The sequence below is a fragment of the Fodinicola acaciae genome, assembly GCF_010993745.1.
GTDB lineage: Bacteria > Actinomycetota > Actinomycetes > Mycobacteriales > HKI-0501 > Fodinicola > Fodinicola acaciae.
The window spans coordinates 1,897,001-1,954,671 of record NZ_WOTN01000001.1 but is presented as its reverse complement, the minus strand read 5'-3'; the positions used below and the strand labels follow the sequence as shown (position 1 = coordinate 1,954,671).

Annotated in this window: 51 protein-coding genes and 2 pseudogenes (2 of these 53 running past the window's edge); 28 read left to right on the top strand and 25 right to left on the bottom strand. The window is 68.1% G+C overall.

Annotation, left to right across the window (positions count from 1 at the left end; genetic code table 11):
- Positions 1-147, top strand: partial view of a maleylacetate reductase gene (locus GNX95_RS09125; RefSeq protein ID WP_163506676.1) — the 3' portion only. Its footprint begins 915 nt before the window's first position; the window shows 147 of its 1,062 coding nt (coding positions 916-1,062); its start codon lies off the left edge, out of view; the stop codon is at positions 145-147.
- A gap of 48 nt (positions 148-195) precedes the next feature.
- On the top strand, positions 196-957 hold the full coding sequence (locus GNX95_RS09120; RefSeq protein ID WP_163506675.1) for a hypothetical protein: 762 nt from the start codon (positions 196-198) through the stop codon (positions 955-957).
- On the opposite strand, the gene GNX95_RS09115 is transcribed toward GNX95_RS09120, so the two are convergent.
- Positions 944-1,384, bottom strand: a complete 441-nt coding sequence (locus GNX95_RS09115) for an SRPBCC family protein (protein ID WP_163506674.1) — start codon at positions 1,382-1,384, stop codon at positions 944-946. The genes GNX95_RS09120 and GNX95_RS09115 overlap by 14 nt on opposite strands.
- Positions 1,385-1,512: 128 nt before the next feature.
- On the opposite strand from GNX95_RS09115, the gene GNX95_RS09110 reads away from it, so the two are divergent.
- The gene (locus GNX95_RS09110) at positions 1,513-2,196 is read left to right on the top strand and encodes a GNAT family N-acetyltransferase (RefSeq protein ID WP_163506673.1); all 684 of its coding nucleotides are present in this window, start codon (positions 1,513-1,515) and stop codon (positions 2,194-2,196) included.
- A 12-nt stretch (positions 2,197-2,208) separates the two neighbouring features.
- On the opposite strand, the gene GNX95_RS09105 is transcribed toward GNX95_RS09110, so the two are convergent.
- The 6 genes from GNX95_RS09105 to GNX95_RS09080 all read right to left on the bottom strand — a co-directional run bounded on the left by GNX95_RS09105 (position 2,209) and on the right by GNX95_RS09080 (position 7,375).
- On the bottom strand, positions 2,209-2,823 hold the full coding sequence (locus tag GNX95_RS09105) for an alpha-ketoglutarate-dependent dioxygenase AlkB (protein ID WP_163506672.1): 615 nt from the start codon (positions 2,821-2,823) through the stop codon (positions 2,209-2,211).
- 21 nt (positions 2,824-2,844) lie between these two features.
- A complete protein-coding gene (locus GNX95_RS09100) occupies positions 2,845-4,068 on the bottom strand; it encodes an RNA polymerase sigma factor (protein WP_222853472.1) in 1,224 nt (407 codons plus the stop codon).
- Positions 4,065-4,445 carry a YciI family protein gene (locus GNX95_RS09095; RefSeq protein ID WP_163506671.1) on the bottom strand — a complete coding sequence of 127 codons (381 nt, stop codon included), beginning with the start codon at positions 4,443-4,445 and terminating at the stop codon, positions 4,065-4,067. The genes GNX95_RS09100 and GNX95_RS09095 overlap by 4 nt, the downstream gene beginning before the upstream one ends.
- A 67-nt stretch (positions 4,446-4,512) precedes the next feature.
- Complete coding sequence (locus tag GNX95_RS09090; RefSeq protein WP_163506670.1) at positions 4,513-5,583, bottom strand: DNA polymerase ligase N-terminal domain-containing protein; 1,071 nt, start codon at positions 5,581-5,583, stop codon at positions 4,513-4,515.
- Entirely contained in the window at positions 5,583-6,437 is an 855-nt protein-coding gene (locus GNX95_RS09085) for a hypothetical protein (RefSeq protein WP_163506669.1), read from the bottom strand. The genes GNX95_RS09090 and GNX95_RS09085 overlap by 1 nt, the downstream gene beginning before the upstream one ends.
- A gap of 32 nt (positions 6,438-6,469) precedes the next feature.
- Positions 6,470-7,375: a DMT family transporter gene (locus tag GNX95_RS09080; RefSeq protein ID WP_246281550.1), complete on the bottom strand. Its 906-nt coding sequence runs from the start codon at positions 7,373-7,375 to the stop codon at positions 6,470-6,472.
- 199 nt (positions 7,376-7,574) lie between these two features.
- On the opposite strand from GNX95_RS09080, the gene GNX95_RS09075 reads away from it, so the two are divergent.
- A complete protein-coding gene (locus GNX95_RS09075; RefSeq protein ID WP_163506668.1) occupies positions 7,575-8,666 on the top strand; it encodes a phospholipase D-like domain-containing protein in 1,092 nt (363 codons plus the stop codon).
- Positions 8,667-8,880: 214 nt separating this feature from the next.
- Here the strand turns inward: GNX95_RS09075 and GNX95_RS43090 are convergent.
- The 3 genes and pseudogenes from GNX95_RS43090 to GNX95_RS42205 all read right to left on the bottom strand — a co-directional run.
- Positions 8,881-9,369, bottom strand: a pseudogene (locus tag GNX95_RS43090) (transposase family protein); the annotation flags it as partial.
- Between the two features lie 224 nt (positions 9,370-9,593).
- Positions 9,594-10,094, bottom strand: a complete 501-nt coding sequence (locus GNX95_RS09065; protein WP_163506667.1) for an HNH endonuclease signature motif containing protein — start codon at positions 10,092-10,094, stop codon at positions 9,594-9,596.
- On the bottom strand, positions 10,091-11,383 hold the full coding sequence (locus tag GNX95_RS42205; protein WP_187369609.1) for a 13E12 repeat family protein: 1,293 nt from the start codon (positions 11,381-11,383) through the stop codon (positions 10,091-10,093). The genes GNX95_RS09065 and GNX95_RS42205 overlap by 4 nt, the downstream gene beginning before the upstream one ends.
- 165 nt (positions 11,384-11,548) lie before the next feature.
- Here GNX95_RS42205 and GNX95_RS43785 point away from each other — a divergent pair, with 165 nt between their 5' ends.
- Entirely contained in the window at positions 11,549-11,674 is a 126-nt protein-coding gene (locus GNX95_RS43785) for a hypothetical protein (RefSeq protein ID WP_281356885.1), read from the top strand.
- Between the two features lie 92 nt (positions 11,675-11,766).
- Positions 11,767-12,225, top strand: a complete 459-nt coding sequence (locus GNX95_RS09055; RefSeq protein ID WP_163506666.1) for a hypothetical protein — start codon at positions 11,767-11,769, stop codon at positions 12,223-12,225.
- Here the strand turns inward: GNX95_RS09055 and GNX95_RS09050 are convergent.
- Both GNX95_RS09050 and GNX95_RS09045 read right to left on the bottom strand, forming a co-directional pair.
- Positions 12,222-12,899, bottom strand: a complete 678-nt coding sequence (locus GNX95_RS09050) for a response regulator (protein ID WP_163506665.1) — start codon at positions 12,897-12,899, stop codon at positions 12,222-12,224. The two genes, GNX95_RS09055 and GNX95_RS09050, sit on opposite strands and share 4 nt — an antisense overlap.
- On the bottom strand, positions 12,896-14,464 hold the full coding sequence (locus tag GNX95_RS09045; RefSeq protein ID WP_222853470.1) for a sensor histidine kinase: 1,569 nt from the start codon (positions 14,462-14,464) through the stop codon (positions 12,896-12,898). Before GNX95_RS09045 ends, GNX95_RS09050 begins: the two co-directional genes overlap by 4 nt.
- A 111-nt stretch (positions 14,465-14,575) precedes the next feature.
- Between GNX95_RS09045 and GNX95_RS09040 the strand changes: the two genes are divergently transcribed.
- The gene (locus tag GNX95_RS09040) at positions 14,576-15,907 is read left to right on the top strand and encodes a cation:dicarboxylate symporter family transporter (protein WP_163506663.1); all 1,332 of its coding nucleotides are present in this window, start codon (positions 14,576-14,578) and stop codon (positions 15,905-15,907) included.
- Between the two features lie 550 nt (positions 15,908-16,457).
- Here GNX95_RS09040 and GNX95_RS09035 read toward each other — a convergent pair.
- Positions 16,458-17,240 carry an enoyl-CoA hydratase/isomerase family protein gene (locus GNX95_RS09035; RefSeq protein ID WP_163506662.1) on the bottom strand — a complete coding sequence of 261 codons (783 nt, stop codon included), beginning with the start codon at positions 17,238-17,240 and terminating at the stop codon, positions 16,458-16,460.
- A 75-nt stretch (positions 17,241-17,315) separates the two neighbouring features.
- Here GNX95_RS09035 and GNX95_RS09030 point away from each other — a divergent pair, with 75 nt between their 5' ends.
- Positions 17,316-18,656, top strand: coding sequence for an MFS transporter (locus GNX95_RS09030; protein WP_163506661.1), 1,341 nt, complete (start codon positions 17,316-17,318; stop codon positions 18,654-18,656).
- A 70-nt stretch (positions 18,657-18,726) separates the two neighbouring features.
- Here GNX95_RS09030 and GNX95_RS09025 read toward each other — a convergent pair.
- The 3 genes and pseudogenes from GNX95_RS09025 to GNX95_RS09015 all read right to left on the bottom strand — a co-directional run.
- Positions 18,727-19,383, bottom strand: a pseudogene (locus tag GNX95_RS09025) (GntR family transcriptional regulator); the annotation flags it as partial.
- A complete protein-coding gene (locus GNX95_RS09020; protein ID WP_425483876.1) occupies positions 19,383-20,123 on the bottom strand; it encodes a maleate cis-trans isomerase family protein in 741 nt (246 codons plus the stop codon). The pseudogene GNX95_RS09025 and the gene GNX95_RS09020, both read right to left, overlap by 1 nt.
- 25 nt (positions 20,124-20,148) lie before the next feature.
- On the bottom strand, positions 20,149-20,883 hold the full coding sequence (locus tag GNX95_RS09015; RefSeq protein ID WP_246281549.1) for a maleate cis-trans isomerase family protein: 735 nt from the start codon (positions 20,881-20,883) through the stop codon (positions 20,149-20,151).
- 187 nt (positions 20,884-21,070) lie between these two features.
- Here GNX95_RS09015 and GNX95_RS09010 point away from each other — a divergent pair, with 187 nt between their 5' ends.
- The 3 genes from GNX95_RS09010 to GNX95_RS09000 all read left to right on the top strand — a co-directional run bounded on the left by GNX95_RS09010 (position 21,071) and on the right by GNX95_RS09000 (position 24,178).
- Positions 21,071-21,991, top strand: coding sequence for a D-2-hydroxyacid dehydrogenase (locus tag GNX95_RS09010; RefSeq protein WP_163506659.1), 921 nt, complete (start codon positions 21,071-21,073; stop codon positions 21,989-21,991).
- Positions 21,992-22,009: 18 nt separating this feature from the next.
- Positions 22,010-23,410, top strand: a complete 1,401-nt coding sequence (locus GNX95_RS09005; RefSeq protein WP_163506658.1) for an amidase — start codon at positions 22,010-22,012, stop codon at positions 23,408-23,410.
- Positions 23,411-23,494: 84 nt separating this feature from the next.
- Complete coding sequence (locus GNX95_RS09000; RefSeq protein ID WP_163506657.1) at positions 23,495-24,178, top strand: winged helix-turn-helix domain-containing protein; 684 nt, start codon at positions 23,495-23,497, stop codon at positions 24,176-24,178.
- Here the strand turns inward: GNX95_RS09000 and GNX95_RS08995 are convergent, their stop codons facing one another.
- On the bottom strand, positions 24,179-24,568 hold the full coding sequence (locus tag GNX95_RS08995) for a PPOX class F420-dependent oxidoreductase (protein ID WP_163506656.1): 390 nt from the start codon (positions 24,566-24,568) through the stop codon (positions 24,179-24,181).
- 974 nt (positions 24,569-25,542) lie between these two features.
- Between GNX95_RS08995 and GNX95_RS08990 the strand changes: the two genes are divergently transcribed.
- Positions 25,543-26,256: an RluA family pseudouridine synthase gene (locus tag GNX95_RS08990; protein WP_163506655.1), complete on the top strand. Its 714-nt coding sequence runs from the start codon at positions 25,543-25,545 to the stop codon at positions 26,254-26,256.
- A 46-nt stretch (positions 26,257-26,302) separates the two neighbouring features.
- A complete protein-coding gene (locus tag GNX95_RS08985; protein ID WP_163506654.1) occupies positions 26,303-28,897 on the top strand; it encodes a PEP/pyruvate-binding domain-containing protein in 2,595 nt (864 codons plus the stop codon).
- Here the strand turns inward: GNX95_RS08985 and GNX95_RS08980 are convergent.
- The 7 genes from GNX95_RS08980 to GNX95_RS08950 are packed head-to-tail and all read right to left on the bottom strand — an operon-like array spanning position 28,878 to position 37,555.
- The gene (locus tag GNX95_RS08980) at positions 28,878-29,492 is read right to left on the bottom strand and encodes an FHA domain-containing protein (RefSeq protein WP_163506653.1); all 615 of its coding nucleotides are present in this window, start codon (positions 29,490-29,492) and stop codon (positions 28,878-28,880) included. The genes GNX95_RS08985 and GNX95_RS08980 overlap by 20 nt on opposite strands.
- Positions 29,492-30,778: a vWA domain-containing protein gene (locus tag GNX95_RS08975; RefSeq protein WP_163506652.1), complete on the bottom strand. Its 1,287-nt coding sequence runs from the start codon at positions 30,776-30,778 to the stop codon at positions 29,492-29,494. The genes GNX95_RS08980 and GNX95_RS08975 overlap by 1 nt, the downstream gene beginning before the upstream one ends.
- Positions 30,775-31,782 (bottom strand): protein phosphatase 2C domain-containing protein, encoded by a 1,008-nt coding sequence (locus tag GNX95_RS43085; protein ID WP_163506651.1) that lies wholly within the window; start codon positions 31,780-31,782, stop codon positions 30,775-30,777. The genes GNX95_RS08975 and GNX95_RS43085 overlap by 4 nt, the downstream gene beginning before the upstream one ends.
- Complete coding sequence (locus tag GNX95_RS08965; RefSeq protein ID WP_163506650.1) at positions 31,782-34,028, bottom strand: serine/threonine-protein kinase; 2,247 nt, start codon at positions 34,026-34,028, stop codon at positions 31,782-31,784. The genes GNX95_RS43085 and GNX95_RS08965 overlap by 1 nt, the downstream gene beginning before the upstream one ends.
- Positions 34,025-35,230 carry a hypothetical protein gene (locus GNX95_RS08960; RefSeq protein WP_163506649.1) on the bottom strand — a complete coding sequence of 402 codons (1,206 nt, stop codon included), beginning with the start codon at positions 35,228-35,230 and terminating at the stop codon, positions 34,025-34,027. The genes GNX95_RS08965 and GNX95_RS08960 overlap by 4 nt, the downstream gene beginning before the upstream one ends.
- A 4-nt stretch (positions 35,231-35,234) precedes the next feature.
- Positions 35,235-36,200 (bottom strand): glutamate ABC transporter substrate-binding protein, encoded by a 966-nt coding sequence (locus GNX95_RS08955; protein ID WP_163506648.1) that lies wholly within the window; start codon positions 36,198-36,200, stop codon positions 35,235-35,237.
- Positions 36,197-37,555, bottom strand: a complete 1,359-nt coding sequence (locus tag GNX95_RS08950; RefSeq protein WP_163506647.1) for a hypothetical protein — start codon at positions 37,553-37,555, stop codon at positions 36,197-36,199. The genes GNX95_RS08955 and GNX95_RS08950 overlap by 4 nt, the downstream gene beginning before the upstream one ends.
- 1,046 nt (positions 37,556-38,601) lie before the next feature.
- Here GNX95_RS08950 and GNX95_RS08945 point away from each other — a divergent pair.
- The 3 genes from GNX95_RS08945 to GNX95_RS08935 all read left to right on the top strand — a co-directional run bounded on the left by GNX95_RS08945 (position 38,602) and on the right by GNX95_RS08935 (position 42,924).
- Entirely contained in the window at positions 38,602-38,931 is a 330-nt protein-coding gene (locus GNX95_RS08945; RefSeq protein WP_222853468.1) for a cytochrome P450, read from the top strand.
- Positions 38,932-39,041: 110 nt separating this feature from the next.
- Positions 39,042-40,526, top strand: a complete 1,485-nt coding sequence (locus GNX95_RS08940) for an alpha/beta fold hydrolase (protein WP_163506645.1) — start codon at positions 39,042-39,044, stop codon at positions 40,524-40,526.
- A 91-nt stretch (positions 40,527-40,617) separates the two neighbouring features.
- Positions 40,618-42,924, top strand: coding sequence for a sialidase family protein (locus GNX95_RS08935; RefSeq protein WP_163506644.1), 2,307 nt, complete (start codon positions 40,618-40,620; stop codon positions 42,922-42,924).
- A 56-nt stretch (positions 42,925-42,980) separates the two neighbouring features.
- On the opposite strand, the gene GNX95_RS08930 is transcribed toward GNX95_RS08935, so the two are convergent.
- Positions 42,981-44,309, bottom strand: coding sequence for an aspartate aminotransferase family protein (locus GNX95_RS08930; RefSeq protein WP_163506643.1), 1,329 nt, complete (start codon positions 44,307-44,309; stop codon positions 42,981-42,983).
- A gap of 139 nt (positions 44,310-44,448) precedes the next feature.
- On the opposite strand from GNX95_RS08930, the gene GNX95_RS08925 reads away from it, so the two are divergent.
- The 12 genes from GNX95_RS08925 to GNX95_RS08870 all read left to right on the top strand — a co-directional run.
- Entirely contained in the window at positions 44,449-45,486 is a 1,038-nt protein-coding gene (locus tag GNX95_RS08925; RefSeq protein ID WP_163506642.1) for a Gfo/Idh/MocA family protein, read from the top strand.
- Entirely contained in the window at positions 45,483-46,421 is a 939-nt protein-coding gene (locus tag GNX95_RS42435; protein WP_163506641.1) for a Gfo/Idh/MocA family protein, read from the top strand. Before GNX95_RS08925 ends, GNX95_RS42435 begins: the two co-directional genes overlap by 4 nt.
- On the top strand, positions 46,418-47,275 hold the full coding sequence (locus GNX95_RS08915; protein WP_222853467.1) for a fumarylacetoacetate hydrolase family protein: 858 nt from the start codon (positions 46,418-46,420) through the stop codon (positions 47,273-47,275). Before GNX95_RS42435 ends, GNX95_RS08915 begins: the two co-directional genes overlap by 4 nt.
- 26 nt (positions 47,276-47,301) lie before the next feature.
- Positions 47,302-48,924 (top strand): ABC transporter substrate-binding protein, encoded by a 1,623-nt coding sequence (locus GNX95_RS08910; RefSeq protein WP_163506639.1) that lies wholly within the window; start codon positions 47,302-47,304, stop codon positions 48,922-48,924.
- Position 48,925: 1 nt separating this feature from the next.
- Positions 48,926-49,885, top strand: coding sequence for an ABC transporter permease (locus tag GNX95_RS08905; RefSeq protein WP_163506638.1), 960 nt, complete (start codon positions 48,926-48,928; stop codon positions 49,883-49,885).
- Complete coding sequence (opp4C, locus tag GNX95_RS08900; RefSeq protein ID WP_163506637.1) at positions 49,882-50,799, top strand: oligopeptide ABC transporter permease; 918 nt, start codon at positions 49,882-49,884, stop codon at positions 50,797-50,799. Before GNX95_RS08905 ends, opp4C begins: the two co-directional genes overlap by 4 nt.
- Positions 50,796-51,800, top strand: a complete 1,005-nt coding sequence (locus GNX95_RS08895) for an ABC transporter ATP-binding protein (protein ID WP_246281548.1) — start codon at positions 50,796-50,798, stop codon at positions 51,798-51,800. The genes opp4C and GNX95_RS08895 overlap by 4 nt, the downstream gene beginning before the upstream one ends.
- A complete protein-coding gene (locus tag GNX95_RS08890) occupies positions 51,797-52,786 on the top strand; it encodes an ABC transporter ATP-binding protein (protein ID WP_163506636.1) in 990 nt (329 codons plus the stop codon). Before GNX95_RS08895 ends, GNX95_RS08890 begins: the two co-directional genes overlap by 4 nt.
- Positions 52,783-54,321 (top strand): N-acyl-D-amino-acid deacylase family protein, encoded by a 1,539-nt coding sequence (locus GNX95_RS08885; RefSeq protein ID WP_163506635.1) that lies wholly within the window; start codon positions 52,783-52,785, stop codon positions 54,319-54,321. The genes GNX95_RS08890 and GNX95_RS08885 overlap by 4 nt, the downstream gene beginning before the upstream one ends.
- Positions 54,321-55,190 carry an IclR family transcriptional regulator gene (locus GNX95_RS08880; RefSeq protein WP_163506634.1) on the top strand — a complete coding sequence of 290 codons (870 nt, stop codon included), beginning with the start codon at positions 54,321-54,323 and terminating at the stop codon, positions 55,188-55,190. Before GNX95_RS08885 ends, GNX95_RS08880 begins: the two co-directional genes overlap by 1 nt.
- Positions 55,187-56,014 (top strand): amidohydrolase family protein, encoded by an 828-nt coding sequence (locus tag GNX95_RS08875; RefSeq protein WP_163506633.1) that lies wholly within the window; start codon positions 55,187-55,189, stop codon positions 56,012-56,014. The genes GNX95_RS08880 and GNX95_RS08875 overlap by 4 nt, the downstream gene beginning before the upstream one ends.
- Positions 56,015-56,831: 817 nt before the next feature.
- A protein-coding gene (locus GNX95_RS08870) for a sialidase family protein (protein ID WP_163506632.1) crosses the window boundary here: on the top strand, positions 56,832-57,671 show its 5' portion. It continues 240 nt past the right edge of the window; 840 of the gene's 1,080 nt are visible here — the first part of the coding sequence; the start codon lies at positions 56,832-56,834; its stop codon lies off the right edge, out of view.

The window sequence follows — 57,671 nt, the reverse complement described above, 5'->3', positions numbered from 1 at the left end:
AGCCTGCGCGAGATCGGCCTGCGTGATGTGGACGCGGCGGTGAAGTTGTTGCTGGAAAAGGACTTCAGCGACAACGTGCGGCCGGTGACCGAGGCCGGCCTGCGCACGATCATCGGCCACGCGTACGACGGCACCGCCTTGCCCTGACCTCGTATGCTGTCCGCGGGGCAGCCTACGGGCCGATGGGATGGTGTTGTGCGCGTTGCCGTCGTACGCGTTGTGGCTCTGTTGCTCGGAATCGTGGCGATCGCGATCGCGGTCAGCGTTCAGCTGTCCCGTGGTCCGGTGCAAGGCGTGCTGGCCTATCGGCGAGCGCCGGACTGCGCCGCCGGATCGGAGAAAGCCGGCTGCCTCGGCTTCGAGGCCGGCCGCATTGTCGACAAGGACACGTACGAGACCGGTGGCGGTGGTGGCAGCGCGACCGATCCGCCGGATCCGCCGGTCACGCATTACGAGGTGACCATCCGCCGGGTTTCCGGGACGACCGAGACCAAGGAGGTCGACTTTGGCTTCTACGATGCGGTGAAATCCGGTGACGCGGCGAGACTTCGGGTGTGGCAAGGTGCGATCGTACGAGTGAGCGCGGCCGGTCACGAGCAGTCCTTCCAGGCGCCGGCGTCCACGGCGCTGGTGTGGACGCTGCTGGTCGGCTGGCTCGGTGCCGGCCTGTTGCTGTGGGTCGTGGTCGGCGGCGGCGCGCTCGGCAGCCTGTTCGGTCCGCTGGGTTTTCGCGTGGTCGGCTGGATTTTCCTCGGCCTGGTGTTGAGCTGGATCCCGGACGTGGTGCTCGGCGCCGGCTACGGCTTTTGGGACTGGTTCTGGCGGATGGCGTTCACGCTGTTCGCCGGCGGCATCGCGGTCGCCTTCATGGTCGCCGGCGACACTTACTACGACGGCGAGCCGCTCTATCGACGGCTTTTCCGCCGGCGAAAGCGTGGCCGGGTCAGCCGTTGGTGAAATGCTTCACCAGGGCGGCGAGGCCCGCGGCGTAGACACCGTTGGCGAACAGGCTGGTCATCGCCTCCTCGTCGGCGGCCTCCGAGTCGTACAACCCGGTCCACTCGGCGAAGGTCTGGTCGCCGGCGGTCACCGGCGCGAGCCGGATCGTGGAGTAATAGCTGCGCACCGGAAACGGACTCTCGACGAAAACGTACGAGTAGGTGTGCTCGTCGTTGTCCAGCGACACCAGCCGCTCGACGACACGGCCGCCGTCGCCGAGGGTCAGGTCGCGTACGGCGCCGATCTCGGCCGCGCTGGCGCCGGCGGTCAGCTTGCTGTCGGTGATCGCCGGATGCCAGCTCGGCAGGCCGTTGAAGTCGCTGACCAGGTCCCAGACCGCCTCGACCGGGGCCGGGATGACCGCGCTGGAATAAGCCTTCGGCATTGTCGTCACCTTCCGCGTACGGTGTGTTTCCCGCAGTCTGCCAGAGATCACTGTGGCTCAGCCGACAGTCGGGACTGTGAACCGGTCCGGCCGGGTTGGATGGTTTACGGACCGACGAAAGGTGGCGTATGAGCGCGGTCGTTGACACGCATCCGTTGGACAATCCGGCGTGGCTGGCGATGACGGGGTCGCAGGCCGCCTGCGCCGAGGTGCGTGGACACGCGGCGCGTTTCCGGCCGGACGTGTCGCCGTTCGTCGCGCTGGCCGACGAGTCCGGCTGGCCGGATCTCGCCGCGCTCGTCGGCGCCGGCGGCCTGGCCGTACTCGCCGGAGTGTCGCCGTCGGTGCCGGACGGCTGGCGGCAGCTGAGCCAGGTCGCCGGTGTGCAGCTGGTCGACGTGGCGATGGAGGCGGAGCCGGCGCCCGAGGCCGTCCGGCTCGGTGTCGACGACGTGCCGGAGATGCTGGACCTGGTCGAGCGTACGCAGCCGGGCCCGTTCCGGCCGCGCACCGTGGAGCTGGGGACCTATCTCGGCATCCGGATCGACGGCGCATTGGTCGCGATGGCCGGCGAGCGGATGCGGCCGCCGGGATGGACCGAGATCAGCGCGGTGTGTACGGACCCGGCCTACCGCGGCCGCGGACTGGCCGGCCGGCTGGTGCGCGCGGTGGCGTACGTGATCCGCGAGCGCGGCGACGTGCCGTTTCTGCACACCGGGGCGGCCAACGAGGGGGCGATCCGGCTCTACGAGTCGCTCGGCTTCAAACGCCGCCGCGAGGCGATGTTCACGGCTCTCACGGCACCGGACTGACCGCGGCGGTCGTCAGCGGACTCCGCGCGGCCGGAACTGGATGCTGATCCGCGGCCCGACCGGTCTGGCCGTCTTCGGGATCGCGTGTTCCCAGGTGCGCTGGCAGGAGCCGCCCATCACGATCAGGTCGCCGTGACCGAGCGCGTGCTTGATGATGTCGCCGCCGCCGCGCGGTCGCAGCAACAGCTGTCGCGGCGCGCCGACCGACACGATCGCGACCATGGTGTCCTGCGTACGGCCGCGGCCGATGGTGTCGCCGTGCCACGCGACGCTGTCCCGGCCGTCGCGGTAGTAACACAGGCCGGCCGTGCGGAACGGCTCCTTCAGCTCGTCGGCGTAGTGCTCGGACAGCACGTCTCGGGCCTGCGCCAGGACTGGGTCGGGGAGATCCTGGCGTTCCTGGTAGAAGCACAGCAGCCGCGGCACGTCGACGACGTTGTCGTACATCTGCCGGCGCTCGGCGTGCCACGGCACGTCCCGCAGCAGCCGCTCGAACAGCACGTCGGCGCCGGTCAGCCAGCCCGGCAGCACGTCGACCCAGGCGCCGCGGCTCAGCGCCGTGCGGCGTACGCCGGCCAGCGACCCAAGGCCGACCACCGCCTCGTCGAACAGACTCGCCTGCAACATATGTACGATCGTACACCTGTTCTAGGGAATCGCGGCGGCTTTGGACTCCAGATAGCGCTGTTCGGGGATGCTGGTCGTACGCCGCGCCGCCTGTTCGTAGAGCCGCCGCGCGGCGGCGAGGTCACCGGCCATCTCGTGCAGGTGGGCGCGTACGGCGTCGAGGCGGTGGTGCTCGACCAGCCGGCTGTCGGCCTCCAGTGGCGCCAGCAGCTCCAGCCCGGCGCGCGGTCCGGAGACCATCGCCACCGCGACGGCGTGGTTGAGCCGCACCATCGGGTTGGGCGCCATCCGTTCCAGCAACTCGTAAAGTGCCACGATCTGCGTCCAGTCGGTGTCCTCGGCACGCGGGGCCTCGTCGTGGATGGCGGCGATGGCGGCCTGGAGCTGATACGGGCCTAGCGGCGCGGACGCGAGCGTACGCTCGACCAGCGCGACGCCTTCGGAAATCGCCGCGGAGTCCCACAAAGTGCGGTCCTGCTCGGCCAGTGGCACGAGGCTGCCGTCGGCGCGCGTACGGGCCGGCCGTCGCGCGTCGGTCAGCAACATCAGTGCCAGCAGGCCGGAAACCTCGCCGTCGTCCGGAAGCTGTGCGCGTACGGCCCGGGTCAGCCGGATCGCCTCGGCGGTCAGTTCGACACGGTGCAACGACTTTCCGGAGGTCGCCGTGTAGCCTTCGTTGAAAATCAGGTACAAAACGTGCAGGACGATCCGCAGCCGCTCGGCCAGCTCGGCCGCCGGCGGCAGCTGGAAACGCGCGCCGGCCGCCTTGATTTTCTGTTTGCCACGGCTGATCCGCTGACCCATGGTGGAATCCGGCACCATGTAGGCGCGGGCGATCTCGCCGGTCGTCAGGCCGCCGACCGCTCGCAACGTCAGCGCGATCTGCGAGGCGGCGGAAAGCGCCGGGTGACAACACAGAAACAGCAGCGTCAAGGTGTCGTCGGAGTCGTACGGCACCGGGGTAGCGGCGTCCTCCATCAGCGCCACGGCGGCCTCGCGGCGCTGCCGGGCGACCTCGCTGCGGATCTGGTCGGTCAGCCGGCGCGCGGCGACGGTCACCAGCCAGCCGCGCGGACTTTCCGGGATGCCATCGGCTTTCCATTTCTGCGCGGCGGCCAGCAAAGCCTCCTGGACCGCGTCCTCGCAGGCATCGAAAGCGCCATAGCGCCGGACCAGCGTGCCGAGGACCCGCGGCGCCAGCTGACGCAGCAGGTCCTCGATCTGGCGCAGGGATGCGGGGGTCACATCTCCATGCCGGCCTCGTCCATGATCGGCCGTACCTCCACTCCACCCTGCCGCGCGTCCGGGAACCGCGACGCCAGCTCCGTCGCCCGCTCGATGCTGTCACAGTCGACCACGAAATAGCCGGCCAGCTGCTCTTTCGCCTCGGAGAACGGTCCGTCCGTCGGATCGTCGGCGAGATGGACGAAACGGCCCGTCGACGGCGCCGCCAACGCGCCGCTGGTGACCAGCTCGCCGCTGTCGTGGATCTCGTCCATCAGCTCGCCGAACTGCTTGAGCCGGCGCGCGCGTTCGTCGTCGGACAGCTCCTCGTCCTGGTGGAGAAACATCGGATGGCCCCAGACCTTGGGGTTGCTGTAGATGAGCAGCAGGTATTTCACGGTCGTCCGCCTTCGCTCGGGGTCGTCGGTCGCTGATACATCGAAGCCACCACGGCGTTTTCGACACCTATGGCCGCGCGATCTCCAACCAGGCCTTCGTACGCTTGCCCGGCTGGTAGGGCGAGTCGAGCCGTTTCGCGACGACGCCTGGCATCCCCTGCTCCCTGGCCGCGTCGACGACGGCCTGCGCCGCACCGGGAAAGCTCGGCGCGGCCTGCCAGCCGCCACGCAACGGCAGGTCGGCGAGCAGCTCGCGCCGCTGCTCGTACGGCAACTCCAGACAGGAGCGGCCGTCCAGATGCAGCACGTCATAGACGACGTACGTCACCGGCAGGTCCTTGGCGAGCTGCCGCGACCGCCGGTCGTCGGTCTCGGCCTTGCGCCGGTCCAACGCCTTGCGGTCGGGTTTTCCGTTGCGCAGCACCACGATCTCGCCGTCAAGCCACACCTCGGTGCTGCCCATCTCCTCGCCGAGTGCGCGTACGTCGGGAAAACCCTCCAACGGCTCGCCGGTCTCGTCGAAAAGCTCCAGCCGGCCACCTTCGACGCGGGCCAGCGCACGCAGTCCCTGCCAGCGAAACTCGTACGACCACTCGTCTGCGTCCGGCGGCAGCTTGCCTCTGGTCGCCTTCATCGCGGCGAGGCTGGCCGGCAACGTCTCCCAGTCGGAGTCCTGCGGCGGGTCGGACCGGCGCACCATCCAGTCCCGGCCGGCGCGACCGCCTTTGAAGAACACGTATCGGCCTTCCACCCGCTGGCCGTGGAAGACGACGGAGACCTCGTTTTTGCTCCACTTCACCGTCTCGTACGTGCCGCGGTCCCAGATGAACATCCGGCCGCCACCGTATTCGCCGTGCGGGATCTCGCCGGAGAAAGTGGCGTATTCCAGCGGATGGTCCTCGGTGTGTACGGCCAGCCGTACGGTGCCCGGCTCCGGCGGCAGGCCACGCGGCACGGCCCAGCAGACCAGCACGCCGCCGCGTTCCAGCCGTACGTCCCAGTGCAGCCGCCGCGCGTGGTGCTCCTGGATGACGAACGTGTCGTCGTTGCCTTTCGGCAGCGCGGCGTCGTCGGCCGGGATCGGCTCCGGCGTACGGCCGACGTTGCGCTTGCGCCGGTATTCGTCCAGGCCCGCCATCAGCGGCCGCCGCGATAGCCGAGCTCGGCCGCCTGCAGCTCACGTTCGGCGGCCTGCGCGGCTTTTTCGGCCTGCCGCAACGTACGGCGGGCGGTGTCGGCGTCATGCGCGGCCTGTGCCTGGCGCTCGCGCGCGTCCTGCAGCTCCTTGCGCAGCCGGTCGACCTCGGCGCTCGCCTCCTCGGCGGCCTGCGCCGCCTCCTTCGCCGCCAGCTGCGCGACAGTCACCGAGGTGTTGGCGTGTTCGGCCGTCTTTTTGGCCTTGGCCAGCCGATCCCGCTGCTCCTTGGTCGGACCACGGTCCGCCGCCGGCTGCTCCGCCGGCGGTGCGGCCGTGCGCAGCTTGGTCGGCGGCGAGGCCGGAGCGAGCGCGACCATCGACGCCGGCCAATCGGTCTGCGTCGCACCGGCCGACTCCAGCCGGCCGGCCCGCAGCTCCTCGGCCAGATCCGCGTCCGCGAGCGCGGTCGTGAGACTGTCCTCCAACTGGCGCAGGATCGTCTCGCTGGCCGACGTGCCGGCGGCTTTGGCGGTTTTCACCGCGAGTACGCGCAGCCGCTGGATCTTCTTGTGCCGCTCGCGCGACAGTTGCTGCAGCTGGCGGCCGTCCAGCCGGGCGTGTGCGCGCCGCAGGTCGGCGCCGAGGTCCAGCAGGTCGCCGACCTCGTCCGGATGTTCGCGGGCGAGCCGGTTGGCCAGCCAGGCGGCCAGCGACGGCTTGCGCAGCTTCATCAGCCGCTTGGCGAGCAGCTCGTCGCCGGCCTGCCGAGCCTGCTTGACGGCGGTGGCGCGCGCTCCGATGAACTCGTCGCGAGGCAGCGCGTACAGCTCGTCTACGACGGTCTCGAGATCCACCTGTCCATGTCAGCCCGCGAAGACCGCCCGCGTCAATCGGACAGGCCGACCTCGGCGAGTTTCTTCGGCTTGCTCTTCAGCCGGGTGACGGCGACGCCGACCAGGCAGAGCGCGCCGCCGGCCAGAGCGAGCGGTGCCGGCACCTCGCCGAGCAGCAGCCACGACAGCAGCGCGGTGACCATGGGGACGAGATAGGTCGTCGCGCCGAGCTTGCCCGCCTCCGTACGCGCGAGCGCATAAGCCCAGGTCGTGAACGCGATGGCGGTGGGGAAGACGCCGAGGTAGACCAGGCCGGCGATCGCCCCGCCGGACGCCTGGACCGTCTCGGTCCACAGCGCCGGCGCCGCCGGCAGGCAGGCGATCGCGGCGACCGCACAACACATCCAGGTCACCTGCAGCGCCGGCAGCTCGCCGACCGCCGGCTTCTGCGCGATGACACCACCGGCGTACGTGACGGCCGCGAACAGGCAGAGGCCGACGCCGATCAGGTCGCCGTGCCGGCCGCCGGCGGCGCTCGCGCCGATCACCAGTGCGCCGGCGAGAGCGATCGCGCTGCCGACCACCAGCTTGGCCGGAAAGCCCTCTTTCAGGAATATGCCGGCCAAAACCGCGAGCACCACCGGTCCGACGTTGACCAGCATGGCGGCCGTACCGGCGTCGAGATGCCGCTCCGCCGCGTTCAGCGCCACGTTGTACGCGCAGAACCACAGCAGGCCGGACGTCACGGTGAGCAGGAGGGCGCGGCGGCTTGGCCGTACGAAGCCGCGTCGCGCCACCATGACGCCGAGGATGGCGGTGGCGATGAGGAGGCGGCCGAGCGCCAGCGCGCCGGGGGAGTAGGTCGCGCCGACACCACGGATGCCGACGAACGCCGAGGCCCACAGGAGCACGGTTACGCCGGCGGCGATCAGCGGCGCCGCTTTGGAGTTGATCGTCACGTCCGACCACGCTATGTCCTCGACCGTTCGGTGCGCATCGAAGTTTTCGGACGTCTACTTGGCGGGTTTCTCCTGATTGCCGCGTTTACGGGGCTATCGGAGTTTTTCCTGCTCCAGAAGGGAAATGGACATCGTCCGTACGGACACATTCACGCTGTGTTGGTTGTCGGTCGCTAGCTGTCGGCGCTTCCATCGGTGGATGACAAACGCAATCAGCACACTGCTGCTGCGCGACGCCAGCCATGGCGGAAGTGCTGGACAGCCGGCCGCGGTCGCCGCCGCCCTGGCGGATTTCGTCGGCGCTGCCAAGGATTCGATCGAGCTGGCGATCTATGACTTCCGGTTGTCCGACGCGCTGGCGCCGACCGTGGTCGGTGCCTTCACCGATGCCGCGAAGCGCGGCGTCCAGGTCCGGATCGGTTTCGACGCCGGGAAACCGGCGACCGCGGGCGTACTGGATTTCGCCGAGCTGGCCGCCGACCCGGCGCCGGTCGGCACCCAGGACTGGGTCCACGAGAAGTTCGACGGCACCGGTGTCGCCACCAGGGCCATCAAGGCGTATCCGCAGCTGATGCACTCAAAATACGTCGTACGCGACAAGAGCGCGGTGTGGACTGGATCGGCCAACTTCACCGACGACGCCTGGACATACCAGGAAAACAACATCCTGCGCGTCTGGTCGGCGAAGGTCGCGGCCGGCTATCTCACCGACTTCGAGCAGCTGTGGTCGACCGGCGCGATCAAGGGCACCGGCGAGGACGACGGCTCGACCACCGACATCGGTTGGATGTTTTCGCCAGGCGACGGCAGGGAAATCGACGCGCGGCTGTGTTCCTCGGTCAACGACGCCAAAACGCGGATCGCGATCGCGACCATGGTGATCACCTCGGACACGTTGCTCACCGCGTTGTGCGCGGCGATCGATCGTGGTGTGCCGGTCAGCGGCATCTACGACGCCGGCCAGATGGGCCCGATCGCCAAGAGCTGGGGGAAAAGCCCGCACAGCTCGAGCAAGCTTGCCAACTGGACGAAGCTGTCCGCGCGGCTGGTGCCGAAGTTCTCTACGCCGTACTCACCTACCGGCAAACACGACTTCCTGCACAACAAGATCCTGGTCGCCGACGGCGTTTGCCTGACCGGCAGCTACAACTTCTCGGCCAACGCACAGCGAAACGCGGAGAACCAGCTGCGGATCACCATCCCGGAGGTGGTCGAGTCGTACGTCGAGTACATCTCCACGATCACCGAGACCTACCGCGGTCTTCCACACAGCGCCGTCGAGGTTGCTTAGCTCGGTTGGTGGTCGTAGGCGATGAGTGATCGCAGCCATAGCCGGCCAGCGCGAAGCGCTTTCGTTGGGAACCTGCTGAAAGCCTAGCGACCGGTCCCCGACCAACGAACGTGATCGTCCCGGCGAGCTGGTCCACATGGTCGTCGAGGAAGATCCGCCGTAATCCCGACGGTGGCGCCGCGAACGACCTCATCGGGTTTGTCCAGGGTGGGCGCGCCAACAATGCGGAGTCGTGGCGGTGCGCGCCGGCCAGCACGCGGTCCGACGGGATGCCGTAGCCCTCGACCATCAGCGACCGTTTCATGCCGCCCTTTGCGCCGGTCGACCGGGGACGGGCCGGCGACCTCGCCTCCACCGGAGCCTTGGTGATGCACCCATCCACGGAGCTCTCCTCCAAGACCAGGCCCACAATACGGTCGACGGCATCCAGCGCGATACGCTTGAGCTCGGCGAAAATCCCCAGCTTGACCCACTCGTCACAGCGGTTGCCGATCGTGGTGGCCGAACAGGTGGTATCGGCGATTCCCTCGTACGGGCAGCCGAACCGCGCCACCTGGACCAGCTTGTCGAACACGATCCGACCACTGATCCGACGACGATGACACCGCAGCGGACGACCCGGGTCACACACCTCGCGGACAGGCAACAGCGCGGCGAACTGGTCGAACAACGGATCCATCAGCCATGATGGCAGAGCGGGCACAGGGTCCTCCATGATCACCAAGCGTCAGCAACCTCATGATCAACAGACCCGTGCCCGCATCCCGTCAGCGATACGCGATCACATCTCACGCCGCACCTATTTGCGCGGCCTCTCAGCCAATGTTTTGAGGCCGTCAACCTCGGCAGGACCTGCCAGCTCACCGCTACGGGCATGCTGCCGTTGAGGCTCAGCTCGCATCCGCGGTTGGATGTCGAGCAGGCCCCTTAGAATGGCGGCTCTTCGGGGTAGCCGGGCTGCTTGTGTGGTGGCGGCCGGTTTTCGGTCGGTGGTGTGACACCGCCCAGTGGTGGCGGCCGGGTGGCGTAGGTGTGGCCGGTGGGGGTGGTCCAGATGGTTTCGGCGGTGTCCGGGTCGATGCGGAAGTGCCAGTTGGAGTGGGTTTTGCGCTGGTGGTCGTGGGCGCAGAGCATCTCGTTGCTCTCCACGCACGTCTCACCACCGGCATCAAACGGGATGCCGTGGTCGTACTGGCACCGTTCGGCGATGCGGCCGCAGCCGGGGCTGCGGCAGGTCTGGTCCCGCAACTCCACGAACTCGCGGACCTGCGGACTCGGCCGGTAGCGCCGCTCCCCGAGAGCGACAAGCTGTCCGGTCTGCGGGTCGTGCACGGCGGCTTTCCAGAACGCCGCCTGCGCGGCCAACTGGCGGCACAACTCCGGAGGGATCGACCCGAATCCCGGCAGATAGCCAGGGTCACCGGTCAACCCGAGCAGGGTGCCCAGCGGGACCAGGACGCGGATGTCGATACGCGGCAACGGCTGCCGCAGAAAACCCGACGGCAACGGGCCGGTCCCCGCTGGCGGTGGACCCTCGACGCGACGGGTGTCCTCCTCGGCGGCGAACCGGCGCTCACCGTCGCAGAGCTGGCCGCACATCTCGTCACACGCGTCCGGGTGCGCATCCCGGTGCTCGGCTTCACCGACCGTGGAATCGGTGTGCGCATCAGGCTGCGCATCGGGCTTCGGCGCAGCCGGCGGGTCGGCCGGCGGGTCGGCCGGCGGGTCGGCCGGCGGGTCGGCCGGCGGGTCGGCCGGCGACTCGGCCGGCGACTCGGCCGGCGACTCGGCCGGCGGGTCGGTTGGCGGGTCGGTTGGCGGGTTGGGTGGGTGGTGAGGGTGTCGCGGAGCTTGTCGCCGATCGTGTCGTTGAGCCGGTCGGCCAGATCCTCGGACAGCCCCGGCATCGGGCCGATGCCGCCGCGGACCACGATGTCCACCAGAGCGTCCGCGCGGCGCTGCTGAATACCGCGAGGATCGCCGGGTGCGGCGGTCCGCGCGTACGCGTCGATCACCGCCATCACCTGCACCACCTCATCGGCGGTCAACACCGCGCAGAGCAGGCCCATCGCGTCATCCAACGCCCGGACCGAGACATTGCGGGTCTTCTTCGCCGACCGATGCCGACGATTAGCCGCCTGCGGGTCGGCTTTGTCGATCTCGTACCGCAACGCCCGCCGCAACTCCCGCGAGTTATACCCACCCGCCTTCGGCAGCACGATCGCCCGCACCCGCGCCGCGACCAGCGGGTCATCAACGGCGGCCAGCTCCTCGGTACAGATCTGCGACTTGTAGTCATTGATCACCCCGGCCGCCTGCGCCACCCACACATCCCGATACGTACCGGTGACCTGCAACGACCGATCCACCCGCCACCGCGCCTGACCGGCGGTAAGCCGCAACGCGGCAGCGAACTCATCAGCACACCAACTCTGCGCCCGCTCCAAAGCATCAGACAGACTTTCCCGGTACTGGCTGCCGTCCCGACGCGTCAGCGTCAGCCGCTCTTCCTCCGCCATCCGACGCCGCGCCAACTCCGCCATCATCGCCAACTTCTGCGCACCAGCAGCCGACTCCACCCGATCAAAGGCAACCGCCGCATCCACGATCTCCGCGTCCGACAGCGACGCGGGATCGGGCAGGTCGTGCGAGTCGAACAGCAACCGCGAACCAGCCGGGGCACCCCCGGCGACCTGCGGCAACTCCTCAACCAACACGACCCCTATCGTACAGACGTTCGAAAATACCTCGAACACCGGGGTCCGGTCGTTTCCACGCAAACAGTTGAAAGTGCCGTCGTCGGCGGATCACCGATCTGCCCGGCCGCCTGGTCAAATTTCGGCCTATGCCGCACGTGGACGGGACGATTTAGCCGGACAGGCGTGAACGTCGATCGCCGTGCGGTCGGCGTGGTCCAGCTAGCCGGCCTCGGCCAGCTCATTGACACCGACCACCGTGACCAAGCCGCCGAAGAGCTCGGTGACCTCCTCCGCATGGGGGAGTTCTGAACCAAGCGGAGACCGAACGCCTCGTCAGCCACCTGGTCAACATCGCAGTGCATGACACCGCAATTCAACACCGATCTCGTTATATTCGGCCTATGCAGCACGTGTACGGAACGATCCAGCCGGAGACGTTGTACGGCGTGAATGTCGACGGCCATGCGCTCGGCGCGATCCAGCTTGCCGGCCGCAAACGCGACTGGGCGGTGGAATACGGCGGCCGGTGGCATCCGGCGCGCGACCGCGGCCGGATGCCGAATCCGCGGTCGGTGCTGGAAGGCCTGCCGTACGTCCTGCATTATGACAACTATCTCGACTTGGGCGACGGACGCTGGCTGGGGATCACCCGACGGTTGACGCAGCGGCGAGTGGATTTCTACGAGGTCGACCGCGAGCGCGTTGTCGGCTGGATGGCGCGGAAAACCCGGCCGTTCTCGATGCCGGACATCGAGGCATACCTGCCTGACTACCTGCCACCACCGGCGATTTTGTTGCTGGTCCTCGGTGAGCTGAAGGTCATCAGAGCGCAGCAGCAGGCGCTGCTCAGCTCCTCCTAGTCCTCGCCGCGCCACCGATACTCGATCTCCGGCCGGCCGCTGCCGCGATAGCGTGGATGCCGCGAGGCGAGGCCGGTGTCGGCGAGGTGTTCCAGGTAGCGGCGCGCGGTGATTCTGGACGTACGCAACAGATCGGCGACCTCGCTGGCCGATTTTCCCTCGCCTCCACGCAAAGCCTCGGCGACCGCGTCGAAGGTCTCCCGGCTGAGACCCTTCGGCAGCACCTGGCGGTCCTGGCCGCGCAGGGTCGCCAGCAGGTGGTCGACCTGGTGCTGCGCGGCGACCGGCTCGTCGCGGGTCAGCAGCCGGCGATAATCGCGATAGCTGTCGAGTTTGTCGCGCAGCGAGGCGAAAACGAATGGCTTGATCAGATACTGCACGATGCCTTGCGAGACCGCGGCGCGTACGACGGCGAGGTCTCGCGCGGAGGTCACCGCGATGACGTCGGCGGTGTGGCCGGCGGCGCGCATCGCGCGTACGACCTGAAGGCCGTGCTGGTCGGGCAGCACCATGTCCAGCAACACGAGGTCGATGCCGCCGCGCGCCAGCAGCTGCAACGCTTCGGCCGCGGTGCCAGCCTTGCCGACGACCGTGAAGCCGTCGACTCGATCGACGTAGACGGCGTGCGCGTCGGCGGCGATCGGCTCGTCCTCGACGATCAGGACCCGGATCATGCCGGCAGCGCCACCGAGAAGGTCGTACGCGGCTCGGTGGTCACCTCGACGGTGCCGTTGTGCCTGCGTACGGCCTGGCCGGCCAGCGCCAGGCCGAGGCCACGGCCGATCAGGCCGCCGCCACCCTTGGTGGACCAGCCGCGTTCGAAGGCGCGCAACACGTCGGCCGGATCGAGGCCGACACCGGTATCGCTGATGCTCATCACCATCTCACCGTCGACCGTCCGCGCGGTGAACTCGACCCGCCGCGGTGCCGGACCCGCGACCGCCGCGTCGATCGCGTTGTCGAGCAGGTTACCGACGATCGTCACCAGGTCGCGCGGATCGATGCCGGTCTCGGTCACCTCGGTGTTTGGATCGACGACGAGATCGACGCCGCGCTCGCTGGCCTGAGCGGCTTTGCCCATCAGCAGGGCCGCGAGCACCGGCTCGCCGACGCCACCGACGACCTGGTCGGTGAGCCGCTGAGCGACCGCCAGCTCGGCGGCGGCGAAGTCGAGTGCCTGTTCCGTACGACCCAGCTCGACCAGCGAGATGACCGTGTGCAGCCGGTTGGCGGTCTCGTGCGCCTGCGACCGCAGCGACTCGGCGAAGCCGCGTACCGAGTCCAGCTCGCCGGTCAGCGCCTGCAGGTCGGTGTGGTCGCGCAAGGTCACGACCGTGCCGAGCTCACGGCCTTCCCAGGCGGCCGGCGCCTCGTTGACCACGAGGACGCGGTCGCCGCACAGATGGATCTCGTCCGTACGCCGCCGGTCGCCGGCCAGCGACTCGCCGAGCGAGTCGGGCAGGCCGACGAGGTCGACGCGCTTGCCGACCACGTCGTCCGGCAGGTCGAGCAGCCGCCTCGCCTCGTCGTTGACCAGCTGCACCTTGCGGTCGCGGTCGAGCAGCAGCATGCCTTCGTGTACGGCATGCAGGACGGCGTCGTAGAACTCGTACATCCTGGCCAGTTGTGCCGGTCCGAGTCCGCGGGTCTGGCGGCGCAACCAGCGGCTGATCCATGCCGTACCAGCGCCGGCCAGCAACAACGCGACGGCCGCGGCGGCCAGCAGCAACGGCAGCTGACGCCGCAGGTCGCGGTCGACGGCCACCAGGGTGACCCCGACAGAGACGAGGCCGACCACCCTGCCGTCGCGCTGGACCGGCACGACCGAGCGGATCGACGGACCGAGCGTGCCCGTGTAGGTTTCGACGACCTCGTGGCCGGCGACAGCCTCGGTGATGTGACCACGGAAGTACTGGCCGATCTCCGCGCGGTTGGGATGGCTGTAGCGGATGCCGGCGGGGGACATGACGACCACGAAGTCGGTGCCGGTGGCCAGGCGTACCTGCTCGGCGACCGGCTCCAGCACCGCCGACGGATCGCCGAGCCGCAGCGCGTCCGCGACCGCCGGCATCCGCGCGACCGTCCAGGCGACCGCGAGCACCTTGTCCCGCGCCGAGCGCTGGTTGGCCTGGCTGATCTGGACGTACGCGGCGCCGACCCCGCCGGCCACCAGCACGGCCACCACGACCAGCTGCAGGACGAGCAGCTGGCGAGCCAGGCTCCACAACCGAGGAGACATCCGGACAGTTTGCTGCATGCGCGCGTACGCAATGAACGCAACCGTGACCTGAGTCATAGCCGCCGCCACACTCTGACGCGTCCGCCACCGGCAGCAGCAGAGGAGAAACCCATGTCCGTACGGCGTGACCGAACCCATTGGCTCTATCTCGCGGTCATCGTCGCCGTCGTCGCCGGCATCGTCGTCGGGCTCGTGGCACCGGCGTTCGCGAAGGAGCTCAAGCCGCTGGGCACCGCGTTCATCGCGCTGATCAAGATGATGATCAGCCCGGTGATCTTCTGCTCGATCGTGATCGGCGTCGGCTCGGCGCGCAAAGCCGCGACGGTCGGCCGTATCGGCGGCCTCGCGTTGGTGTATTTCCTCGCGATGTCAACGATCGCGCTGGCGATCGGTCTGGTGGTCGGCAACGTACTGCATCCAGGTGCCGGCCTGCACCTGACCGACGCGGCGAGGGCGGCCGGCGGAAAGGCGGCGGCCGGTGCCAGCGAAGGTACGGTCGACTTCCTGCTGGACATCATCCCGACCAGCCTGTTTTCGTCGCTGACGTCCGGGTCGGTGCTGCAGACGTTGCTGATCGCGCTGCTCGTCGGTTTCGCGCTGCCGTCGCTCGGCAAGTCCGGTGCCGCGATCCTGCGCGGTGTGGAGCACGTACAACGGCTGGTGTTTCGTATTCTGGCGATGGTCATGTGGGCCGCGCCAGTCGGTGCTTTTGGTGCTATTGCCGCGGTTGTCGGTGCCGGCGGGTGGCTGGCGCTGGTCAGCCTGTTGCAGATCATGGTCGGCTTCTACGTGACCTGCGTGATCTTCGTGTTTCTCGTGCTGGGGCCGGTGTTGTATGCGGTCAGCCGGATCAACATCTTTTCCTTGCTACGCTACCTTTCGCGGGAGTTTCTGCTGATCCTGTCGACCTCGTCCTCCGACATCGCGCTGCCGCGGCTGATCGCGAAAATGCAGCACCTCGGCGTATCGCGGTCGGCCGCCGGACTGAGCGTGTCGACCGGCTATTCTTTCAACCTCGACGGCACGGCCATCTACCTGACGATGGCGTCTCTGTTCATCGCGAACGCTCTCGGCCGGCCGATGGCGATCGGTGAGCAGATCGCCCTGCTCGCCTTCATGATCATCGCCTCCAAAGGCGCCGCCGGCGTCAGCGGCGCCGGCCTGGCCACGCTGGCCGGCGGCCTGCAGGCACACCGTCCCGACTTGGTCGACGGCGTCGGCCTCATCGTCGGCATCGACCGCTTCATGTCCGAGGCCCGCGCCCTCACCAACTTCGCCGGCAACGCCGTAGCCACCATCGTCATCGGCCGCTGGACCGGCAACCTCGACCCCGACCGCGCCGCGCTCGTACTCAGCGGCGACCTGCCCTTCGACGAGCGAACCATGCTGGACGAGCCCGAGCCAGCGAAAGCTGAGGAAGCCGTGCCAGCGATGTCGGGGTGAGTTTCACTGCTGCACCGGAGGCGCCATGGCGTCCCGGTGGGTGGCAAGAAGTTCCAGTATGTGGGACATGAAGGCGCATGGAGCGCTAAATGTCGGGATTGCGAAGTTGACGGATGGTGTGAATGTCGAGTTACTAGCGCTGGACGCAAGAAACAAGGCTTTCACACCTCCGCGACCGCCGGTCCCTGTGACGGGTCTGACTGTTGAGGCTGATAATGCTGTCGTGACCACCGGCCTGCAACAAATATCCGTTTTGATGTCTTGTTAAACAAGTATTACGCAGTCAATCGCCCCAGCACGATCGTTTGGCGTCCATACCGACGGATCGCTTCCCATACGTGACCCGGAAAAACCCAGCCCCGGCCACAACCGCCACCCGCACCCCCAATGCACACCGATTGGCATCCACGCGCCCCCTCCCTTGAGGTCGCCCTCCGCGCAAGAGCGCGCGCCGCGCAGGCGAAAAACCACCACCCACCCAACGCGCCAAGCAGAAAACCCACCACTCCACAAACGCGACACCCCACACACGACCCACCACTGCCGCGCCCTACCGCCCGACGTACTTCCCATCGCGCCGTTCCCGAAACGCCGCCAGCGCCTCCGCGGAATCCTCCGTACTCTGCACCACCGCCATATGCGACGAAATCAAGTCCAGCGCCGTCCGGAGATCGGCGCGCGCAGACTGATACACGGCTCGTTTGATCATGCGTACGTTCACCGGTGGCGCGGCCGCGAGCCGGGAGGCGAAGTTGATGGCGCGGCCGGTGAACTCCGAGTCGGGGTAGACGTGGTTGACCAACCCCAGCTCCAGCGCCTCGTCGGCGTCGATGAAGTCGCCGGTCCACAGGAGCTCCAGTGCCCGGGCCGAGCCGACCAGGCGTGGCAGGAAATAGCAGCCGCCGTCGCCGGGCACCAGGCCGATCCGGATGTATCCCTCGGAAAACCGGGTCGACGCGGCGGCGAGGCGGATGTCGCACATCAGGGCCATGTCCATGCCGGCGCCGACCGCGACGCCGTTGACCGCGGCGATCACCGGCTTGTCCAGGTCTTCCAGCGCGTACGCGACCCGGTGGATCCGTTCGGCGAGCACGTTTTTGCGATCCAGCACCGAAGGCGAGCCGGCGGTGAAGTCGTCGATGTCGACGCCGGAGCAGAAGGCGTCGCCGGCGCCGGTGAGCAGGATGGCGCGTACGTCGTCGTTGGTCCGCGCGTCGACCAGGAATCCGGCCCACGCGTCGATCATCTCCATGGTGAAGGCGTTCTTGCGAGCCGGACGATTCAGAGTGATCGTCCCGATGCCGTCGGCGACGGTGAATTCGATGTCACTCATGTAGGTCACCCATGCTGCGTGACCCTATCCGGACGCCGGCTGGCCGAGCGGCAAATCGCGTGATCTCATGCCGGAATGGCCGATCAGACGACTCGACTACTCGCCGACGAGACGGTTTTGCGGCGGGTCGCGGCCGCCGCGTTCGTGGGTACGGCCCTGGAGTGGTATGACTACTTCCTCTACGGTACGGCTTCCTCGATCGTCTTCAACCGGCTTTTCTTCGCCAGCAAGGATCCGGTGGTCGCCACCGCCGGCGCGTTCGCGACCTTCGCGGTCGGTTTCCTGGCCAGGCCGGTCGGCGCGGCCATCTTCGGCCATTTCGGCGACCGTTACGGCAGGCGGAACGCGCTGATCATCACGGTGACCGGAATCGGCGTGGTCACCGGCCTGATCGGTGTCCTGCCGACGTACGCGTCGATCGGCATCGCCGCGCCGGTGCTGCTCACGCTTTTGCGGATTCTGCAGGGGATCGCGGTCGGCGGCGAGTGGTCCGGCGCGATGACGGTGACGATCGAGCACGCGCCGGCGGCCAAACGCGGCAGATACGGCGCGTTGCCGCAGATCGGTTCGCCGGTCGGCACGCTGCTGTCGTCAGGTGCGTTCGCGCTGGTCGCGCTGCTGCCGGACGAAAGCTTCGACGCGTGGGGCTGGCGAGCGCCGTTCCTGGCCGCGTTCCCACTGCTGGGCATCGTGCTCTACCTGCGCTGGAAGCTGGAGGAGTCGCCGGTTTTCCGTGAGCTGCTGGAGAAAAGCGAGCCGGCGCGGTTTCCGATGGGCCGGCTGGTCGCGGGCAACCCGGTCCGCCTGCTGACCGGCATCGCGGCCGCGCTGCTGGGCATCGGCGGCTTCTATCTGCTCACCACGTTCATGATCAGCTATGGCACCGAGACGCTGAAGCTGCCGAAATCGTTGCTGCTCAACGCGACCCTGGCCGGCGCGGTGGTCGAGGTGCTGATCCTGCTCGCCTTCGGCCGGATCGCCGAGCGGTTCGGCTCCGGCCTGGTCACGGTGCTCGGCGGTGTGCTGTCGGCGGTGTTCGCGTTTCCGGTTTTCTGGTTGGTGGACACGAAACAGCCGGCTCTGGTGGTGCTCGGCATCACCGTCGGGATCGCTCTGCTGTCCATCCCGTACGCGGTCAACGGTCCACTGCTGTCGGAGCTGTTCCCGACCGACGTGCGCTACAGCGGCGTCGCGCTGGCATCCAACCTGTCCGGCGCGATCAGCGGTTTCGTGCCGCTGATGGCCACCGGTTTCCTCGCGGCCAGTGGAAAACAGTCGTGGTCGGTGGCGGTGCTGCTGGTGGTGATCGCGCTGCTCACCGCACTTGGCGGCTATGTCGGCGGACGCCTACGACTGCCGGACTCGTCGGTGTCGCCGCCTGAGCCGCCTGGTCGGCCAGTGCTTGGAAAAGACTGACATAGCCGTCGACGCCGGGTCCGAGCGTCGAGGCGTCGACGTCGCGGTGCGGCCCGCCGGTTTTCAGGCTGCTGCCGGGAATGAGTCGCGCGATGGCGTCTTCCATGTGGTCGTCCAGCAGCCGCAGCACCAGCTCCTCGTCGCCGCTGCGGATCGCGTCGATCATCCGCTGGTGCTCGTCGACCCGCTCGGTGACCTTCAGATAGGTGTGCTGCAGAGCGGAAAGACACATCCTGGTCTCGACCAGCAGCGTACGCGCCATCCGCGCCAGCCGGTGACTGCCGGCGGCTAGCACCAGCGACTCGTGGAAGCGCAGGTCGGCGTTGCTGGCCAGCTCCGGATCGTCGGTCTGGCCGGCATAGCGCATCAGCTCCTGCGCCTCTTCCAGCGAGTCGGCGGCCGCCGCGTAGTCGCCGCGCATGATCCGGATGACCGCCTCGTGCTCGACGGCCGTACGCGCGACGTAGATGTCGTAGACGTCCGCCGGCTCAAGGTCGATGACGAAAAGGCCACGATGGCGCTCGCTGCGCAGCAGGCCTTCCTGCACCAGCCGCTGCATCGCCTCGCGCAGCGGACCGCGGCTGACCTCGAACTGAGCGGCCAGGTCGGCCTCGCCGAGCTGGGTGCCGGGGGAGAGCGCGCCGTTCATGATCGCCGTGCGGAGTTGCCGTGCGATGATCTCGGCGGTCGACTCGCGGCTGACCGGCTCCAACCCCTCCGCGGTCATCAAACCACCACCGGCGCCTGGAAAAGTCGGCCGAGTCCACTGTGGACCAACGGCAGGCCGGCCAGCCGCATCGCCTCCCAGATGGTCACCTGGTTGGCGGTCAGCACCGGCTTTCCGAGTCGCGCCTCGACGGCTTCGACGAGCGCGACCGTACGCATCGCGGTGTCCGGCACCAGCACGGCCTCGGCCTCCGGATGGTCGTTGCCGGTGGCCAGCTCCACCACCGCCTCCGGTGTCAGCGTGCCGACCTCGGCGGCGGTTTTGATGCCGTGGCTGGACATCCGCAGCACCTCGATGCCGCCGGCGGCGAGGAAGTCCACGAACCGCGCCGCCACCTCCTCCGGATAGCTCGCGGCGATGGCGACCTTCCGCACGTCGAGTGCTGCCGCCGCGCGTACGAAGGCAAACGACGTGCTCGACGCCGGAACACCGGCCGCCTCGGCCAGGCCGTCGGCCTGCCGCTGCGCGCCGTCCCAGCCGTAGACGAAGCTGCCGCTCGTGCAGGCCCAGATCACCGCGGCCGGCGCGTACGGCCGCAGCCGCGACGCGCCTTCGGAGAGCCGGTCGGGGTTGCCGAGGTCGAGCAGCTCGTCGATGGCGTGCAGGTCCTCACCGTAGGTGTGCTCGACGCGCAGGTCGGCGGCGCCACCGAGGATCCCGGCCGCGGTCGGATAGTCGTCCTCGGCGGCGTGTCCCGGATAGAGGAATCCGAGCGTGGTCATCGTGGCGAACCTCCGCATCCGTGCTGATTGTCGACAATCGTAGTCAGTCGATCTCCCGCAACCACTGACCGGGCCCGACGACCGGCAGGCCCATCCGCCGCAGGCAGGCCCACATAGTGAGCTGGTTGGCGGTGAAAACCGGTTTGCCGACCAGGTTTTCCAACGGCTCGATCACGTCGTAGGTCGGCAGGTTCGTACAGCTGACGAAAATCGCCTCGGCATCCGGCCGGTCGGCGCGCAGCATGTGCTCGGCGACCGTACGGTAGCTGACCTTCCAGATGCCGCCACCGAGGCCGAGGTGCTCGCTGGCGACCGTCTCCACCCCGAGCTCGGCCAGGAACTCGTGCAGTTTCGCGGTGAGATCGGCATAGTACGGCGTGACGACGGCGATCTTCCTGAAGTCGAAGGCCTTCAGCACCTCGGTCAGTGCGCCGGAGGTGGTCACCGCGTCCGGCGCGCCGGAGTCGCGGATCACCTTGCACAGCCCCGCTTCCGCGGCGACACCGTTGACGAAGCTGCCGGAGGTGCACAGGTAGGCGACCACCTCCGGCTCCACGTGCAGCACGTCGCGGGTGGCCGCGGCCAGGTGGTGCGCGGCGCTGACCAGCTGCGCCATCTCCATGCTGACCGGCACCGGCTCGTACGGCGTGCGGGCCAGATGCAGTGAAACCTCCGCCGGCACCCACCGCCACAGCTCGCGTTCCAAGGCGAGATCGAAGGGGGCGATGATGCCGATCCCGCGCTGCGCCAACGGGCCGTCGAAGGCCGTGAAATCCACGTTGACCCCCAGGGTGCGTGTGGTGCCGGTTAGAGATGGGTGCACCTCCGGGATGCTTCCGCGGATTGTTGACAATCATACGAAACGAACCTAGCGTGTCAATGTGGTTCGAACGGGTGATTCCCAACCGGTGCTTGCCGTGCTGTGTGCTCAAAACCAGGGTGCTCAAGACCAGCGACCGCCGGGAATGGCATCGGTGGAAGCGGTCGCGGACGTACGGTACGCCGACGCGGCCGGTCTCGCGGCCGCTTTGGCCGAAGCTGACGCGCTGTTTGTGTGGGATTTCCTGTCAAGAGCGGTCGAACCAGCGTTCGCGGCGGCCGGCCGGCTGCGCTGGATGCACATCGCCAGCACCGGCGTCGACAACGTCCTTTTCGACGCGATGCGCGACAGCGATGTCGTGCTGACCAACTCGTCCGGAGTCTTCGACAGCTCGATCGCCGAATACGTCCTCGGTTGCGTGCTCGCCTTCGCCAAGGACTTTCGTACGACCCTGCAGGCGCAGGCCGAAAAGCGTTGGTATCACCGGGAAACCGAGCGGATCGCCGGCAAGCGCGCGGTCGTCGTCGGCACCGGACCGATCGGCCGCGCGATCGCGCGGCTGCTGGCCGCCGCCGGCCTGGAGGTGTCCGGCGCCGGTCGTACGGCTCGCGCCGACGATCCCGATTTCGGTGTGGTGCATGACGTTTCCGGCACGCCGTGGGGGCGGTTCGACTACGTCGTCGCCGTCGCGCCGCTGACCGACTCGACCGCCGGCATGTTCAACGCGGCGACTTTCGCCGCGATGAAGCCAACAGCTCGGTTCATCAACGTCGGCCGCGGCGGCCTGGTGGTCACCGACGACCTGATTTCCGCTCTGCGGAACGGGATTGTCGCCGGAGCGGCACTGGACGTGTTCGAAACCGAGCCGCTGCCGCCGGACAATCCGCTGTGGGACATGTCGAATGTCCTTGTTTCACCGCATATGTCAGGAGATTTCATCGGCTGGCTTCCGGCCCTGGCCGAACTGTTCGTCGACAACTTCCACAAGTGGCAGGCCGGCCGGCCGCTGCGTAACGTCGTCGACAAACACCTGGGATACGTGCCGTCCGGCGCGCGTATGGGCTGATGTCCGTGGAGGAAGAAGATGGCTGCCGACAATACTCGGCTGACGGCAACCGAGTGGGTGGCCGGATTCTCGACCGGTGAGCTGTCGCCGGTCGACGCGACGCGAGATGCGTTGGCGCAGATCGAAAAGCACGACCCCGACCTCAACGCGTACGTCCTGGTGGACGCCGACGGCGCGCTGGCGGCGGCGCGGGAGTCGGCGCAGCGCTGGGAAGGCGGCAACCCGATCGGCCTGCTCGACGGCGTGCCGGTGTCGATCAAGGACATGTTCCTGACCGCCGGCTGGCCGACCGTACGCGGTTCGAAGGTGATCGACCCCGAGCAGGAGTGGACCGTCGACGCGCCGATCACGGCACGGCTGCGCGAGCACGGCGCGGTGCTGGTCGGCAAGACGACCACGCCTGAGCTGGGTTGGAAAGGCGTCACGGACAGCCCGCTCACCGGGATCACCCGCAACCCGTGGCAGCCGGAGCTGACCGCCGGCGGGTCCAGCGGCGGCAGCGCGGTGGCGGTGGCGACCGGCATGGGTCCGCTGTCGGTCGGCACGGACGGCGGCGGATCGATCCGCATCCCGGCGTCTTTCTGCGGCATCGCCGGCCTCAAGCCGACGCACGGCGTCGTGCCGGTCTATCCGGCGAGCGCCTTCGGTCCGCTGTCGCACGCCGGTCCGATGGCGCGGTCGGTCGACGACCTGGCGCTCATGCTCGACGTGCTGGCGCTGCCCGACTATCGCGACCCGACCTCGCCGCCGCCGCCGATCGCCTCGTATCGCGAGGCCGTACGCCGAGACGTGCGCGGCCTGGTCGTCGGCTACAGCCCCAACCTCGGTTATGTCGACGTGGATCCGCGGGTCGAGGTGGTCGTACGCGAGGCGGTCGAGGCGCTGGCCGACGCAGGCCTGCGGGTCGAGCAGGTCGATCCCGGATTCACCGATCCGGCCGATGCCTTCGACGTGTTGTGGAGCACCGGCGCGGCCTTCGCGCTGGACGCGATGGGGGTCGAGGACAGCAGCCAGCTCGACCAGGGCCTGGCCGCGGTGTGGCAGCGCGGCCAGAAGCGGTCGGCCAGCGACTATCTCGCCGCGACCGCGACGCGGATGCAGCTGGGGATCGCGATGGGGGAGTTTCACCAGCGCTATGACCTGCTGCTGACCCCGACCACGCCGATCCTGCCGTTCGCCGCCGGCCATGACGTGCCGCCGGACAGCGACTATCTGGACTGGCCGAGCTGGACGCCGTTCACCTACCCGTTCAACCTGACGCAGCAGCCGGCGGCCAGCGTGCCGGCCGGTTTCACCGAGGACGGCCTGCCGGTCGGCCTGCAGATCGTCGGTCCGCGGCATTCGGATGACCTGGTGCTCGCTGCCTGCCGGCTGTTCGAGGCCGTACGGCCGTGGACGGACGGCCTGGCCGCGTTCTAGCCGGTTTCCGGCGGTGATGTCTTTTTCACAGGCTGGAAACATGGCGGTGACGGCGGCTCAACGGCTCCGGGTCACCGTGGGACCATGGCTGCTTCGGACTTACCGTCCGATTCCGTACCGCTGACCGGTTTCGCGATCGGAGTCGCCGCGGAGGTCGACCATGAGGTGCTGGTCACCGCGCTGTGCGACGCCGGCGCCGAGGTCTTCGCCGCGTCGGCCGGCGGATCCAGCCGCGACCGGCTGCTGGACCTGATCACCGGCCGCCGGCTGGACGCGCTGGTCCTCACCGGCGCCGCCGCCGCGCAACGGCTGACCAACTCCGCCGCTCGCCGCGGCCTGGCCGCCGAACTGCACGCCGCCCTGTCGGCCGAGGTCGTCGTCGCGTGCATCGAGCCGGTGGCCGGCCTGGAGGTGGCGGTCAGCGCGCCCCACACCGACGCGCTGATCAAGGAACTCGGCGATTTCCTGGCCGTGCGTACGCCGCAGCTCACCGTCGCCGGCCGCCGCCTGGCCATCCGCGGCCGCTTGGTGCTGGTCGACGGCGAACCCCGCGAGATGCCACCGGCCGCCGTCGCCCTGTTGCGCGTACTCGTCCGGCAACCAGGCCACGTCGTCAGCCGCGCCGAGCTCCTGCGCGCCCTGCCCGGCGGCCGCCACAAACCCCACGCCGTCGACAGCGCCATTTCGCGGCTGCGCGCGACAATCGGCGACCCCCGGCTCGTGCAGACGGTGGTGAAGCGCGGCTATCGGTTGTGTGCCGACGATTAGCTAGGCTGGCGGCCAGTTGTAGAGTTTTTCCGGCGTGATCCGCACGATCACCCGCTCGGCCTCCGGCTCCGCCGGCGGCGTCGCGCCGTTCATGTAGCGGTCGTACATTTCGTGGAGCATCGTCTTCTCCGGATCGTCGGTTATCGTCACCGAGCCCCGGATTTCCGCGTACTGGCCGGTTTCCTTCTGCAGCACCAACAAACTGACCCGACCGTCGCGCTCCATGTTCCGCGTCTTGAGCCGGCCACGTATCGTACTGAAAATCACCGCGTCTTCTTCGCGCTTCACGAAAATCACCGACGACTGCGGCTGGCCGTCAGCGTTTGGGGTTGCCAGGATGGCGAAGTGCGGTCCATCCAGCAGATCGCGGGTCTGGTCGTTGAGTTCCATTTGGTTCGTCCTCTCGTGGTGTGGGTCCTGGTGTGTGGACCTTGGTTCTCGGCGAGAGGAATCGGTCGAGGCTCGGGTTTTCACTGGCGCGCCGCCGAGGCGGCCAGGTGTCCCGGTAGGTGGCGAGAAGATCCAGTATGTGGGATTCGAAGGCGTGTGGAGCGCTAAATGTCGAGATTGAGAGGTTCGCTGATGGTGTGAATGTCGAGTTACTTGCGTTGGACGCAAGAAACAAGGCTTTCACGCGTCCGTGATCGCCTGAGGCTGTGACGGGTGTGACTACTGAGGCTGATAATGCTGTTGCGATCGCTCGGTTGCAACAGATGTCCGTTTTGATGTCTTGTTAAACAAGTATTACGCAGTCAGCCGCCCGAGCGCGATCGTTTGGCGTCCATCCCGACGGGTTGCTTCCGATACGTGACCGAGCAAGCCTGGAGAACCCAGCCCCGCCCGCAAACCGCCGCCCGCACCCTCAATGCACATGATTGGCGTTCACGCGCCCCCTCCCTTGAGGTCGCCCTCCGCGCAGGAGCGCCCGCCGCGCAGGCGAAAACCCAACCACCCACCTACGCAACAAACAGAAAACCCAACCACCCACCCAACGCAACAAACAGAAAACCCAACCAACCCACCCAACGCAACAAACAGAAAACCCAGCCTCACCGACGCAACAAACGCAACAAAGCCACCACCTCCCAACGCAACAATCAGAAGACCCAACCACCTGGCCCACAAACTTCCGGCGCCTCACCACCCTGGCCCCGCATCTTCCGGCCCCTCACTGCCGCGCCCGCACCTTCCGGCCCCTCGCCGCCGCGCCCGCACCTTCCGGCGCTTCGCCACCTCACCTCGCACCTTCCGGCGCCTCACCACCTCACCCCGCACCATCTATCGCCTCACCACCCACTCACGCACCGCCACCACCTCCCACCACGCCCCAACCCGTCCCATGACCTCCCCCTATCGTTACGACCGTGACCGACCAGGACTGGAGCACGCTCCGCGAAACGTACGCGTGCTACGAGACCGAGGCCGTCCTCGTCCTGAACAAACCGCCCGGCATCTCGGTGATGGGGGAGCGGCACGAGACCGACCTGGTGCGGATCGCCAAGGATGCCGGCGAGGAGCTGTTCCCGGTCCACCGCATCGACAAGGTGACGTCCGGTGCGATCCTGTTCGCGAAGGACATGCGCGTCCATCCTGACCTGACGCGCCAGTTTGCCAAGCGTACGGTCAAAAAAAGCTACCTCGCGATCGTCAGTCCGGGAGGGCTGCCGGAGCGCGGCACGATCGAGTTGCCGTTGAGTGTCGGGCGCAAGAACCGGGTGCGGATCGCGGCCGAGCGGGGCGATATCAGACACGACGGCGACGCGTGGACGGTCCCGGCCGAGGCGGTGTTTCGGCATGTGCGCACGTATCCGTCGACCACTGAGTTCGCGCGTCGATGGGGCGACGACGACGAAGCCGTGTTGGTGGTCGATCCGAGGACCGGCAGGCGTCACCAGATCCGCGTGCACCTCGCCTGGATCGGGCACGCGATCGTCGGCGATCCGCTGTTTGGCGGCAAAGGAGGGCGTACGCACCTGCACTCGTGGCGGCTGGAGTTCGATCTCGGCGGTGAGCGGATCGCGGTCGAGGCGCCGCCGGACGACGGGTTCTGGGAGCCGGCGCGCGGCCGGACGACTTAATTCATCCAGTGTTGATTTTATCGTCACCTGGTCGTACCGTTGGTTCATGACGCAGGTGGACGCCAAGCTCACGCTGAGCCTGAGCGAGATCGACCGTGACATGCTCGCCGAGGTGGGTGGCAAGGCCGCCAACCTCGGGGTGCTGACGAGCGCCGGCTTTCCGGTGCCGGAGGGGTTCTGTGTGACGACCGAGGCGTACGCGCGCGTCGCGCCCGACCTCGACTTCGACGCACCCGACCTGGCGACGAAAGCGCGTGCCGCGCTGCTCGACGCGGAGGTGCCGCCGGACCTCGCTGACGCGATCCGGCGCGCGTACGCGGAGATCGGTGGTCCGGTGGCCGTACGCTCGTCGGCGACCGCCGAGGATCTGCCGGACGCCAGTTTCGCCGGCCAGCAGGACACCTATCTGCACATCATCGGCGGTGACGCCGTCATCGACGCGGTCCGGAGGTGCTGGGCGTCGCTCTGGACCGACCGCGCGGTGGCATATCGGCAGAGCAACGATGTCGACCACCGATCGGTGAAGTTGGCTGTCGTGGTGCAGAAAATGGTCGAGGCGACCACGGCCGGCGTGCTGCTCACCGCCAACCCGGTCACCGGTCGCCGCCACGAAGCGCTCATCGACGCCAGCCCAGGCCTCGGCGAGGCGGTCGTGTCCGGCGCCGTCAACCCCGACCATTTCGCGGTCTACGAAGGCGAAATAACGGAGCGGCGGCTCGGTGACAAGCGTACGGTCGTGCGTCCGCTGCCCGGTGGCGGCACGGAAACCGTCGAACTGCCGGAAAACTCGGCGGTTGCCTGCGTCACCGACGACCAAATCCACGAGCTGGCCGCGATCGGCGACCGCGTCGAGCGGATTTACCAGGCGCCGCAGGACATCGAGTGGGCCTACGACCAAGGTGGCAAGCTTTGGCTGACCCAGTCGCGGCCGATCACGACGCTTTTCCCGGTGCCAACACCGGAGCCGGCCGAGTTGCGCGCGTATGTCAGCGCCAATGTCGCGCAGGGCATGTTCCGGCCGTTCACACCGATGGGCCTGGCGGTTTTCCGGCTCATCGGCTCGGAAATGGCCGGCATCATCGGCCGGCGGGTGGCCGATCCGCGGCAGGGGCCGGCGCCGCTGGCGACCGCGGCCGGACGCATTTTCATCGACATGACGGCCGGGCTGCGCAGCCGCGTCGGTCGAGAACTTCTGCCGCGCATTTTCGAGGTGATGGAGGCACGATCGGCGGCGATCGTACGCGGCCTCTTCGACGACCCGCATTTCTCGGTGGTCCACAGGTCGCGCTGGCCGCTGGTCAAGGCCGTCGGTCCGGCATTGCTGAAATTCCACGCACCCCGGCAGGTGCTGCAGGCCCTCGTACGCCCGGCCGAGACCCGCAAACGCGTTGCCGGACTGCGAAAACGGCTCTCCGACGGCGTGCCGCCGGCGACGGACGCGGCTGGCCACCTGCGAGCCGCGGAGTGGCTGCTCACCCATCGTGCGGCGCACGTGATCCCGCAGGTCGCGCCGCCGCTGATGACCGGCCTGGCGGCGTACGTTGTCGCCGGCAAGCTGATGCCACAGGCGGCACCCCAGCTGCGTGAGGCCGTGCTGCGTGCGATGCCGCACAATGTGACCACGGAGATGGACCTGCGGCTGTGGCGGATGTCGCGAGACATCAAGGCAGATCCGACAGCCGCCGCCGAAATGCGCGAGACATCCGCGGCGGAGCTGGCAAAGCGCTACCACGCCGGCACGCTTGCGGCGACGACACAACGCGAGCTGGCCGAGTTTCTGGACAACTACGGCGATCGGTCGGTCGCCGAGATCGACATCGGCATGCCGCGCTGGTCCGACGATCCGACGCACATTCTCGGCGTACTGGCCAACTATCTGCGGATGGACGAGGACCGCCAGGCGCCGGACGCGCAGTTCGCGCGTGCCGCGCGTGAGGCGGAGGAGGCCGTACGCACCCTGACCGCGACGGCGCCGTGGGGCCGGCGGCACCTGGTCGGTTTCCTCCTGCGGCGCTCGCGTGAGCTGATCGGCCTGCGCGAGTCGCCGAAGTTCACCATCATCTCGGCCTTCGGCATCGTGCGGCGGCACCTCACCGAGGTCGGTCGCGCGCTGGTCGACGGTGGCCTGCTGGCCGATGCGAGTGACGTGTTTTTCCTTGATTTCGGGGAAATCGAGCTGGTGATCGGCGGCGACGACCTGCGCGGCCTGGTGGCCGAGCGCCGGGAGACCTACGACCGTGAGGTCCGGCGACGCCACGTGCCGCGCGTGTTGATGTCCGACGGCACCATGCCCGAGCCGGCCAGCGGCGACCTGCCGCCCGGTGCGCTCGGTGGTACGCCGGCATCGTCCGGCACGGTCACCGGCGTCGCCCGGGTCATCCAGGAGCCGACCGGCGCGCACCTCGAGCCCGGCGAGATCCTGGTCGCGCCGTCGACCGACCCGGGCTGGACGCCGCTGTTCCTGACCGCCGGCGGTCTGGTGATGGAGATGGGTGGCGCCAACTCACATGGCGCGATGGTGGCGCGCGAGTACGGGATCCCGGCGGTCGTCGGCGTGCCGGACGCGACTCATCGCATCAAAACCGGCGACACGATCACCGTCGACGGCGGCGCCGGCGTGGTCAGTGTGCGCGCAGAGTGATGGTGGTCCAGGCGCCGAGGTGAACACGGTCGCCGGCGGACAGCGGACGTGGCACGTTTGCCAGCAATGGGGCCGAATCCTCGTTGACGGTCGTGCCGTTGGCGGAGCCGAGGTCCACAATGGACCATCCGTCGCCGGCCGCGACGAGTACGGCGTGCAGGCGTGAGACGCCGGGGTCCTCCGGCGGGCCGGTGAGGTCGATGTCCGGCACGATGCCGCGCGAGGCGCTCCGCCGGCCGATGCTGATCTGGTTGCCGTGCAACGGAAAGAAGCGATCGGGACAGTACGCCGGAAACTGGACGGACTTCGCGTCCGGTCCTTCGGCGGCCTGGACGGCGTCGAAGTACGCGCGGTCCGCGCTGATCACCGCCGTCCACTCCACCGGTTTGGCGACAGACAGCGGCTGCGTCGCAGCGCTGGCCAGCGAGTCCGCGCCGCAGGCCTCACAAAACCGGCCGTCCATCGGCGATCCGCAGGCCTTGCAGGCGCTCGCGACCGGCAGCGGCACGGTCTCCGCGGCGGACCCGATGGCCAGGCCGCACACGTCGCAGAACTCGTCGTCCTCCGACGCGTGACCGGATGGACACGTCGCCATCAGGATCCTCCCGGCTTGCGGACCCGTTTGGTGACCGTCGAGCGCGTGTCGAGGGTCATCTCGTCGGCCTTGGCGACCTGCCGTTTGAGCCGTACGGTGCCGGTCACCGGGTCGTCGATGTCGACCACCTTCGCCAGCAGCTTGGCGGTGTCCTCGTGGCCGGTCTCGGTGGCCAGCGCGACCGCGCGGCCGAGTTTCGCCGTGGCGGTCTCGACGTCGCCGGACTTGCGCGCGGCCAGGCCCTCCTGGATGGCCTCGGCCAGCTCCGCCTGACCGGTGTAGTGCGCGACTTGCGGGTTGATCCGCGTCGACAGCGCGGTGTCGTCGGTCCACACCGCCAGCACCTGTGCCTTGCCCAGTACGGTGTCGTCGCCGTCCAGCAGGCTCACGCGTCCGGCCAGCATCCGGTCGCCGACGGCGGCGGGCTTCACCTCGATGCACAGGTGATAGTCGCGGCTTTCGTCACCCCATGACGCGAGCGGATAGTCGCCGCTGCGCGCGGCCGACTCGACGCGGCGACCGGTCAGGTCGACCAGCGACGGCTCCACCTGCTTGACGTACTTGATCGTCGCACCTTGGGGCGTCCAGAGCCGCAGCCGTACGTCGGCCACGTCCTTTCCCATGGCGGCCGCGGTCATCGCGCGGAAGTCGGCGGCCAGTCCGGCCGGCTCGGCGACGATGTCCAGGCTGCCGAGCATCCGGGTGGCGACCTTGCGCAGCTCGCCGACCTCCCAGTCGGTGCCGACACCGCGGCAGTCGCAGACGAAGTTGCCGGACACCTCCTTGAGGATCCGGTCCAGCTTCTCCGGCGTCTCGTGCTCGTTGCGGCCGTCGGTCAGCAGGATCGCGTGCTTCACCGAGCCGCTGTGACCGATGAACAGCTGGTCGGCCAACCGCAGCCACTCGCCGATCGCGGTGCCGCCGTCGGCGCGTACGGCGGTGACCGCGCGCTTGGCCTCGGCGCGCGTGCTGGCGTTGGCGGCCACCAGCCTGGTCCGTTTCGGATAGATCATCTCGGCGATGTCCATGCCGTTGACCACGGCGAACTGGACGCCGTCGCGCAGCGCGTCGATGGCCGCGCGCGTCGCGCGTTTGGCCTCGTCCAGCTTCGTACGCGGCATCTCCATGGAGCCGGAGCAGTCCATGATGATCACCTCGGCCGCCGGGCCGGCCGGCTTCGCGGCGCCGCTGCCGGTGGCTGTCACCGTGATGATCGCGTTGACCTCGGCGGCACCTTCCGGAAGGTATTCGTTCTGGAAGACCTCGAGCTGGAACTGACCGGTCACGTCGTCCCTCCGTCGCCGATCGGGAACGGCACCGCGACCACGGTGACGTTGTCGTGCCCACCGGACTCCAGCGCGAGCGCGACCAGCGCGTCGACGAGGTCCGACGGCGAGCGCTGGCTCGGCGGCCGCGGGTCGGCGCGTACGGCGGCGTCCAGCGAGCCGAGCGTAGGCAGGTAGTTCCACAGGCCGTCGCTGCACAGCACGATCACGCCTGAACCGGCCGGCGAACATGTCCGTACGTGCGGCTCGCGTTCCTCCGCATCGGCACCGACCCATCTCGCCAGCGCGTGCGCGCCGGGGTCGTTGAGCGCGTCCTCCTCGCTGATGCCGGCGGCGATCAGCAGCGACACGACGGTGTCGTCGGTGGTCAGCTGCTCGGACTGGAGTGCGTCGCCGATCCAGTACGCGCGGCTGTCGCCGAGCCAGCCAACCGTCACCTCGGTGCCGGTGACGACGGCCGAGACGTACGTGCACGACGGCGACTCGTCGGCGCGCTTGAGCTCGGTGACCGCCTCGAAGGCCGCGGCTACGGCTTCGGAGGTCGCCGCCTCCGCGTCGAAGTCGCTCTGCGCGGCTGCCTCCAGCAGGATGTCGGCGGCCTGGTCGGCGGCCACCTGCGACGCGGAGTCGGCACGCTCGGTCGAGGCCACGCCGTCGCAGACGACCGCGACGACCGCGCTTGCTGGGCCTGGCTGGCCGGCCGCGCCGAAGGCCACACCACATGCCATCGAGTCCTCGTTGCGCGACCGCCGCCGGCCGCGGTCGCTCAGGCCGGCCACCAAGCCGAGATCGGCCATCATCCGGTCGCGACCGGACGGACGTACGTGTCCGCACTGCTCACAGAAGCCGTCCGGCCCGAAGGAGTCGCCGCCGCAGCCGCGGCACGCCGCCGCCGCGCCGAGCGGACCACCGACGGGCGTACGCGTCTGGCGCAGGTTGAGGCCGCATTCCTCGCAGAAGCGATGGCTTGGCTCGACCACGTTGCCGCATCGCGGACAGGTCATCAGGTCCACGTCCGCGGCCGGATCTGGTTGGCCCGGTCGACCAGCGCGAAGCGTTCCTGCCGGCTGTTCGCGCGGCGCGCCAGCGTACGGAAGCAGTCCTCCAACGCCAGCCGCAGGTCCGGTTCGGCCAGCCGGCATCCCAGCAGGCTGCCGGTGGCCGTCCGGTCCGGGTCCGCCTGTCGCCATGCCAGCGCCACCTCCAGCAGCTCGCGGGTCACCTGCGTACGCCGCTCGACCTCCAGGTCGAGCGCGGCGACCTGGTCGCCGGCGGCCAGCAGGTCGGCCTCGGCCAGCTCGTCCGGCTCGGACAGGCCGATCCGGGTGCGTACGGCGGCCAGCATCGCGGCCACATGATGGCTGGACACGTCCGGGACCGATCCCAGCACGGCCACCGCCTCGGTCCGCTCTCCGGCCGCCAGCAGGGCTCTGGCCAGGCCAAACGCGGCGCTGATGTAGCCGCGGTCGGTGCGCCACACGACCCGGTAGAAGCGCTCGGCCGCACGCGTGTCGCCGGCCGTCTCGGCGGCCACCGCGAGCGCCAGCTTCGGCGCCGCCTCGCCGGGCAGCAGGTGGTAGATGCCGGTGAACAGCTTGACCGCGTCGTCGGGCCGGCCGGCGGCCAGCGCGACCAGGCCGCGATACCAGTCGATCCGCCAGTCGGCGCCGTCGAGGCCGTCCAGCACGTTGCCGGCGCCGGTCGCGTCGCGCACGTCGAGGTGTGCGCGTACGAGCCGCAGCCGCACCTCCAGGCCGTCGACATCCGCCGTGGACAACGCCTCGATGAGCTCCGTCGCGTCGGCCGCGGTGACCGAGGCGAGATACGTCGTGCCGGGGTCGTGCGGATCGACCAGCGGCACCGGCAACACCGTCGCCACCTCGGCCGGGTCCGGCTTGTCGCGGGGGATCCGGCTGGAGGCGCCGAAAGCACGCTTCTCCGGCGTGAACTCGGTCGACGTGCCGGGCCGCGGCTGGCCGTCCTGGCTGGCCAGCACCTCGCGCAGCACGCCGGTCAGCTGCTCGCGCATCTGCTCGGCGTCGGTGAACCGCGCGGCCGGGTCCTTGGCGGTCGCGCGGAGCAGGAACTGGTGGAAGCTCGGATAGTCGGCGAGCAGCGGGACATCGGCCGCGCTGGGCAGCTTGTGCCGGAAGGCGATCTGGAAGTCGAACGCGAAGCTCATCACCGCGAGGCTGCGGCCGACCGTGTAGAGGTCGGAGGACACCGACGGCCAGGCCTCGCCGATCTCCGGCGCCTGATAGCCGATGGTGCCGTAGATGGACGTACGGTGATCGGTCTCCTGCCGGACCGCGCCGAGGTCGATCAGCTTGAGCTGCTCCTCCTGCTGGATCATGTTGTCCGGCTTGAAATCGCAGAACAGCAGGCCGTTGCCGTGCAGGAAGCCCAGCGCCGGCAACATCTCCAGCGCGTACGCGATGGCCTGCTCGACCGGCAGGCAGGCGGCCGGGTCGCCGGCCGTGCGGGCGGCCTTGATCAGGTCCTTGATGGACGTGCCACCGACGTACTCCATGACGATGTAGCCGACGGCGCGATCTTCGCCGGGATGCTGGTGCTCGACGAAGTTGTAGATCTTGACGATCGAGGGATGCTCGACCTCGGCGAGAAACTGCCGCTCCGCCAGCGCCGCCGCGAGCGCGTCGGCGTCACCGCTGTCCAGCAGGCCTTTCAGCACCACCCAGCGGTCGGCGACGGCGTGGTCGCGGGCCAGGTAGATCCAGCCGAGGCCACCGTGCGCGAGGCAGCCGAGCACCTCGTACTGGCCGTGGACGAGGTCGCCGGCGGACAGCTTCGGTGTGAAGGAGAAATGGTTGCCGCACTCCGGGCAGAAGCCTTCTTCGCGACCCGGCGTGTCGTCCTTGCCGCGACCGACCTTCGCGCCGCAGCGGCTGCAGTATCTCTTGCTTTCCGGCACTTTCGGGTCCGGCAGGATCGCGGTGGCCGGATCGCGGGCCGGCACGCGCGGCACCTCGACCATTCCGGCGCCGAGCAGGCCGCGGCTGGACGTACGGCCGCTGCCGCGCCGGCCGCTGGACGTGCCGGTCGACCCTGTTGACACCGTGCCGACCGTGGAGGTCGACGGTGTCCAGGCTTCGGTCGACGAGGTTGGAGTCCAGGCGGCGGTGGCCGTACGCGTGGAGACGGCCTCGGCTTTGGCCTCAAAGCCGCAGCTGTCGCAGAAGCCGTCGTCCTCGATCGTGCCGCCGCAGCCTTCGCGCGCGCATGCGGTCATCGCGGCTCCTTCTGGTCGGCCGGCCGGCGGCTGGACGGCACCCCGGTGCGCTCGCGGACCGCCTCGCTATAGCGGTTGACCGCGACCGTCGCGACTGCCAGGTCACACGGCGCCACGTACAGCGCGTCGCGCGCGGCCTTGTGCAACGCGGTCAGGTCGAGATCCTCCGCATGGCCGAGTTGGCGCGCTTTCGCGCGGAACGCGTCGAGCCGGCCGCGCAGCTCCGAGCGCCGCTCCAACAGGCCGTTGAGCGCGTCGATGTGCTGGCGTACGGCGGTCAACGCGTCGGCGGTCGCCAGCTCCAGCTCGTCGGCCGCGGCGGCCAGCTGCTGCCAGCGTCCCGGCCGCCTGGTCGCGCGCAGTTCCTCGAGCCGCAGCCGCAGGTCGGTGTAGTCGTCCGGCAGCGGCTCCAGGCCCGGATCGGCGATCTTGGTGCGTACGGTCGCGGCCAGCTGACCGGCCTCGCCACGCGCCGATGCCAGCTCGGTGAGCCGGAAGGCGAGCCGCTCCAGCCTGGTGTCGAAGCCTCGTCGTACGCGGTCGAGCTCGGTGAGGTCGGCGATGATCGCGTCGAGGTCGGCGTCCAGCTCAGTGAGCGCGGTGGCGTCGGTGCCGAGCGGGTCGGTGAGGCCCGTACGGCGGATCTGGCCGACCAGGCCGGCGATCCGCTCGACCTCGTTGCGGTGCGCGCCGAGCACGGTGGCCAGCTGCTCGGCCTCGTGCAGCCGCATCGTCAGCGGATCGAGGTGTCCGGCGATCGCCGTCCAGGCCCGGTCGGCCGCCGTGAGCACGTCGATGACCTGCGCGTACGACGCGTTCATCCGGTCGACCAGAGTCGTCAGGCCGACCGTCTCGGCGACCGGTCCGGGACCGTCGACCGGCAGCCGGTCGGCGTCCAGCTCGACGACCGGCGTGGTGAGCAGCCGGGCCACCTCGTCGAGGTCGGCCGGCGTCGGCCGGATCCGCCGGTCTCGGACCCGCTGCGCCTGCTCGACCAGCCGGCGGTGCGCGGTGAACTGGGCCCACAGCACGGCCATCTCGACGCTGGCCGTCGACCAGCGGCGGGCGGTGAGGCCGGTCAGCGCGGCGTCGCGGAGCAGTTGGTGGCCGGGATGGGTGTCCATCTCCAACAGCGCGCCGGCCAGCCGTACGTTTTCGGCCGCCTGCGCCTTCAGAGCGCGGTCGATCTCTTCGCGGGTCATCGGCTCACCCGCGATAACGCGGTTGTGGGGGACCGGAGACCGGACCGAGCAGGCCGGCCAGCCAGCGGTCGTACGCGGCCTGCCAGGTGCCGTCGGCGCGGATCCGCTCCAGCACGCCGTTGACGAACCGGACCATGTCGGCCTTGCCGAGCGGCACGGCGATGCCGTACGGCTCCGGCGCCAGCGACGGACCGACGACCTGTGTGTAGCGGTCCTGCGCGGCCATGCCGGCGAGGATCGTGTCGTCGGTCGAGACGGCGTCGACCTGGTCCTGTTGCAGCATCACCAGGCAGTCGGTCCAGTCGGTCGCGGCGACCGGCTTGGCCTTCGGCGCGACCGCGACGATGGTGCCGAGGCTGGTGGAGGAGCTGGTGGCGCACACCTTCTTGCCGTTGAGGTTGGCGGCGCTGCCGATGCCGGACGCCTTCTTGGCGAGGATGCGCTGGTTGGCCTGGTAGTAGACGGTCGAGAAGGCGACCTGCTTGAGCCGTGCGCAGGTGATCGTCATGGTGCGTACGACGATGTCCACAGTGCCGTCCTGCAGCGCCGGCACGCGTTGCGCGGAGGTGAGTACGCGCAGCTGGATGCGGTTGGGGTCACCGAAAATCGCCTTCGCGACCGCGCGCGCGATGTCGATGTCGAAGCCTTCGATCTGGCCGCTGAACGGGTCGCGATAGCCGACCTTGTAGGTGTTCTGGTCGACGCCGACGATCAGCGAGCCGCGCAGTGCGATCTTCTGCATGGTCGAGCCGGCCGGCATCTGCCCGGGACTCGGCAGCGCGCCCGGCCGCAGGCTCGCGGTCGGATCGCCGCAGTTTTCCGGCGCCGGCTTGGCCGGGTTGGTCAGCTCCTTCGCACCGGGTGGCAGCGGCTCCACCGCCCTGACCGGCTGGTTGGCGATCGGCTGCGCGCCACAGCCGGTGAGCAGCAGCACGCTCACCGCGACGGCGAGGACGACTCGGCGCATCATCGGTACTCCTTCAGCCGCTGCCACAGGCCGTACGTGCTGCCGGCGGCGGCCACCAACGCCAGCAGCGCGGTGCCGTACGCGAGACCCGTCATCGCGCCGTTAGCAGCGGCGATGTCCTGCTCGAAGGACGTGCGCGTACGCGTGATGGCGTCACGCAGCCTGGTGTCGAGCTGGTCGAACGCGGTGGCCGCGCTGCCGCGGTCGCCGCCGATGGTCAGTGCCAGCGCCCGGTCGTAGTTGCCCTGGTCGTCGTACGCGCGGATGGACTTGTGGACGACCTGCCAGCTCTGGAAAATCTGGCTCGCCGCCTGGAGGTCGGCGCGTACGGCCGGATCCGTGGCGGCGTCGCGCGCGGCGGTCAGCGCGCCGCCGACCGGCTTGGTCAGCTGGCCGTAATCGTCCTGGTAGGTCTGGCCATTGCCGCGTGCGACCAGGGTCAGAGTCTCGTCGGCTCGCGCTTTCAGCAGGGTCACGCGGATCTGCGCGAGCGCGTTGGCCTGCGCGGATCCGCCGGACCGGCTCGCGCTCACCTGGCTGACCGCGATGGTCGTACCGACCGCCATCCAGAGCGTGGCGAGGACGACCGCGCCGGTCGCCGCCAGCAAGCCGACGTTGACGACGCGGTTGGCATGGCGGGACACCTCGCGCTGGGTGAACCAGAGCAGGCCGAGCAGCACGAGGAGCACCAGGATCGCAAGGACCGGGATAGCGCCGGCGCTGTCCTGGTCGGCGGACACCTGCGCCGACTCGCTCTCGGCGAGCCGCTGCGCGGCCGGCAGCAGCTGCGTACGCATCAGGTTGGAGGCCTCGCGCTGGTAGGCGGCACCGATCGGCAGGCCCTGCCGGTTGTTGGCGCGCGCGGTCTCCACCAGCCCGGTGTAGACCGGCACCTGCATCGACAGGATGACCAGCGGATGGTCCGACTGCCGGAGATCGTCCGGATCGCGCGCCGCCACCGCGGTGGCCAGCGACCTCGTGGCCGCGGCGATGTCCAGCTCGTACCGGTCGCGTACCGCCGGCGCCTCCAGCCCACCGGCCAGGAACGCGCCGGTCGCGGTCGCGTCAGCGTCCGAGAGGGCGCGGTAGAGGTCCTGTGCGGCGGCGCTGAGCGGTCCGCTGCTGCCGGCCAGCTGGTCGAGCGACTGCGACCGGCCCTGCGCGTCGCCCAGACCGATGGCGCCGTACAACAGGCTGAGCACGATCAGCGCGACCGCCAGGCCGCCGAGCACGACCGGCATCGGCCACCGCGCGCCAAACCGCGGCCGCCTCGGCTGCGAGGTCGCCGGCGCGAGCTTCGGTGGGGCCGTTGTCACCGCCATGTGGTCGCCTTTCTCGGTGATCACATCGTCTCGCATCCCGGCAACGCGCGCGGAGTTTTGGGTTATGCGCTGGAGGTGGCGGCTGATAGCGGTTTCGGGTGCGCTGGGTGTGTCTCGGGTCGGGGTGTGGGTACGGGTCATTTTCTTGCGTTGGGAAGTTGCTGGGTTTTCCTGGTTGTCGCGTTTGGGGATGGCTGGGTTTCATGTTTGTTGCGGTTGGGTGGTGTGGTGCGGTTTGTCCGGACCAGGAGTGTGCTAGGGCGCCGGGGGTGCCATGGCGTCCCGATGAGTGGCGTGAAAGTCCAGTATGTGGGACGAAAAGGCGGATGTAGCGCTGAATGTCCGCCTGACGAGGTTCACAGATGGCATGAATGTCGAGTTGCTAGCGTTGGACGCAAGAAACAAGGCCTTCACGCTACAGCGATCACCAGAAGCTGTGACGGGTGTGACTACTGAGGCTGGTAATGCTGCTGTGATCGCTTGGCTGTAACAGATGTCCGTTTTGATGTCTTGTTAAACAAGTATTACGCAGTCAGCCGCTACGGCACGATCGTTGGCGTCCATGCCGACGGGTTGCTTCCCATACGGGGAGAACGAGCAAGCCCGGCAGACCCAACCCCGCCCGCAAACCGCCGCCCGCATCCCCAATGCACACCGATTGGCGTTCCCGCGCCCCCTCCCTTGAGGTCTCCGCGTAGGAGCGCCCGCCGCGCAGGCGAAAACCCAACCACCTCCCCAACAACCGAAAACCCAACCCGTCGGACCCCACAGACCGACCCGCAGCCACCGACGCCCGCTCGCCGGCTGCCGCCGCACACGACGCCACACACAACAGCTGGGCGATATAGAGAAATAGCGGGAATTTACCGAGCTTGGATGGGCCAAACAGCAGGCGGTGCTGGCCACTCTCGTCCTGGAGATGAACCGGTATGTGCCGGTCCAGGACATCGCCGCCGCGGTCTGGGGCAGCCGGCCGCCGCGGGACAGGCGCAACGCCGTGCAGACGTAGGTGTGCCGGCTGCGGCGTGTACTGGAGCCGGAGCGCAACCCCGGTGAGGCCGGCGGCGTGCTGGTCTCCGGCGGTGCCGGCTACATGGTGCGCGCGGATCCGCGGAAAGGTGATCGAGGAAGGCCGGAACGTCGCGTTGCTCCTTGGCGCGGCCAACCGTCACCCGCGTCGTTTCGAGCGTCCCAACGAGTTTGACATCACCCGGCACGACAGCGGAAAGCATCTGTCCTTCGGCACCGGACCGCACGTGTGCCTCGGCAAGCAGATCGCGAAGCTGGAGGTGAAATGGTTCTTCGCCGCGCTGTTCGACCGTTTTCCGGCGATCAGCCTGGCCGGTGACCCGATCTGGAACTCCAACCTGGAGTTCCGGTCGCTGAAGTTCCTGCCGCTCACCGTCGGCTGACTTCTCGGCGTCCGCAAGGTTTCTGCAAGGTTTCGCGATGTGAACCGCGCTCCTCTCGGCTGCGGCTGGCCTACTGTTCTCAGGTCAGCCGAGGCGAGGAGGCCACCGGGATGGGACAGCACAGCCGGCGGATACGCCGCCTTTTCGCGGTCGTTCTGATAACAGCGGCCGTGCTGGTGCCGCAGGAGACGGCGGCGACGACGACGATCGACTGGACGCCGTGTCCGACGGCGGCCACGTTGGACTGTGGCACGTTCACCGTTCCGTTGGACTATCGGCATCCTGGCGGCGAGACCATCTCGCTTTCGTTGGAGCGGCGCAAAGCCGACGACCAGGCACACAAGATCGGCACCATCTTCGTGAATCCCGGCGGCCCGGGGGTCTCCGGCCGCGTGGAGGCGCAGAACGCCGAGGCCAGGCTCGGCAAGGACGTCATCGCGAGGTTCGATGTCGTCGGCTTCGACCCTCGCGGTGTCTCGCAGAGCGCGCCGCTTCAGTGTTTCGCCACGAATCAGGACTTCCAGGCCGTTCTCGGCAGCTTTGTCGACTATCCGGTCACTTCGGCAGAGGTCGCGACGGATTTGCGCGACGCCAAGGCGTACGGCGCGGCCTGCGCCGGCCACGCGACGAGCATCCTGCATCACCTGACGACGGCCAACGTGGCGCGTGACCTGGACGCGCTGCGCCAGGCCGTCGGTGACCAGAAGCTGAGCTATGTCGGCTATTCGTACGGCACGCTGCTCGGTGCCACGTACGCGAACCTGTTTCCGAACCGCGTCCGAGCGCTCGTCCTGGACGGACCGATCGACGCGGAACAGCGGACGAACCACCGGCTCGCGGATCTGCTCGTACACGCCAAAGGCAGCGACCACGCGCTGACCGCGATCCTGTCGGCCTGCCAGGCGGCCGGACCGAAATGCGCGTTCTACGGCGGAGATCTGACGCCGCAACAGAAGTTTGACCGATTGTGGGCCAGACTCCGGCAGGGGCCGGTCGGGTCGATGACCATCTCCGACCTCTCCGACGAGATGGTCAATGCCTTCTACTACCTGTCCAAGCTGGCGCCGATGGCCGCCGAGTGGCAGCGCGTCTACGACCTCGCTTTCGGCACGGCGACACAGAAAACCGCGACACAGAAACAGGCCGCCGCGGGCTATTCGTACAATGTGACCGACGCCTATTACGGCACCAGCTGTGTCGACGGTCCGATGCCGGCCGACCAGCGGATCTATCCGCCGCTGGAAGACGTTTTCGACCGTGCCGCACCGGCTTTCGGCCGCGCCGCGCTGACCAACGAGCTGGCCTGCCCGACCTGGCCGTCGAGCGACGACCGGCCGTACGCGGGACCGTGGGACCGCCGGACCTCCGCGCCCATCCTGGTCATCGCGACCACGCACGACCCGGACACCAGCTATCCGATGGCGCAGGGGTTGACCCGCGAGCTCGCAGACGCGCGGTTGTTGGCGCTCAACGGATTCGGCCACACCTCACAGGCCAGCGCCTGCATCGGCCGTTATCGGACGGCGTATCTCATCTCCGGCGCACTGCCACCGGCTGGCGCGCAATGCGCTCAGGACACGCCGATATTTCCGTAGCTGGTCTGCGGTCCGTTCGCCGATCGCCGTTGACATGGAACGAACTCCTGAGATATTTGACCGCTATAACATTCCGGTCCAGGAGGCGGTCATGCCGGTTCGGCGGTTGCTCACGGTCCTCGCGCTGGCCGCGGCGGCACTCGTCGCCGCGGCACCGGCATCGGCCGCACCAGTGGCATACGGCTTCGAAACCGACGCGGTCGGTGCCACGCCGGCCGGCTGTGTGACGCCGGCCGGCCGCGCCGCCGCCGTCGTGAGCGCAGACCGCGCGTACGAGGGCAGCCATTCGCTGAAGGTCGACGATCAGACCAGTCAGGCGATGACCGCGATCACCTGCTCGTCGGCCAGCCAGTCCGGCGCGGATCTGGCTTTCGCCGCGTTTCCGGAAGCCGCCAACGGTTTCATGGTCGACATCCTCGGCACGACCACCGCCTCCAGCACGCCATCACCGGTCTTCCACCTGTTGGTCTCCGCCGACGGCTCACTGAGTTCGTACGACGGTGCCTGGCATCAGTTCGCGCCGGCCGGCTCCGTGCCGTCGACGCAGTGGAGCCAGATCGAGGTCGCCGTGCCGTCCAACTATGCCGGCGCGTACGTGTCGGTCGGCGGCCATTTCGTGGGCACCGGCGGAAAATGGGGTGCCATCACCATCAGCGGCGTCACCGGATTCGGCTTCGCCAGCACCGGCACGGTGCCGGTCGGTGATCGCGTATATGTCGACAGCGTGAGTTTCGCGGCCGTGCCGGCGATGCAGACCTTCGAGAACGAGCCGGTCGGCGCGGTGCCGACAGGTTGCGTGACGCCAAGCGGGAAAACGCCGGCGGTGGTGAGCAACCAACGTGCGTACAACAGCACGAAGTCGATGCTCATCAACGACCAGTCGACCTCCGCGATCGTCCAGGTCGTCTGCGACCGGCCCGCACAACACGGCGCGGACCTGCGGTTCGTGGCGTTTCCGGCGGCGTTGCCAAACGGGTTTCTCATCGACATCAACGGCACGCGTCGCGGCATCGACGGCGTGTCCACGATTTTCCACCTGGCGGTGACCGGCGCCGGCGGCATCAACTGGTACGACGGTGGCGTCTGGACGCCGCTCGCGCTGCCTGGCACCGTGCCGATGTCGGCGTGGTCCAGCTTCGAGCTCGCGGTGCCGGCCGACCAGAGCGCGGTTTATGTGAGTGTCAATGGAACCTACGTCGGCGAAGGCGGACCGCAGGGCGTACGCGAGGCGACGTCGATCACCGGCTATGGCTTCGCCAGCAACGGCACACCGACCACCGGCGACACCGTTTTCGTTGACAACATTGGCTTCGGTGGCGCCGGTGTGATGCCGCCAGGCGCCAAGGGCCGGTTCACCGTTGGCGCGCCGGTCACCATCGCCTCGGCCAGCACGATCGTCCAGATGCCCAACACCGCCGTCGTCGTGCCGCATGGCACCGGACAGCGCGTGTTGGTGAGCTATCCGGCGCACGCGGACACCAGCAACAGCAACGGAAACGAATACGCGTATTCCGACGACGGCGGCGCGAGCTGGGTCGACGCGCAGACCAGCAACCCGATGCCGGCCGAGGCGTCGTACAACATGACGCGGCTCGGCAACGGCACGTTGCTGGCGGTCAACTACCACACCTACATGGTGACCGGAAACCTGCAGGCGACCGTCGACAGTGCCGTCTCGACCGACAACGGCGTCACGTGGACGCGGCGTACCGGCCGGATGACGGCACCGCAGGAAATGCGGCAGATCTCCTCGGTGACCGACCGACCCGGCTCGCCGCTTGGCGGTTTCGTGCTGGTGCACAAGGTGATCGAGAACCCGGACGGCACGCTGCTGCAGTCCGGATACGGTTATTACAAGAACGACACCAAATACCGGCAGATCGTGCTCGCGTCGTCGGACGGCGGCCTCAACTGGACCGTACGCGCGACGGTCGCCGTCGACCCGGCGCTGACGACCGATGGCCGCTACGAAGGCTTCTGTGAAGGCGGTTTCGAACGCGCCGCCGACGGCTCTTTGTTCATGGCGATGCGAATCGGCGGCTATCTTCCGATGTATTACTCGCGTTCGACCGACAACGGGGCGACCTGGAGCGCGGCGGCACCGCTGGAGAACGGCAACGGGTTTTCCACCTACAGCGTCTTTCCGAGCCTGGTGAAGGTCGGTCCTGACTCTTTGGTCATGTTGACCGGCAGGCCGGGCCTGTCGCTGCTCGTCTCGTCCGACGGCGGCCGCACCTGGGACCGGTCGGTGATGGCTGACTACCAGAACTCCGCCAACGGAACGTTGGTCGCGCTGGACAACAGCCATCTGCTGGTCTTCGGCGACCGCGGCGCCAACTGGTCCTCGCCGACGCCGTCACCGTACGCCGTCTGGTCCCGCCAGGTTTCGGTCAGCTAGCCGCACTCGATACTTCCGTTTTTACCGCCGCGAGGGTCGCCGTCGGCGCGGAGCGGCTAGCAGATTCCGTCCGCACGCAAGGATTTCAGCACGTCACGGCTCGCTTCCAAGGTACGGTCGATGTCGGCCTCGGTGTGCACGGCGCTGATGTGGTTGCGTTTCAGGCTCATCGGCAGCATCAGGAAGCCAGATTCGGTCATCCTGCGGTGAAAACCGACATACGCGTCGTGGTTGTTGGCGAGCAGGTCGCGATAGCCGCGGACCGGTCCGTCGAGGAAGTACATCGCGAAGACCCCGCCGAATCCGCTGACGTTGACGGCGATGTCGAGCTCGGCCGCGATGCCGGCGAGACCGGTGCGTACGCGCTCACCGAGCTGGTGCGTACGCTGGTAGAAGTCCGGATTTTCGCGCAGGTAGGTCATTGTGGCGATGGCGGCGGCCGCGCACACTGGATGGCCGTTGTACGTGCCGGCCAGCAGCACGTCGCCGCCGGCCGAGCTGAAGTGGCGCATCAGGCGCTCCGGGCCGGCGACGCCGGCGATCGGATAGCCGTTGGCCATCGCCTTGCCAAACGTCGTCAGGTCAGGCCGGATGCCGCAGACTTCCTGATAGCCGCCTGGCGCGTGCCGGAATCCGGTGATCACCTCGTCGAAAACCAGCAGTGCGCCGTTTTCGTCGGTGAGTTTTCGCAGTCCTTGCACGAATTCCTGTGTCGGCACGCACGCGCCGATGTTGTGCGGGATCGGCTCAAGGATCACCGCGGCGATCTGTTCCGGATATCGCTGGAAAAGCTCGGCGACCGAGTCGAGGTCGTTGAACTCGGCGATCAGCGTCGCGTCCAGCGCGTCGGGTAGGATGCCGGCGGAGAGCGGATCCGGGCCGTACGCACGCTCCGGCGTGGAGATCACGTTGCGCGCCACCGCATCCTGCCAGCCGTGGAACCCACCCTGGAATTTCAGCATGAATCGGCGGCCGGTGACCGTGCGGCACAGCCGTACGGCCTGCGAGACGGCCTCGCTGCCGCTGGTCGCCGCGATCATCTGCTCGGCGCTCGGGATCATCTCGGTCACCAGCTCGGCCAGCCGGATCTCCAGGTCGCTGACGCCGAGGCCCATCAGGTCAGCGCCGTCGAGCGCGGCACGTACGGCGTCCTGCACGACCGGCGCGTTGTGGCCGAGCATGATCGCGCCGAAAGCGGCGTGATAGTCCAGATAACGCTGTCCGTCCGCATCCGTGACGTACGCACCGGCCGCCTCGGTGAAGGCGTACGGTTCGCCGACGAATCTGGTGGCCGAGTTGACCCCGCCGGGGATCACCCGGCTGGCCGCCTCGTGCCGCCGTCGTCCCTCCGGTTTTTCCCCCGCACCGCTTGCGTTCGCTCGCATCAACCCGTCCCGCCCCTGATGTGGAATCGCGTTCCAGGCCGTGGACGCTATGCGCCGCGGCATTTCATGTCAACGGCGGCTGGCGACTGGTCCGACAGGGACTTGACAGCGAGGCCGGCTCGGCTGAACATGGTCCGCCATGGAATCTGGTTCCACGTCCGACGCCGACGGCGCTGACCAGCGGGTCGGCGTGTTGGTGGTCGGTGCCGGCGGGATCGCCGAGCAACACCTTGCCGCGCTTCACAAACGCGGCGACGGCGAGTTGGTCGGGATCGTCGACGCCGTGGCCGAGCGCGCGCAAACGGCCGCGCGAGCACACGGCGGCGTACGGTGGAGCACCACGCTCTCGGACGCACTTTCGTGGCCAGGTGTGGACGGCGTCATCATCTGTACGCCAAACCACACACATTCGGATTTGGCACTGGAAATCGCCGCGGCCGGAAAACACGTGCTGGTGGAGAAACCACTGGCGACCAACGCCACCGATGCGCGAAAAGTCGTTGACGCGTACGAGGAAGCCGGTGTGACGCTGACGGCCGCGCACACGCATCGGTTCTATGACTACGGCCGAGCGGTGAAGCGGGCGATCGACGCCGGAGCGATCGGCCGGCCGAGCCTGGTGCGGCTGTCGATCCTCGGCGGTTGGATCTGGCCGGACTGGCGCGGCTGGATGCTCGATCCGGCGCGCAGCGGCGGACACGCGTTGCACAACGGCGTGCACCTGCTGGATTTGGTGACATGGTGGATCGGGCAGCGGCCGGTCAGTGTTTTCGCTCGCGGCCAACGGCCGACGAGTCCGGAGCTGGACATCTTCGACCACCTGGAAATGGTGGTGCGTTATGACGACGGCGCCGTTGCGGTCTGCGAGATGAGCCGCGGTCATCGGCCGGCGGCGTTTGGCCAGCGTGACGTTGTGGTGCAGGGAAACGGCGGCCTGCTCACGCTGCCGTGGGACGCCGAAGCCAGTGTGGTCGTCGACGAACGCGGCCCCGGCCTGCTCGCGACAGCTGGCACGGACGGTTTCGCCGCGCAGCTGGACGCGTGGTTTTCGGCCGTACGCGGTGAGAAGCCGGCAGTGTCCGGATTGGACGGTCTGCTCGCGGTGGCGATGGGGGAGGCGGCCGAGCGCTCGATCTCGCTCGGCGCACCGGTGTCGCTCGAGGAGGTGACCCGATGAGGACGTTGCGCGTCTTGCTGGCCGGATTCGCGGGCTTCGGCGACCAGGACCATCAGACGCAGATGTATGCGCCAGCCTTCGAAAGACACGACGGCTTCACCGTCGTCGCCGCGACCGGATCCGTTGCCGCCGCCAAAGAACTCGGCGTGCGCCACGTCGACGATCTCGCCAGCGCGTTGGACGAATGCGACGTGGTCAGCGTGTGTACGCGGCCGGACGATCGATTGGCCACGCTGAAAGAGGTGCTGGCCGCCGGAAAGCACGCGTTGGTGGACAAACCAATGGCGTTGTCAGCGGCGGATGCGGAGGCAATCGCGACCGCCGCCGCCGATGCCGGTGTTGCTTGTCTTCCGGCCCACCATCTGCGTTTTCATCCGGCTGTACGATCGGCCGCCGCTGCGGTCGCGGCGGGTCGGATCGGACTGCCGTGGAACGTCCAGGCCGATTTCCTTGCCGCCGGCGGCACTCCGTGTCCGGATGGCGAACTGGTCAACTTTGCGGTGTATCCATTGGATGTCGTCACCGCGATCACCGGTTTGGCGGTGCGTGACGTGTTTGTCACCTCCGGTAGGGGCGATGTCACCGTGCTCAGCCTTGGTTATGAGCGCGGCCTCAACGCGACTGTGACGATCGGTCGTGGCCCGCGGCTCGCCGGTGGCTCCGGCATCGGCCTGCACCGCTATCGGATCAGCGGCTCACACGGCACGTTGACCGTCGACACCGCGAAACCAGGATTTACCTTACGAACCCAGGACGAATGGCAGACCGGCTGGGTCGGCCAGTCCACAGTGGACAGCCTGGTCGGCGAGCTGCATCAGGCCATCACGACAGGCCGGCGAGCGCTCGGACCGGCCGACGGCGTGGCGGTTGCGTCGGTGCTGGAAGCGGCGGTCCGTTCGTCGCGCAACGGTCGGGTGGAAAGGGTTGCTTCGTGAAGCTGTTGACGTACGTGCGTGCCGGCACGGTCCGCCACGGCCGGCTGGCCGACGGCGACAAGGTCGTGGAGCTTGGCGACGGTGACCTGGCCGCTCTGCTGGAAAAAGCGGAGACGCCAGCGGACGGACCCGCGTACGCACTGTCCGATGTGGACATCGTGGCGCCGCTCCTGCGGCCGGGCAAGCTGCTCGCGGTCGCGGCCAACTACCAGGAGCACGTCACCGAGGCGGGTGCGGCGCCGCTGGTGAAGAAAACGTTGGCACCGCGGCTGTTTCTCAAGCCACCGACCGCGATCATAGGTCCTGGCGACGCGATCACGTTGCCGGAGGTGAGCTCGCAGGTCGACTGGGAAGCGGAGTTGGCCGTCGTGATCGGCCGCCGAGCCAAGGATGTCGACGTCAGTGCCGCGCTGGACATCGTCGCCGGATATGCGGTTTCCAATGACGTGTCCGCGCGTTCGATGGACTACGGCTACGAGCGCGAGTCCGGTGACGCGGCGGTCGGTTTTTTCGACTGGCTGGCCGGGAAATGGCTGGACGGCTTCGCGCCGATGGGGCCGTATCTGGTCACCGCCGACGAAGTGCCGGACCCACAGGACCTGCCGATCGAGCTGCGGGTCAACGATGTCGTACGCCAGCGCGGATCCACCGCGCAGATGATTTTCAGCGTCGCCGAACTGGTCGCCTTCGCGTCCCGGCTGATGACGCTCGAACCGGGGGACGTGCTGCTCACCGGGACCCCGTCCGGGGTCGGCGTGGCCAGCGGGGACTTTCTGGCCGCCGGCGACGAGATCGCCATCTCGATCGGCGGCCTCGGTGTCCTCACCAACAAAGTTGTCGGACGGGGACGGTAAAGCGCAACTGCGCGGAGGAGAACGACGTGAGACGACGGTTGCTGGCCAGGCTGGCCGCGGTGGGGACGGCCACCGCACTGATGGCAGGCGTGGCCGCCTGCTCCGACCCCACCAACGGCGGGACGAGCGGTCAGGGAGGCGGCTCGGACCTCAGCGTTTACCTTTACCAGAAACCCAAACGGTTCAGTCCGCTGGACTCCTTCGCCGGCGCCGAAGGCCAGGTCATGTCGTTGGTCTTCGACAACCTGGTCAGCGTCAACGCCGCCTACCAGTACGAGCCGCGGCTGGCGCAGTCATGGGACATCTCGCCGGACAGCAAGACCTACACTTTCCACCTGCGCAAGGGACTCAAGTGGAGCGACGGTAAGCCGCTCACCTCCGCCGACGTGCTGTTCAGCTATCAGCTGCTGGCCAACCCGGCAGTCAGCGACGGCATGGCCGGCCGGCTGGCCGACGTCGTCGGGGTCAAGGATTTCACCTCAGGTAAGGCAAAGACGATCGCCGGCTTCTCCGCGCCGGATCCCGACACCTTCGTGGTGAAGCTCAACAGCGCCAACCGCGGCCTGCTCTCCAACATCGCCGGCGGCACGTACGCGTTCATCGTGCCGCAGCACGTGCTCGGCAACGTCCCGATCGACAAGATCAAGGACGACCCGTTCTGGAACAAACCGACGGTCGGCGCCGGTCCGTACACCTTCGTGCAGTATCGCACCGACCAGTACGTCGAGGTCGTACGTAACCCCAACTTCCGCCAGCCGGCCTCGATCAACCGGATATTCCTGAAAACCGTCACCTCGGACGTTGCCACCGCGCAGTTGGGGACCGGCGAGCTGACGCTCGCGCAGGTGGCCGCGACCGACGCGAAGACCGTGCAGGGGATGTCGGGGTTGACGACCGTATCGCAGAAAGGCGGCAACGGTTTCGTCCGCGTCGCCGTGAACCAGACGCAGCAGCGGTTCAGGGACCCGCGTGTGCGCCAGGCGATGTTGTACGCGCTGGACCGCAAACAGTTCGTGCAGAAGTCGCTCGGCGGCTATGGCTTGGTGCCGAACACCTCGCTGATGGGGAAGTTCGTCCCGTCGGGGATCGACGACTACGCGTACAACCCGGCCAAGGCCAAGGCTTTGCTCGCCGCCGCGCACTGGGACTCGTCGAAGCCGGTGACGCTGGCCTGGATCCCGGGCACCCGCGACCGCGACGATTTCGTGACGCTGGCGCAAAGCCAGCTCAACGCGGTCGGCATCAAGGTGGTGCCGAAGCAGGTGCAGGCCGCTGAGCTCGGCCAGATCCAGGACAAGGCCACCTTCGACCTGACCCTGTTCGGCGGCGGTCTGTACACAGTGGACGGTTCGTCGGTGGCGCCGATCCTGTCGTGCAAGGCGATCCCGCTCAAGGCCGGCAACATCTCGCGGTTCTGCGATCCGAAGATCGACGCGTTGCTCGACCAGGCCGTCGCGGAGCCTGACGACGCCAAGCGGCTCGGCATCTACCAGCAGGTGGCCAGGTTGGACAACCAGGAAAGCTCGTATCTGTGGGCCTACAGCCCGGACACGATCTGGGCTTACAACAAGAAACTGACCGGTTTTACCGGACACGGCAACTTCACGCTGGTGTTCTGGAACGCCTACCAGTGGAAGCTCAGCGGCTGACATGGTCGCGTACGTCATCCGCCGGCTGCTGGTCAACGTCCTGGTGTTCTTCGGCCTGAGCGTGGGAATCTTCGCGCTGGTCCGGGCCGCGCCAGGCGATCCGGTGCTGGTCATGATCGACCCGACCCAGGCACAGGGCGCCGGACCTGGTTTCCTGGCCATGAAAAGACACGAGCTCGGTCTCGACCAGCCGTTGCCGCTGCAGTATTTTTCCTGGCTGCGCCGAGCCGTGACCGGTGACCTCGGAGTGTCGTACGTCAGCCACCGCGGGGTGGCTGACGTGCTCACCGAGCGGCTCGGGCCGACGGTTTTGTTGATGGGGACGGCATTGGCCATCGGCATCATCCTCGGAGCGCTGGTCGGCACGATCGCGGCCGTACGCCGTAACAGCGCGGTCGACTACACGGCGGCCGTGCTCAGCATGGCCACCGTGTCGGTGCCGAGCTTCTTCGTCGGCATCGCCGCGATCTACGTTTTCTCGTTGAATCTGCGGATTCTTCCGTCAGCTGGCATGAGCACCCCAGGGGGTGGCGGTGGTGCGGACATCCTGCGACATCTGGTGCTGCCGGCCACCATCCTCGGCCTGTCGGTCGCCGGTCCGATGGTGCGTTACGTACGTGGTGGCCTGATCGGTGAGCTCAACGCCGACTATGTCCGCACCGCGGTCGCCAAAGGCGCGTCGCCGTGGCGCGTGGTTTTCCGGCACGCGCTGCGAAACACGTTGATTCCGCTGATCACCATCGTGATGATCTACATTCCGCAGCTGCTGGGAGGAGCGGTGGTGATCGAGCAGATCTTCTCGTGGCCCGGCATGGGCCAGCTGGTGGTCAGTTCGGTGGCCGCGCTGGACTATCCGGTCGTCGTCGGATTCGCGCTCTACATCGGCGTGCTGGTCCTGTTGTGCAACCTGCTGGCCGACGTGCTTTACGCCGTCGCCGATCCACGGGTCCGGCTCTCATGACGGCGCTGGACGTGCCACCGCCGGCGACGCGGGTCGAGGCACCGGCGCCGGTGTCGCGACGGTCGCCGGCACGGCTGGCGATCCGCCGGTTCCTGCGCAACCGGTTGGCGGTCGCCGGCGCGGTCGTGCTCCTGCTCATCGTCCTTTTGGCATTGTTCGCACCGATCGTGACGTCGTACGACCCGAACTCCGTTGATCTGTACGCTTTCCGGCAGGCGCCATCGGCTTCGCACCTGCTCGGCACCGATTCCTCCGGCCGCGACGTGTTCACGCGCCTGCTCCACGCCGGTCGCGTGTCGCTGACCGTTGGGCTGGTCGCAGCGCTCCTCGCGGTCGTGCTCGGCCTGGTTTTCGGTGCTCTGGCTGGTCTTCTCGGCAGCTGGGTGGACACGGCGGTGATGCGGGTGACCGACATCGTGCTGTCATTTCCGTCCATCGTCGTGGTCGTGGTGCTCGCCGGCATCCTCGGTCCGAGCGTACCGATGCTCATTGTCGTGCTGGCGCTGACAAACTGGCCGACCTCCTGCCGGATGGTCCGTGGCTTGGTGCTGAGCCTGCGAGAACAGGAGTTCATCCACGCGGCACGCGCGGCCGGCGCGCGTACCGGCTGGATCCTGGTCCGGCATCTGGTGCCGGCCGTCGTCTCGCAGCTAAGCGTGGTGGCGACGCTGCTGGTCGCGACGAGCGTCCTTTCCGAGGCGGCCTTGTCGTTCCTGGGGCTCGGTGTGCAGGCACCGCAGGCGAGTTGGGGGAGCATGCTCAACGACGCGCAGAACCTGACGCTGATCCAGACCATGCCGTGGCTGTGGATTCCACCGGGCATCGCGATCGCGCTGACCGTGCTTGCCGTCAACTTCGTCGGCGACGGTCTGCGCGACGCGGTCGATCCGCGCGCCGGCGCGGAGGTGAGATGATGGCCGCGTTGCTGGAGATCGAGGATCTGATCGTCGAGTTCGGCACCGAGGAAGGTGTCGTACGCGCCGTGGACGGCGTCACGTTTTCTGTGCAGGCTGGCGAAATCGTCGGAGTGGTCGGCGAGTCGGGTTCTGGCAAGAGCGTCACGGCGATGTCGGTGCTCGGCCTCATCCGGCCGCCGGGCCGCACGGTCGGCGGCCGGATCGCCTTTCGCGGCACGGATCTTCGTGCGCTGCCGGCGCGGCAGTTGCGGCGGATCCGCGGCGGCGACATCGCGATGATCTTCCAGGATCCGATGACCGCGCTGAATCCGGTCGTGGCGGTCGGCCGGCAGATAGTGGAGGCTTTGCGGCTGCATCAACCGGAGCTGAGCGGCGCGGCTGCTGCGAAACGTGCGGTCGAGCTTCTCACGCTCGTCGGCGTCCCGGACCCGGAGAGCCGGTTTCGTCAGGCGCCGCACGAATATTCCGGTGGCATGCGGCAGCGCGCGATGATCGCGATGGCGATCGCCAACGATCCGGCGCTGCTGATCGCCGACGAGCCGACCACCGCGTTGGACGTGACGATCCAGGCGCAGGTGCTCGACCTGCTGAGAAAAGCGCAGAAGGAAACGCGGAGCGCGACGATCCTGATCACTCACGACCTCGGCGTGATCGCCGAGCTCGCCGACCGTGTGGTGGTGATGTATGCCGGCCAGGTCGTCGAGCAGGGGGACGTGCGGACGATTTTCGACGCGCCGCGGCATCCGTACACGGTCGGGCTGATGCGCAGCCGGCCGCGGCTGGACGAGCCGATCGGCGCGCTGCGGCCGATTCCTGGCAGTCCGCCGAACCCTCTGCACCGGCCGGCCGGCTGTCCGTTCCAGCCGCGCTGTGAACATTCACGCGATCGCACCGAATGTGTCGAACAGCGGCCGGTGCTGCGCGATGTCGTGGCCGGCCATGCGAGCGCGTGTCATTTCGCCGAGGAACTGGAGGCGGCGGGAAAGGTGCTGAAATGACCGTGTCCGTGGACAACGAGGAGATCCTGAAGGTCAGCGGCCTGGTCAAGCACCTGCCGATCCGGTCCGGCGTGCTGCGCCGGCAGACCGGCGCGGTCCGTGCCGTCGACGGCGTCGATTTCACCGTACGGCGCGGGGAAACGTTGGGTCTGGTGGGTGAGTCCGGCTGCGGCAAGACGACGACCGGCCGGCTGGTCGTACGGTTGCTGAAACCGACCGCCGGAAAGGTCGAGTTTCTCGGCACGGACCTGGCCGGACTGACCGAGGCGGCGCTTCGGCCGTGGCGGTCCAAGGTGCAGATCATGTTCCAGGACCCGTATTCCTCGCTCTCGCCGCGGATGACGGTGCACGACATCGTCGCCGAACCGCTGCGGATCCAGCGCCGCTATCACCGCGACCGGGTCGGCGAGCTGCTTGAGCTGGTCGGGCTTTCCCCTGACCACACCAATCGTTACGCACACGAGTTTTCCGGCGGCCAGCGACAGCGCATCGGCCTGGCCAGAGCGCTGGCGCTCGACCCCGAGTTGCTGGTGTTGGACGAGCCGGTGTCCGCCTTGGACGTGTCGATCCAGGCTCAGGTGGTCAACCAGCTGGCCGAGCTGCAGGACCGCCTGCGGCTCGGATTTCTGTTCATCTCACACGATCTGTCGGTCATCCGGCACATCAGCCACCGGGTCGCGGTGATGTATCTCGGCCGTATCGTGGAAATCGGCACGCGCGCCGAGGTTTTCGAGCAGGCCACCCATCCGTACACGCAGGCGCTGCTGTCGGCGGTGCCGGTGTCGCACCCGGACCAGCGCGGCAGCCGCGAGCGCCTGGTGCTGGCCGGAGACGTGCCGAGTCCGGCGAACCCGCCGTCCGGTTGCCGTTTCCGCACGCGCTGTCCGAAGGCGGCGGCGATCTGCGCCGAACAGGAGCCGGAGCTGACCGACCGGCTCGGCGTCGGTCATCCGAGCGCGTGTCATTTTCCTGAGCTGGCGCCGTGATCGCCGACCTGCTGATCACCGGCGGTCAGGTGATCGACGGCACCGGTGCGACGGCGTACCAGGCGAGCGTCGCCGTCGCCGGTGACCGGATCGTCGCCATCGGATCGTTGGACGGCGTGCGGGCGGCACGCACGTACGACGCCTCCGGTCTGGTTGTGTGTCCCGGATTCGTGGACATCCACACGCATTCCGACCTGAGCCTGCTGTCAAACCCTGGCGCGCTGAGCAAAATCCGGCAGGGGGTCACCACCGAGGTCATCGGCAACTGTGGACTCGGCGTGACGCCGCTTCCGTCCACTGTGGACATCGCGGCGCTGCGCACGGCGGTCGGCTATCTCGACCTCGACCCGGCGATCGACTGGACCTGGCCGGATCTGGCCGGATACCTTGATGTGCTGAGGAAGGCCCGGCCTGTCGTCAATGTCGTGCCGCTCGCGGCGCACATTCCGCTGCGGGCGGCCACGGTCGGCTTCGACGAGCGCCCCGCGACCGCCGAGGAGCTCGAGCGGATGTGTGCGTTGCTGGAGGCCGAGTTCGACGCGGGCGCCGTCGGTCTGTCGACAGGTTTGGTGTACGCGCCGGCGGCGTACGCCGATGACGACGAACTGGCCGCACTCGGTCGGGTCGTGGCGTCGCGAGACGGTCTTTTCAGCTGGCACATGCGTGACTATGCGGACGAGCTGCTCGATTCGGTGGCACAGGCGGTCCGGATCGGCCGGCTGACCGGATGCCGGACGCAGCTGTCCCATCTTGTCGCGGTCGGCCAACGAAACTGGGGGAGCGTCCAGCAAGCGCTGGAGCTGATCGACGAGGCGCGCCGCGACGGCGTGGACGTGGCGGTCGACGTTTATCCGTACACCGCCGGAAACGCGAGCCTGTTCCAGCTGATCCCGGGGTGGGCTCAGCGCGGCGGTGGTGAGCGGATGCTGGCCAGGCTGCGAGATCCCGCCGTACGTGAGCGGATCAGGGCGGAGTCGGCCAGCGCGCCGGTCGGCTGGGACGAGATCACCGTCAACAGCGTCGGCGGTGACGGCTCCGGTGTCGTCGGTCGTACGATTGCCGATCTGGCCGGACAACGAGATGGTGCCGAGGTCGTCATGGATCTGCTGCTGGAACACGAAAACGCGGTGACGATGGTCGCCGGGGGACGCAGTGAGAACGACGTCCTCGCCGCGTTGAGCCATCCGGCGACCGTGATCGGGTCGGACGGCTTCGCGCTGGACCCGGACGGTCCGACCGGTCGCGGCATGCCGCATCCGCGGTCGTACGGCTGCTATCCGCGGCTGCTCGGCCGCTATGCCGGCAAAATCGGTCTGGTGGAGGCGATCGCGAAATGCACCAGCAGGCCGGCGGCGCGCGTCGGCCTGACCGACCGCGGCAGGATCGCCACCGGCTGGCTCGCCGACCTGGTTGTGTTCGATCAGGAGCAGGTGTGCGACCAGGCGACTTTCCAGGATCCACAACGGTTTCCGGTGGGGATCAGGTTGGTCGTCGCCAACGGCGAGATCGTCGTCGACGAGACGGGAGGCGCGTGATGGCGCGTACCGCGAAGATCAAACCCGCGACGGCGGTGGACGACGCACGGCCTGCGTCGGCGAACTATCACGCGCACGCGTTGGCGCGCGGCCTGGCATTGCTGGAAATGCTGGCCGAGGGTCCGCAACCGTTGACCTTGCTGGAGTTCTACCAGCGCACCGGCCTGCCGAAGAGCACGCTGGTCCGGTTGCTCGCGGTCCTCGCCGAGATGGAGTTCGTCGTACGCGTGGACGAACGGCCGGCGTTCCGGCTCGGACACAAGGTGCAGATGCTGTCCACCGCGTACGTCGCCGAGCTCGACGTGTCGGTGGTCGCCGGGCCGTATCTGCGCGAGCTGGCGCAGGCGAGCGGCCAGACCGCGAATCTTGGTCTGCTGGACCGCGATCAGGTGTTGCACGTGTGCGTGGAGGAGCCGGACCGGCCGATCCGGTTCACCGCCACGACCGGCTCGCGCGACGCGACTTACTGCACTGCGCTGGGAAAGATGCTGCTGGCTGGCGTGCCGGCCGACCGGATCGCGGCGCACGTTGAGAAACCTCCGTTTCCGCGCCGCACCGACCACACGATCACCACACTCGCGGAGTTGAGACGCGAGCTGCGGCGTACGGCCGAGCAGGGATATGCCTTTGACGACAACGAAGGCAGCGTCGGCCTGCGCTGCCTGGCTGTGCCGATCGCGGTGGACGGCGAGCCGGTCGCCGCGGTCAGCGTGTCCGGTCCGTCCGGCGAGGTGCAGCCGGATCGCCTGCGACCTTATCTCGACCAGTTGCGCGCGGCCGCCGACGCGCTGTCCGGCGACCCGGATGTGGTCGCCGCGCTGCGAAAACTGCACCGGTCCCTGTCACCGACCCGCGGAGGCGCCGCGTGATCGACGTCCACACTCATTGCCTGCTCAGCGAGCACTGGGGTTGCGAGTGGCACGACCACTGGCAGCCGGTCTACGGCCATCCGTATCCGGACATCGACCCGGACGAATACGACCGTGCCATGAAGCCGGTGCAGGTGGCCTTCGTCTTCGGTCTGCGCGCCACCGCTGCCGGGGTCGCGACGCCGAACGATTTCGTGGAGAAATTCTGTGCTCGTACCAAAACCGAGACCATCGGTTTCATGTCACTCGACCCGACCGACCCGGACGTGCTAGAACAACTCGCCGACGGTGTGGCACGGGGACTGCGTGGCATCAAGCTCTATCCGGTGCTGGCGTTGTTTGACCCCCGAGATCCCGCGTACGATCCGTTTTACCAGGCGGCCAAGGAAAACGGCTTGGTCGTGCTGTGGCACATGGGAGCCACGCCAAGCCCGGCCGGCGACCTGTCGGTGAGCAATCCCCTGGTGGTCGACGAGGTGGCGCGGCGGCATCCGGAGCTGACCCAGATCATCGCGCACCTCGGCCATCCGTGGCAACGTGAGACAATCGTAACGTTGCGGAAGAATCCCCGAGTTTTCGCCGACGTATCCGCCGCCTGGGCCCGTCCGTACGACGGCTTCGCGGCGCTCGTGCGCGCACAGGAGTGGGACGTGGTGCCGAAACTCCTGTTCGGCTCCGACTATCCACTATGGACACCGGCAGCCGCGATGGACGGACTTCGCGAGCTGGCCACCATGAACCAACCGGGACTCCCCGGGATTCGCACCGAAACCGTCGAACACCTCCTAGACAGCGACCCCCGCGAATTGCTCGGTCTCCGCTGAGACAATGTCTCGATTTGATGTCTTGTCAAACATGTATTACGCAGCCAGCCCGCCTCACCCGCATTATCAGCCACACGAGTCACACCAGCACCGCCCCAGCTACCGCGCGATGTTCGCAAGGCCCCCATGCGTGCGTCAGACGCACGTAGGGAGGCCTTGCTACCAAAACAACAACCGGCAAGACAGACATTTAACGCTACAGCACGATCGCTTGGCATTCATCCCGACGGGTCGCTTCCCATAGGTGACCGAGCAAGCCCAGAAAACCCAGCCCCGCCCGCAAACGCGCAGCCGCAGCCCCATGCACACCGATTGGCGGCCACGCGCCCCCTCCCTCGAGGTCGCCCTCCGCGCAGGAGCGACCGCCGCGTAGGCGAAAAACCCCAACCACCCCCTGACGCGCCAAACAGAAGACCCAACAACCCCTGACGCGACAAACAGAAAACCTAACAACCCCGGACGCGACAAACAGACGACCCAACCATCTCCCCAACGCGCCAAGCAGAAAACCCAACATCACGTGACGCAACAAGCCCAGCGCCGCACCCATCTCCCCAACGCGCAAAGCACAAAACCCACCACTTCACCCAACGCAACAAACCGGCGCCGCAACCACCTCCCCACGCGACAAACAGAAACCTCACCATCCACCCAACGCGCGGAGATGAAACCCAACCACCTCCCGCCACCCCGAGAAACCAAAAAACCGAGAAACCGAAACATTGACATGGAACGCTGTTGCGGGTCTGCTCTGTGCAGGCATATTGTTCTCGACGGCGGGAGAGGTTCCATGAGGAGCCGTGGAATTCTGGCAGCGATGGCGGTTGTGACGGCGACAGCGCTGATGCCGGCACCAGCTGACGCGGCGGTCGGCGACCCCGGTCGGGCGGATGTCGTCGTGGCCACCGCACCGGCTGGCCAGGACGCGTTTTTCCCTGACATCGCCAAGCTTCCGTCCGGCCGGTTGATCGCCGCCTATCGCGCCGGAAAGGCGCACACCGGTCAGGACGGTCGGATTTTCCTGACCGGCAGCGAGGACGGCGGCCGGAGCTGGTCGGCGCCGGTGATCGCGGTGGACACGCCGGTCGACGATCGCGACCCGAAGCTTTCGGTGCGGCCGGACGGCGAGATCCTGCTGTCGTTCTTCGAGACCGACTGGACCCGGCCGGGCCAGCGTCCGCTCGGCACGTTTGTCGTGCGGTCGCGTGACGGTGGAGTTTCCTGGACGGAGCCGGTGAAAGTCGGCACCGCGATGGCGTGGGCCGCGGCGCACGGACCGGTGGTCGCACTTCGCGACGGCACGTTGCTCGCACCGCTTTATGGCGCGTACGGCACGGAAGCCGCGACGACGGCGACCGTTGTACGCAGCACGGACGGCGGCCGCACCTGGCCGGCGGCCAGTGAGGCGGTCATCGCGGCCGGTGCCGGCGGGATCGGTTTCCAGGAGCCGACATTGGCGGTGCTGCGTAACGGCGAGGTGATCGCTTTCATCCGCAGCAACGAAGCGCGAGTCGGTTACCTGTCGCGCAGTCGAGATGGTGGCCGGACCTGGTCGGCGGCGCAACGCACCACCATTCCGGCCTCCTCACACCACGTCCTGCCGATCACCAGCGGCGCGATTTTCCTGACGTACGGCGACATCTCCGGCCGTTTCGCG

Bases quoted from the DNA above. Each gene is read 5' to 3' on its own strand.
- GNX95_RS09055 (WP_163506666.1), top strand. From the start codon at position 11,767: ATGCAGCACGTGTACGGAACGATCCAGCCGGAGACGTTGTACGGCGTG.
- GNX95_RS08995 (WP_163506656.1), bottom strand. From the start codon at position 24,568: ATGGAACTCAACGACCAGACCCGCGATCTGCTGGATGGACCGCACTTC.
- GNX95_RS43085 (WP_163506651.1), bottom strand. From the start codon at position 31,782: ATGACCTGTCCGCGATGCGGCAACGTGGTCGAGCCAAGCCATCGCTTC.
- GNX95_RS08940 (WP_163506645.1), top strand. From the start codon at position 39,042: ATGGGACAGCACAGCCGGCGGATACGCCGCCTTTTCGCGGTCGTTCTG.
- GNX95_RS08960 (WP_163506649.1), bottom strand. From the start codon at position 35,230: ATGACCCGCGAAGAGATCGACCGCGCTCTGAAGGCGCAGGCGGCCGAA.
- GNX95_RS08880 (WP_163506634.1), top strand. From the start codon at position 54,321: ATGGCGCGTACCGCGAAGATCAAACCCGCGACGGCGGTGGACGACGCA.
- GNX95_RS09090 (WP_163506670.1), bottom strand. From the start codon at position 5,583: ATGGCGGGCCTGGACGAATACCGGCGCAAGCGCAACGTCGGCCGTACG.
- GNX95_RS08935 (WP_163506644.1), top strand. From the start codon at position 40,618: ATGCCGGTTCGGCGGTTGCTCACGGTCCTCGCGCTGGCCGCGGCGGCA.
- GNX95_RS09000 (WP_163506657.1), top strand. From the start codon at position 23,495: ATGGCTGCTTCGGACTTACCGTCCGATTCCGTACCGCTGACCGGTTTC.
- GNX95_RS08895 (WP_246281548.1), top strand. From the start codon at position 50,796: ATGATGGCCGCGTTGCTGGAGATCGAGGATCTGATCGTCGAGTTCGGC.
- GNX95_RS09005 (WP_163506658.1), top strand. From the start codon at position 22,010: ATGGCTGCCGACAATACTCGGCTGACGGCAACCGAGTGGGTGGCCGGA.
- GNX95_RS08980 (WP_163506653.1), bottom strand. From the start codon at position 29,492: ATGGCGACGTGTCCATCCGGTCACGCGTCGGAGGACGACGAGTTCTGC.
- GNX95_RS09075 (WP_163506668.1), top strand. From the start codon at position 7,575: ATGACAAACGCAATCAGCACACTGCTGCTGCGCGACGCCAGCCATGGC.
- GNX95_RS09115 (WP_163506674.1), bottom strand. From the start codon at position 1,384: ATGCCGAAGGCTTATTCCAGCGCGGTCATCCCGGCCCCGGTCGAGGCG.
- GNX95_RS08890 (WP_163506636.1), top strand. From the start codon at position 51,797: ATGACCGTGTCCGTGGACAACGAGGAGATCCTGAAGGTCAGCGGCCTG.
- GNX95_RS08925 (WP_163506642.1), top strand. From the start codon at position 44,449: ATGGAATCTGGTTCCACGTCCGACGCCGACGGCGCTGACCAGCGGGTC.
- GNX95_RS09105 (WP_163506672.1), bottom strand. From the start codon at position 2,823: ATGTTGCAGGCGAGTCTGTTCGACGAGGCGGTGGTCGGCCTTGGGTCG.
- opp4C (WP_163506637.1), top strand. From the start codon at position 49,882: ATGACGGCGCTGGACGTGCCACCGCCGGCGACGCGGGTCGAGGCACCG.
- GNX95_RS08905 (WP_163506638.1), top strand. From the start codon at position 48,926: ATGGTCGCGTACGTCATCCGCCGGCTGCTGGTCAACGTCCTGGTGTTC.
- GNX95_RS08930 (WP_163506643.1), bottom strand. From the start codon at position 44,309: ATGCGAGCGAACGCAAGCGGTGCGGGGGAAAAACCGGAGGGACGACGG.
- GNX95_RS09035 (WP_163506662.1), bottom strand. From the start codon at position 17,240: ATGAGTGACATCGAATTCACCGTCGCCGACGGCATCGGGACGATCACT.
- GNX95_RS09050 (WP_163506665.1), bottom strand. From the start codon at position 12,899: ATGATCCGGGTCCTGATCGTCGAGGACGAGCCGATCGCCGCCGACGCG.
- GNX95_RS09040 (WP_163506663.1), top strand. From the start codon at position 14,576: ATGTCCGTACGGCGTGACCGAACCCATTGGCTCTATCTCGCGGTCATC.
- GNX95_RS08950 (WP_163506647.1), bottom strand. From the start codon at position 37,555: ATGCGAGACGATGTGATCACCGAGAAAGGCGACCACATGGCGGTGACA.
- GNX95_RS09020 (WP_425483876.1), bottom strand. From the start codon at position 20,123: ATGCGGAGGTTCGCCACGATGACCACGCTCGGATTCCTCTATCCGGGA.
- GNX95_RS09010 (WP_163506659.1), top strand. From the start codon at position 21,071: ATGGCATCGGTGGAAGCGGTCGCGGACGTACGGTACGCCGACGCGGCC.
- GNX95_RS08955 (WP_163506648.1), bottom strand. From the start codon at position 36,200: ATGATGCGCCGAGTCGTCCTCGCCGTCGCGGTGAGCGTGCTGCTGCTC.
- GNX95_RS09030 (WP_163506661.1), top strand. From the start codon at position 17,316: ATGGCCGATCAGACGACTCGACTACTCGCCGACGAGACGGTTTTGCGG.
- GNX95_RS09045 (WP_222853470.1), bottom strand. From the start codon at position 14,464: ATGTCTCCTCGGTTGTGGAGCCTGGCTCGCCAGCTGCTCGTCCTGCAG.
- GNX95_RS42435 (WP_163506641.1), top strand. From the start codon at position 45,483: ATGAGGACGTTGCGCGTCTTGCTGGCCGGATTCGCGGGCTTCGGCGAC.
- GNX95_RS08965 (WP_163506650.1), bottom strand. From the start codon at position 34,028: ATGACCGCATGCGCGCGCGAAGGCTGCGGCGGCACGATCGAGGACGAC.
- GNX95_RS09110 (WP_163506673.1), top strand. From the start codon at position 1,513: ATGAGCGCGGTCGTTGACACGCATCCGTTGGACAATCCGGCGTGGCTG.
- GNX95_RS08985 (WP_163506654.1), top strand. From the start codon at position 26,303: ATGACGCAGGTGGACGCCAAGCTCACGCTGAGCCTGAGCGAGATCGAC.